Annotated in this window: 47 protein-coding genes and 2 pseudogenes (2 of these 49 running past the window's edge); 14 read left to right on the forward strand and 35 right to left on the reverse strand. The window is 44.1% G+C overall.

All coding sequences use genetic code 11. The annotated features are described in order from the left end of the window. The 6 genes from E5358_RS01550 to E5358_RS01575 form a co-directional block, all read right to left on the reverse strand. Positions 1-684: the 5' portion of a PTS sugar transporter subunit IIC gene (locus E5358_RS01550; protein WP_135938612.1), read on the reverse strand. The gene continues 330 nt to the left of window position 1, outside the view; the window shows 684 of its 1,014 coding nt (coding positions 1-684); it begins with the start codon at positions 682-684; its stop codon lies beyond the left edge, outside the window. Positions 685-798: 114 nt separating this feature from the next. Continuing rightward, positions 799-1,857 (reverse strand): aspartate-semialdehyde dehydrogenase, encoded by a 1,059-nt coding sequence (locus E5358_RS01555; protein WP_135938613.1) that lies wholly within the window; start codon positions 1,855-1,857, stop codon positions 799-801. Positions 1,858-1,889: 32 nt separating this feature from the next. Then, positions 1,890-3,353: a TrkH family potassium uptake protein gene (locus E5358_RS01560; RefSeq protein ID WP_135938614.1), complete on the reverse strand. Its 1,464-nt coding sequence runs from the start codon at positions 3,351-3,353 to the stop codon at positions 1,890-1,892. Between the two features lie 159 nt (positions 3,354-3,512). Beyond that, the gene (gene trkA, locus E5358_RS01565) at positions 3,513-4,856 is read right to left on the reverse strand and encodes a Trk system potassium transporter TrkA (protein WP_135938615.1); all 1,344 of its coding nucleotides are present in this window, start codon (positions 4,854-4,856) and stop codon (positions 3,513-3,515) included. A gap of 16 nt (positions 4,857-4,872) precedes the next feature. Beyond that, positions 4,873-6,816: a 1-deoxy-D-xylulose-5-phosphate synthase gene (gene dxs / locus E5358_RS01570; RefSeq protein WP_135938616.1), complete on the reverse strand. Its 1,944-nt coding sequence runs from the start codon at positions 6,814-6,816 to the stop codon at positions 4,873-4,875. Positions 6,817-6,921: 105 nt separating this feature from the next. After that, entirely contained in the window at positions 6,922-8,328 is a 1,407-nt protein-coding gene (locus tag E5358_RS01575) for a C1 family peptidase (protein ID WP_277821121.1), read from the reverse strand. 969 nt (positions 8,329-9,297) lie between these two features. On the opposite strand from E5358_RS01575, the gene E5358_RS01580 reads away from it, so the two are divergent. Together E5358_RS01580 and E5358_RS01585 are read left to right on the forward strand one after the other, a co-directional pair. Continuing rightward, positions 9,298-9,846 carry a hypothetical protein gene (locus tag E5358_RS01580; RefSeq protein ID WP_135938617.1) on the forward strand — a complete coding sequence of 183 codons (549 nt, stop codon included), beginning with the start codon at positions 9,298-9,300 and terminating at the stop codon, positions 9,844-9,846. A gap of 45 nt (positions 9,847-9,891) precedes the next feature. Then, positions 9,892-11,241 (forward strand): MATE family efflux transporter, encoded by a 1,350-nt coding sequence (locus E5358_RS01585; protein ID WP_135938618.1) that lies wholly within the window; start codon positions 9,892-9,894, stop codon positions 11,239-11,241. An 86-nt stretch (positions 11,242-11,327) separates the two neighbouring features. Here E5358_RS01585 and E5358_RS01590 read toward each other — a convergent pair whose 3' ends face one another. Further along, on the reverse strand, positions 11,328-12,227 hold the full coding sequence (locus tag E5358_RS01590) for a diaminopimelate dehydrogenase (protein WP_135938619.1): 900 nt from the start codon (positions 12,225-12,227) through the stop codon (positions 11,328-11,330). 252 nt (positions 12,228-12,479) lie between these two features. Here E5358_RS01590 and ruvA point away from each other — a divergent pair, with 252 nt between their 5' ends. The 6 genes from ruvA to E5358_RS01620 all read left to right on the forward strand — a co-directional run bounded on the left by ruvA (position 12,480) and on the right by E5358_RS01620 (position 24,037). Further along, positions 12,480-13,118: a Holliday junction branch migration protein RuvA gene (gene ruvA, locus E5358_RS01595; RefSeq protein WP_135938620.1), complete on the forward strand. Its 639-nt coding sequence runs from the start codon at positions 12,480-12,482 to the stop codon at positions 13,116-13,118. Between the two features lie 77 nt (positions 13,119-13,195). Beyond that, positions 13,196-20,764 (forward strand): T9SS outer membrane translocon Sov/SprA, encoded by a 7,569-nt coding sequence (gene sov / locus E5358_RS01600; protein ID WP_479682763.1) that lies wholly within the window; start codon positions 13,196-13,198, stop codon positions 20,762-20,764. 159 nt (positions 20,765-20,923) lie between these two features. Further along, positions 20,924-22,204, forward strand: coding sequence for a D-alanyl-D-alanine carboxypeptidase/D-alanyl-D-alanine endopeptidase (dacB, locus tag E5358_RS01605; RefSeq protein WP_135938621.1), 1,281 nt, complete (start codon positions 20,924-20,926; stop codon positions 22,202-22,204). A 170-nt stretch (positions 22,205-22,374) separates the two neighbouring features. Next, on the forward strand, positions 22,375-22,641 hold the full coding sequence (locus tag E5358_RS01610; protein WP_135938622.1) for a hypothetical protein: 267 nt from the start codon (positions 22,375-22,377) through the stop codon (positions 22,639-22,641). A 10-nt stretch (positions 22,642-22,651) separates the two neighbouring features. Continuing rightward, positions 22,652-22,798 (forward strand): HNH endonuclease, encoded by a 147-nt coding sequence (locus E5358_RS15520; RefSeq protein WP_135938623.1) that lies wholly within the window; start codon positions 22,652-22,654, stop codon positions 22,796-22,798. A gap of 201 nt (positions 22,799-22,999) precedes the next feature. Beyond that, positions 23,000-24,037 (forward strand): HpaII family restriction endonuclease, encoded by a 1,038-nt coding sequence (locus tag E5358_RS01620; protein WP_135938624.1) that lies wholly within the window; start codon positions 23,000-23,002, stop codon positions 24,035-24,037. A 140-nt stretch (positions 24,038-24,177) separates the two neighbouring features. Here the strand turns inward: E5358_RS01620 and E5358_RS01625 are convergent, their stop codons facing one another. From E5358_RS01625 to E5358_RS01705, 19 genes and pseudogenes are all read right to left on the reverse strand, one after another. Beyond that, on the reverse strand, positions 24,178-24,636 hold the full coding sequence (locus tag E5358_RS01625; RefSeq protein ID WP_135938625.1) for a hypothetical protein: 459 nt from the start codon (positions 24,634-24,636) through the stop codon (positions 24,178-24,180). 122 nt (positions 24,637-24,758) lie between these two features. Then, positions 24,759-26,177, reverse strand: a complete 1,419-nt coding sequence (locus E5358_RS01630) for a glycoside hydrolase family 88/105 protein (RefSeq protein ID WP_135938626.1) — start codon at positions 26,175-26,177, stop codon at positions 24,759-24,761. Between the two features lie 29 nt (positions 26,178-26,206). Further along, positions 26,207-29,503, reverse strand: coding sequence for an exo-rhamnogalacturonan lyase family protein (locus E5358_RS01635; RefSeq protein ID WP_277821122.1), 3,297 nt, complete (start codon positions 29,501-29,503; stop codon positions 26,207-26,209). Between the two features lie 16 nt (positions 29,504-29,519). Beyond that, a complete protein-coding gene (locus E5358_RS01640) occupies positions 29,520-30,806 on the reverse strand; it encodes an L-cysteine desulfidase family protein (protein WP_135938627.1) in 1,287 nt (428 codons plus the stop codon). Positions 30,807-30,952: 146 nt separating this feature from the next. Next, positions 30,953-31,780, reverse strand: a complete 828-nt coding sequence (locus tag E5358_RS01645; protein ID WP_135938628.1) for a GIY-YIG nuclease family protein — start codon at positions 31,778-31,780, stop codon at positions 30,953-30,955. Positions 31,781-31,782: 2 nt separating this feature from the next. Next, positions 31,783-33,135: a hypothetical protein gene (locus tag E5358_RS01650; protein ID WP_277821123.1), complete on the reverse strand. Its 1,353-nt coding sequence runs from the start codon at positions 33,133-33,135 to the stop codon at positions 31,783-31,785. 167 nt (positions 33,136-33,302) lie between these two features. Then, entirely contained in the window at positions 33,303-33,593 is a 291-nt protein-coding gene (locus tag E5358_RS15230) for a hypothetical protein (protein ID WP_277821124.1), read from the reverse strand. A gap of 5 nt (positions 33,594-33,598) precedes the next feature. Next, complete coding sequence (locus E5358_RS01655; RefSeq protein ID WP_277821125.1) at positions 33,599-34,297, reverse strand: toll/interleukin-1 receptor domain-containing protein; 699 nt, start codon at positions 34,295-34,297, stop codon at positions 33,599-33,601. Between the two features lie 268 nt (positions 34,298-34,565). Then, positions 34,566-35,828: an MBL fold metallo-hydrolase gene (locus tag E5358_RS01660; RefSeq protein ID WP_135938629.1), complete on the reverse strand. Its 1,263-nt coding sequence runs from the start codon at positions 35,826-35,828 to the stop codon at positions 34,566-34,568. Continuing rightward, positions 35,825-36,697: a hypothetical protein gene (locus tag E5358_RS01665; RefSeq protein WP_135938630.1), complete on the reverse strand. Its 873-nt coding sequence runs from the start codon at positions 36,695-36,697 to the stop codon at positions 35,825-35,827. The genes E5358_RS01660 and E5358_RS01665 overlap by 4 nt, the downstream gene beginning before the upstream one ends. Positions 36,698-36,795: 98 nt before the next feature. After that, positions 36,796-38,100 carry a MobV family relaxase gene (gene mobV / locus E5358_RS01670; protein ID WP_135938631.1) on the reverse strand — a complete coding sequence of 435 codons (1,305 nt, stop codon included), beginning with the start codon at positions 38,098-38,100 and terminating at the stop codon, positions 36,796-36,798. A gap of 340 nt (positions 38,101-38,440) precedes the next feature. After that, positions 38,441-39,058 (reverse strand): annotated as a pseudogene (locus E5358_RS01675) (toprim domain-containing protein); the annotation flags it as partial. 2 nt (positions 39,059-39,060) lie between these two features. Then, positions 39,061-39,384: a virulence RhuM family protein gene (locus E5358_RS01680; RefSeq protein WP_135938632.1), complete on the reverse strand. Its 324-nt coding sequence runs from the start codon at positions 39,382-39,384 to the stop codon at positions 39,061-39,063. A gap of 12 nt (positions 39,385-39,396) precedes the next feature. Continuing rightward, positions 39,397-39,489 (reverse strand): annotated as a pseudogene (locus E5358_RS15235) (tyrosine recombinase); the annotation flags it as partial. Between the two features lie 225 nt (positions 39,490-39,714). Beyond that, a complete protein-coding gene (locus E5358_RS01685; RefSeq protein ID WP_168354561.1) occupies positions 39,715-41,388 on the reverse strand; it encodes a helix-turn-helix domain-containing protein in 1,674 nt (557 codons plus the stop codon). Between the two features lie 191 nt (positions 41,389-41,579). Further along, positions 41,580-42,659, reverse strand: a complete 1,080-nt coding sequence (locus tag E5358_RS01690; protein ID WP_135938634.1) for an NADase-type glycan-binding domain-containing protein — start codon at positions 42,657-42,659, stop codon at positions 41,580-41,582. Between the two features lie 67 nt (positions 42,660-42,726). Continuing rightward, a complete protein-coding gene (locus tag E5358_RS01695) occupies positions 42,727-44,511 on the reverse strand; it encodes a hypothetical protein (protein ID WP_135938635.1) in 1,785 nt (594 codons plus the stop codon). Positions 44,512-44,881: 370 nt separating this feature from the next. Continuing rightward, the gene (locus E5358_RS01700) at positions 44,882-45,469 is read right to left on the reverse strand and encodes a tyrosine-type recombinase/integrase (RefSeq protein ID WP_135938636.1); all 588 of its coding nucleotides are present in this window, start codon (positions 45,467-45,469) and stop codon (positions 44,882-44,884) included. A 126-nt stretch (positions 45,470-45,595) separates the two neighbouring features. Beyond that, positions 45,596-45,925, reverse strand: coding sequence for an SH3 beta-barrel fold-containing protein (locus E5358_RS01705; RefSeq protein ID WP_135938637.1), 330 nt, complete (start codon positions 45,923-45,925; stop codon positions 45,596-45,598). A 165-nt stretch (positions 45,926-46,090) separates the two neighbouring features. Here E5358_RS01705 and E5358_RS01710 point away from each other — a divergent pair, with 165 nt between their 5' ends. From E5358_RS01710 to E5358_RS01720, 3 genes are read left to right on the forward strand one after another with little or no spacing between them, the layout of a single operon-like run. Next, positions 46,091-46,324, forward strand: coding sequence for a hypothetical protein (locus E5358_RS01710; protein WP_135938638.1), 234 nt, complete (start codon positions 46,091-46,093; stop codon positions 46,322-46,324). 47 nt (positions 46,325-46,371) lie between these two features. Further along, entirely contained in the window at positions 46,372-46,563 is a 192-nt protein-coding gene (locus E5358_RS01715) for an HTH domain-containing protein (RefSeq protein ID WP_135938639.1), read from the forward strand. Between the two features lie 23 nt (positions 46,564-46,586). Continuing rightward, a complete protein-coding gene (locus tag E5358_RS01720) occupies positions 46,587-47,225 on the forward strand; it encodes a hypothetical protein (RefSeq protein WP_135938640.1) in 639 nt (212 codons plus the stop codon). A 2-nt stretch (positions 47,226-47,227) separates the two neighbouring features. Here the strand turns inward: E5358_RS01720 and E5358_RS01725 are convergent, their stop codons facing one another. The 7 genes from E5358_RS01725 to E5358_RS01755 all read right to left on the reverse strand — a co-directional run bounded on the left by E5358_RS01725 (position 47,228) and on the right by E5358_RS01755 (position 52,800). Continuing rightward, entirely contained in the window at positions 47,228-48,217 is a 990-nt protein-coding gene (locus tag E5358_RS01725) for a hypothetical protein (protein WP_135938641.1), read from the reverse strand. Between the two features lie 16 nt (positions 48,218-48,233). Beyond that, the gene (locus tag E5358_RS15010; RefSeq protein WP_168354562.1) at positions 48,234-48,407 is read right to left on the reverse strand and encodes a hypothetical protein; all 174 of its coding nucleotides are present in this window, start codon (positions 48,405-48,407) and stop codon (positions 48,234-48,236) included. 285 nt (positions 48,408-48,692) lie between these two features. After that, entirely contained in the window at positions 48,693-50,207 is a 1,515-nt protein-coding gene (locus E5358_RS01730; protein WP_135938642.1) for a recombinase family protein, read from the reverse strand. Positions 50,208-50,262: 55 nt separating this feature from the next. After that, complete coding sequence (locus E5358_RS01735; RefSeq protein WP_135938643.1) at positions 50,263-51,384, reverse strand: site-specific integrase; 1,122 nt, start codon at positions 51,382-51,384, stop codon at positions 50,263-50,265. Between the two features lie 192 nt (positions 51,385-51,576). After that, positions 51,577-51,993: a DUF4134 family protein gene (locus tag E5358_RS01745; protein ID WP_135938644.1), complete on the reverse strand. Its 417-nt coding sequence runs from the start codon at positions 51,991-51,993 to the stop codon at positions 51,577-51,579. Positions 51,994-52,055: 62 nt separating this feature from the next. After that, the gene (locus E5358_RS01750) at positions 52,056-52,382 is read right to left on the reverse strand and encodes a DUF4134 domain-containing protein (RefSeq protein WP_277821131.1); all 327 of its coding nucleotides are present in this window, start codon (positions 52,380-52,382) and stop codon (positions 52,056-52,058) included. Further along, positions 52,378-52,800, reverse strand: a complete 423-nt coding sequence (locus tag E5358_RS01755; RefSeq protein ID WP_123407885.1) for a hypothetical protein — start codon at positions 52,798-52,800, stop codon at positions 52,378-52,380. Before E5358_RS01755 ends, E5358_RS01750 begins: the two co-directional genes overlap by 5 nt. Positions 52,801-53,220: 420 nt before the next feature. On the opposite strand from E5358_RS01755, the gene E5358_RS01760 reads away from it, so the two are divergent. From E5358_RS01760 to E5358_RS01770, 3 genes are all read left to right on the forward strand, one after another. Next, positions 53,221-53,976 carry a type IV toxin-antitoxin system AbiEi family antitoxin gene (locus tag E5358_RS01760; RefSeq protein ID WP_123407887.1) on the forward strand — a complete coding sequence of 252 codons (756 nt, stop codon included), beginning with the start codon at positions 53,221-53,223 and terminating at the stop codon, positions 53,974-53,976. A 14-nt stretch (positions 53,977-53,990) separates the two neighbouring features. Further along, positions 53,991-55,445, forward strand: coding sequence for an ATP-binding protein (locus E5358_RS01765; RefSeq protein ID WP_123407889.1), 1,455 nt, complete (start codon positions 53,991-53,993; stop codon positions 55,443-55,445). A gap of 155 nt (positions 55,446-55,600) precedes the next feature. Further along, positions 55,601-56,620: a bacteriophage abortive infection AbiH family protein gene (locus E5358_RS01770; protein WP_123482802.1), complete on the forward strand. Its 1,020-nt coding sequence runs from the start codon at positions 55,601-55,603 to the stop codon at positions 56,618-56,620. Between the two features lie 73 nt (positions 56,621-56,693). Here E5358_RS01770 and E5358_RS01775 read toward each other — a convergent pair whose 3' ends face one another. Together E5358_RS01775 and E5358_RS01780 are read right to left on the reverse strand one after the other, a co-directional pair. Further along, the gene (locus E5358_RS01775) at positions 56,694-57,581 is read right to left on the reverse strand and encodes a toprim domain-containing protein (protein ID WP_123407893.1); all 888 of its coding nucleotides are present in this window, start codon (positions 57,579-57,581) and stop codon (positions 56,694-56,696) included. Between the two features lie 2 nt (positions 57,582-57,583). Continuing rightward, positions 57,584-57,671 carry the end of an AAA family ATPase gene (locus tag E5358_RS01780; protein ID WP_123407895.1) on the reverse strand. 1,016 nt of this gene lie beyond the right edge of the window, so the window shows 88 of its 1,104 coding nt (coding positions 1,017-1,104); its start codon lies off the right edge, out of view; it ends in the stop codon at positions 57,584-57,586.

Below are 57,671 nucleotides of genomic sequence, written 5' to 3' on the forward strand. Positions count from 1 at the left end.
GCCCATCTGCAGCATACTTGTGCCGATGCCTTGCGACAGCAGACCGCTCCAGCGGTTTTCCTTGAAACTTGCAAAGGCGAAGCCCACCATCTGCGCACAGCATCCTGCCACGGCAGCACCACCGGCAAGTCCTGTCAGACCGAGAGCTGCGCATATCGCTGCTGAAGAAATCGGCAGCGTAAGGCATATTCCCATGACCACACTGACGACAATTCCCATGACAAACGGCTGCTGCTCGGTAGCCCACATGATAAGTTCACCTATGCTGATTGCGGCACTGCCGATTGCCGGAGCAAGCAGTTGGGACAGTCCGACGCCCACACCTATGGTGACAAGCGGGGTGACAATGATGTCAATCTTTGTCTTCCTTGACACAAGTTTGCCGGCTTCCGTGGCGGCGATTGCCATAAAGAACACTGCCAAAGGTCCTCCGGCACCGCCAAGAGCATTGGCTGCCGCTCCGACAACGGTCATTGAGAACAACACCAACGGTGCTGCCTGCAAAGCGTAAGCTATTGCCACAGCCATGGCAGGACCAGCCATTGATTTTGCGAAATCACCGATTTCAATAAGCCATACAATACCTGCCTGTTGTCCTATGGTGGAGATGATTGTGCCTATAAGCAGTGATGCGAAAAGTCCCTGAGCCATTGCGCCCAAGGCGTCTATAAAATATTTCTTCATCGTTCTATGTTATTAATATGTGCACTACCCTGCGACCTTGGAGGGTAAACGTAACGAAAAGGGGAGCTTTGAACGCTCCCCTTTATTGCGCTGCAACATCATGTTGCCTGTGTTCTACTTTACATTACCCACCTTTATGAGGTACTCTGCAATCTGTACGGCATTGAGAGCCGCACCTTTCTTTATCTGGTCACCTGAAAGCCAGAATGTCAGACCATTGTCGCCGGCAAGGTCTTCACGCACACGACCCACGTAGACATCATCCTTTCCTGCTGTGTAGAGAGGCATTGGGTAAGGCAAGCCTTCCATAGTCTCCTTGCTTGCGTCCGGATTAGCCTTTGCACCAACCTTTGCAATGTCGTCTATGAGTGTCACACCCTCAGCATTGCGGAATGCCTCCTTTGCAGCCTCAACAGAGACAGGCTCCTCGGTCTCAATCCAAACTGCCTCGGAATGCGCGCGGAGAGATGATATGCGGACACACATTGCAGAGCAGCGCGCGTCGGTGTGCATGATTTTCTTTGTCTCGTTGAACATCTTCATCTCCTCCTTGGTGTAACCATTATCCTGGAAAACATCAATCTGAGGGATGACATTGTAAGCCAACTGGTAAGCAAACTTCTCAACCTCCGGCTGCTCGTCGTTGGCAAGCTGCTTGTACTGCTGCTGCAGTTCAGCCATTGCCGCAGCACCGGCACCTGACGCTGACTGGTAAGAAGCGACATGGATGCGCTTGATGTGAGAGAGTTTCTCGATAGGCTGCAGGCAGACAACCATCATGATTGTCGTGCAGTTTGGGTTTGCAATGATGCCACGCGGACGCACAAGAGCATCCTCGGCATTGCACTCCGGCACAACGAGAGGCACGTTCTCATCCATACGGAAAGCAGAAGAGTTGTCAATCATCACCGCACCATACTTGGTGATGTCCTCACAGAATTCCTTTGATGTGCCGGCACCTGCAGAAGTGAAAGCTATATCCACATCCTTGAAATCATCGCCATGCTTCAAGAGCTGCACTTCATATTCCTTTCCACGGAATGTGTACTTTGTGCCCGCAGAGCGTGTAGAGCCAAAGAGCACAAGCTCATCAAGAGGGAAATTCCTTTCGTCAAGAACGCGGAGAAACTCCTGTCCGACAGCGCCGGAAGCGCCAACAATTGCTACTTTCATTTTTCTTTTACCTTAAATTTATATATATTACATTAATTGTTTTTCCAGAACTCCGGTGTGAAGAGTATCAGCACCGTGAATATTTCAAGACGTCCGACAAGCATCAGCACAGAGCAGAACCACTTGCAGGTCATTGGCAACTCCCCCCATGACATTGTCGGACCGATCTCTGTGCCAAGTGTCGGACCTACATTCGACAGGCATGAGAGACACAGCGTAATCGAATTGATGACATCAACGCCTATGGCAGTAAAGTATGTCGCCGCCACAAGGAAGAGCACGAAGTACAGCATCATGAACGCCATCAGGCGGTTGCGCGCCGCATGGGAGATTATCGTATCGTTGACCCTCACCGGAAGCACCGCATTAGGATGCAGAATCTGGCGGAACTCATTGAAGATTGTCTTAATCACTATCACGATGCGGAGACATTTGTTTCCTCCCGCCGTAGAGCCTGCACAACCTCCGATGTACATGCAGATGCCCAAAACTATCCACGTCACATGCGGCCAGCGTGCCGCATCGTCACTGAATAGTCCGGTACTCGTAAGGAACGACACAACCTGGAATATGCCATAACGGAAGGCTGTCCACAGGGAATAATTGTTATAGGTCATCAGATAGTACATGACTATCGCCGTTGCGGCACAGATGACGAACAGATAGAAGCGCAATTCCGTATTCTTGAAGAACTCCTTTATCTTCATCTTCGACACAGCAAGATACAGCAATGTGAAGTTTATGCCGGAAAGGAAGCAGAAGAACGCTCCCGAAAGCTCGATGAACGGTGAGTTGAAGAACTCCGTCGATGAGTTATGTGTGGCAAAACCTCCTGTCGCCGTGGTTGTCATGGCATAGTTGACACTGTCGAAAACAGACATTCCTCCTACATAATAGAAACCCATACATGCCACCGTAAGTATGATGTAAACCATCCAAATGGCATGGGATGTGGTGGAGATTCTCGGATGCAGTTTTGTCTTTATCGGTCCTGTAGCCTCCGCCGAGAACACTTTTATGTTGCCACCACCGCCAACCAGCGAAGGCAGCAGTGCTATGGTGAAGAACACAATACCGAGACCGCCAATCCATTGCGTCATCGTTCTCCAAAAGAGTATGCCATGGGGAAGAACCTCCACATCATCGATAATCGTCGCTCCTGTTGTGGTGAATCCCGATATAGTCTCAAAATAAGCATTCGTAAAATCCGGAATATACCCACCGATATAGAAAGGCAGCATCCCGAAGAATGAGAACACAATCCACGTTGCAGAGACAAGGAAATAGGCATCTTTCCTGCTCATGCTGTTACGCGCCTCTCTGCCATAGGCATGGCATCCTATTCCTGCCAGTGTGGTAATCACTATTGTCCACAGGAAAGACACCGTATCATCCTCGTGATAGAAGACAGACAGCAGCATGCACAACAGCAGGAGCGAAGCCTCCAGCCACAGCAGCGAGCCCATAATCTTTGATATTATTCTCCAGTTAAGCACTTTTTTATTTTTTTTCAGATGCGACATGATGCGTCAAATGATGCCACATGATTAACCACGATGCTACATGATGTATCATGAGACAACATGTTGCAACAAATGAGACAACATGAGACATCGTGTGAAACCATGACAACCCTTTCTGCTCACCACGACTTCTCACGTAAACAGTTTTTCTATCTTGCGCAGATTCACATCATGAGAGAACACCATGACAGAGTCACCCGGCTGAATCTGTGTATTTCCCGACACCAACAATCCGTGTCCGTCACGCAGCAACCCACCGATGGTGATGCCTTTCGGCAGCCCGAGGTCCTTCACAGGCTTTCTTGTGACCTTCGAGTTCTCTGCCACAAGAAACTCAGCCACATCGGCATTCGCTGTCATGAAGAACTTTACGTTTGACACATTGTTGGCAAGGAGCATCTGATAGATATGCCCTGCAGCGATAATCTTCTTGTTGATTATCGTTCCTATGTCAAGGCTTTCCGCCATAGAGATGTAGTCCACATTCTCCACCTGTGCCACAGTCTTGCGCACTCCGCGGCGTTTAGCCGCCAGACAGGCAAGGATGTTCGTCTCCGCATTGCCCGTCAATGCCACAAAAGCCTGCGTATTGGCAATGTTCTCGTCACGAAGGAGCGACATGTCACGACCGTCGCCATGGATAATCATGACATTCCTCTTGTTTATCAGCTCATTCAGACGATAGCAACGTGCCTCGTCACGCTCTATAATCTTGAGGTTCATGTACTCAGGAATGGTATGTGCCACGCGTACCGCTGCCTTGTCACCTCCCATAACCATGACATTCCTCACATCATCATAATCCTCCTTGCCAACTATCTGACGGATATAAGGGATGTACTCCTTTGTGGTCATGAAATAGCAGAGGTCACCATCCTCCACAGTGTCCCAGCCACCCGGGATGACAGTCTCGTTGCCACGCTTTATGGCAACGATGTGATACGGGTCATCAGGTCCGCAAAGGTCTTTCAGAGGAGTATCGAGAATCTGCGAGCAGGTGCGCATCTTTATGGCAAGCAGCACCAGTTCGCCGTCAAAGACATCCCACCGCTGACGCACCCACGACATCTTCAGACCGTTGATAATGTCCCTTGCAGCGAACACTTCAGGGTAAATCATGGAGTCCACGCCCATTTTCGGGAACACATCCGGCAACGTCGGGTCGATATATTCAAAATTATCAATGCGCGCAACTGTCTTCCTTGCACCCAAAGCCTTTGCTATTGCGGCACTCGTGATATTGGTTGTCTCGTCAGGAGTGACGGCGATGTACAAGTCCGACTCTGCCGCTCCTGCATCGGAAAGTGCACGGAGACTTGTCGGCGAAGCCACCATCGTCATGACATCGCAGTTAGCTCCGACATCCGCAAGGCGCTCATTGTCGTCATCAATCAGCGTGCAATCGAAATTCTCTCCTGCCAAAAGCTTTGACAAGTGAACACCCATATCTCCGGCACCGGCTATAATAAGTTTCATATTTCGTCCTTGTTTGTCATTTATTTGCACAACTCGCATCGCAGCCTTTCACAGCTGAGCGGATGGATTCCTTGTCAAGTCCGACAATTTCCCTCAATTCATTTACCGTTCCATGCTCCACAAAATAGTCAGGAAGCCCGAGACGCGTGACAGGAATCATCTTGCCATGGTCCTGCAGCCACTCACACACAGCGGAACCAAGACCGCCATTGCGTGTGCCGTCCTCCACGGTCACGATACGCTCATATCGCTCCGAAACCTCATGAAGAATGTCCTCATCAAGAGGTTTGAGGAAGCGCATGTCATAATGTGCTGCATTTTCTTCCCTTGCCACCTCACCGGCATCGACGCCAAGCGGTCCGATTGTGAGTACTGCCGTGCGCTTTCCCTCGCACATGAGCCTGCCCTTTCCCACCGGCAGTTCACGCATCGGGCATTTCCAGTCCGGCTGTGAACCGCATCCGCGAGGATAGCGGATGACCCATGTACCCATGTCCGGCAGCTGTGCAGTATACATCATGTGGCGCAACTCATGCTCATCCATTGGCGAGCAGATAGTCAGATTAGGCACAGGGCGCAACGCTGCCATGTCAAAAGCGCCATGGTGCGTAGGTCCGTCCTCACCGACAAGTCCTGCCCTGTCAAAGCAAAGGACGACAGGAAGGCGCATTGTCGCCACATCATGTATGATGTTGTCATACGCTCTCTGTGCGAAAGCGGAATATATGTTGCAGAAAGGTTGCAGCCCGTCCTTAGCCATTCCTCCCGAGAAAGTCACGGCATGACCTTCGGCGATTCCCACATCAAAGGTGCGTGAAGGCATCTTCTCCATCATGATGTTCATGGAGCAGCCTGTCGGCATGGCAGGGGTGACACCGACAATCTTAGGGTTCTGCCTGGCGAGTTCAAGCAATGTCTCACCGAAAACAGTCTGAAACTTAGGAGGTTTCTGAGACTTTTCATTCTCTCCCTCTTGTCCTTCCACCTCACGCCGCTTGCCTGTCTCCGGGTCAAAGACTCCCGGTGCGTGCCAGATTGTCGGCATTTCCTCGGCAGGCTTGTAGCCATGCCCCTTCACAGTGTGCAGATGCAGGAGCTTAGGGCCTTTCATGTCCTTCAGCAAACGCATGACACGCACTGTCTCGATGACATTGTTGCCGTCCACCGGACCGAAATAGCGGATGTTCATCCCCTCAAAAATGTTCTGCTGCTGTGACAGTGCAGACTTGAAAGCGTTGCTCAAACGTATGATTGTCTTCTTGCGCTTCTCGTCCATCCAGCCGTGTGCTCCCATCCAACCGGCAAACTTCATGCGGAAGGTGTTGTACCTTTGGTTGGTGTTCAGATTCAGAAGATACTGCTTCATGCCACCGACGGAACGGTCGATGGACATGTTGTTGTCATTCAGGATGATAAGCAGGTCGTTGGGTGACGAAGAGACATTGTTCAGTCCTTCAAAAGCCAGACCGCCGGACATTGCTCCGTCGCCTATGACTGCCACGACATGGCGCATCATTCCGTTATCTTTTTTCTTGCCGTCCTTCACCGTTTCGTCCTTTGAGAGACGCGCAGCCACCGCCATACCGAGAGCTGCGGAGATGCTGTTTGAGGCATGTCCGCAGGTGAAGGTGTCGTACTCCGACTCCTCCGGTGACGGGAAAGGCTTCAGTCCGTGGAGCTTTCGGTTTGTCTTGAAGGCTTCACGGCGTCCGGTGAGTATCTTATGCGGATAAGCCTGGTGACCGACATCCCAGACAATCCTGTCCTCCGGAGTGTCGAAGACATAGTGGAGAGCCACCGTAAGTTCCAGAGCTCCAAGGCTTGAGGCGAAATGTCCGGGGTTGACAGCACAGTCGTTGACAACCTCACGGCGCAGCTCATCGCACAGAAGCGGCAGCTCCTCCACCCTGAGACGGCGGAGGTCTTCCGGAGTATTAATCTTATCAAGTAATTGAGACATTTCTCCTTTATTCCTTGCTTTTCTTGTTTTTTCGTGTTATAAGCAACTGTCGGACAGTTATTTTATGCTGAACGGCAGTTGCTTAATATGCTGTTCTTCCCTGACTTATTTGTCAGAGAACAGTGCGTCGTCATACTTCAGCATGACCGGTTTCCGGGCATACTCCTTCATGAGTTCCTTGGAAGCGTACTTCACAGGCACAACAAGGCGGAACATATACTCCTTGAACCAATCGGCAGTCATGACGAGACAGCCTTTCTGTCCATGGTCTGAGCCCCATGAGTTCTCCACTTTCCATGCCGTAGGCTGTCCTTTTGCGTCAAGATTCACGGCAGAGAGGGTCATGGCGTGTGTCGAACCGCTGTCGTGTGTGCTGATGCGCTCCGCCTTGTTCATGCTGAAATCGGTCTGGAAAAGGCTTGCATAGTCGAAGTTTTCAAGCGAAGCGAAACCGCGCTTTGAGTCGAGGAACTTGCCAACGTCGTAGGAAGAGTACATCTTCTGACCGCCCTGAAGAGCCTTTATGGCAAGGGCTTCCACCTCTTCCATAGGCAGATTGAGGTAACGCCAGTTGGTTCCGTCGTAAGTGTGGCGGTCATATTCTATTTCGTAGACCTGATGATAAGGGTGGCGAGGGTCGTTCATGACCATGAGGTAGCCGTCATTCAGTGTCTTCAACGCTCCCACTTCCTCGGCGAAAGACAGCGGAGTGTAGGTCTTCTCCTCGCCCACCGGCTTGCCGTCCTTGTCATGATGACAGTAGGCGAACTCTGTAGGAGGCACGCCATAAGCCATTGTCAGCATACGGTAGACGGTCTTCAGCATCTCCGTCTTCTCCTTTTTCACTGCTGCAGGCTTCTTGCCGTCGGCAACCATCTTGCGCAATTTCAGTCCGTACTCGCGGAGCTTGCTTGCCACAAGGCGGTCGATGCGTGATGTGCTCTCGGCGGAATATGTCTCCGGCATGACCTCCATAGGCACAAGACCGTATTTTTTCACGAGGTCGACGACACCGCAGAATGTTCCGCCGTCGCTTATAGGATGACTGAAAAAGAAGTCCACCTCTTGGTCGGTCATAGGTTTCTTGGCTGTGTCTATCACTCCCTGAAGCATAAGGTTGGCCTTCTCCAACTGGTCATAGACAAAGAGATAACCCTGGGAGAACTCCACCACACGACCCAATGTGTCGGCAACGGCAAAGTCGGAGCGGAGGACATTGAAGCCGGAGAACATCCAGCAACGTCCCGAACTCTTCTGGTTGTGGATGGACTGCTTGGCTGTCTCCACGGAGAAACGTGACGGTACAGCCCTCAGCTGTGCCTCACCTTTCGCCAACTGGTCGATAGGGTTCATGCGGATTGCTGTAGTCAAAGCCTTCTGTGCAGGCGAATCAACACCTGAGCGGGTTGTTATGTCCTTTATCTGGGCAGCGTCAAGGCCGCCGTTTGCTGTCTGTGCAGACGCCATAACTGTAGTGAGTGCCATGGCACACAATATCATTCTTGTTTTCATACGCGCGTGTATCTTTTTTATTATAAATGCAAAATTACTATAAATATTTGACTTAAACACGAAACTTATACAATAATTAACTAAAGTTCTCTCTTGCACCACTATTCAGCAGACAAGACTTCATCTGCCGTACATGTCCGATACGGCTGCGGAAAGAGCTGTTTTCATGCTGCATGGCAGTATGGGAAAGCAAGTGTTTTTTATGCATGAGTTTTCCAATGTTCTATTTATCATAATCGGAAAACCAAAGGTCAAAATGGCATTTCAATAGCATTTTCAATGCTGTTTCTGGCGGTTTCCAGCAAAAAAATCCACCTTTCACGGTGAAAAAGACAACTTTTTGCCTTGCTAAAGGTTACGCTCTGCCCTGCAAATGGCAACCTTTCGCATTTCAAAAGGTAACCGTTTGTCTTGTTTTTGTCATCTTTCTGCACACTAAAACACACAACACCCTGATTGCTAAGCGGTTAACAAACACACAAACTCCATGCGTTTTTCACAGAAATCCGTCATCTTTTTCTTTTTACGCGATTCTCATGAGGCAAAACAGGCATGAGTTTTCTAATTTTCCGGCAAACACAAACAAGCAATCAAAAGTTAGTCCACAAAATTAAACGACATTATTTTCAATCGTGATGTATGAGTTTATCTTTCGCCTTCTCTGCTTGTCCTTTTTGGTGAAAACCATAGGTTTCATCGGTCATGCAGCCCGCTACACTCCCTCTTCAACCTACGATTTTCCCTCAAAAACAACAGCGCAGATAATGCAAATTAATTTTGTGGACTAACTTAACAAAGGACATCGCCAGCAAGCACTATCGCAGAAACAAATCTTCCACGACAATGGATTTTTGTTAATTAATGCCTATTATCCTGAATCTTTCACAAAAGCGCAAACGAGAAACTTTGGTCTTCGCAAAATAAGTCGTACCTTTGTAATAAATTTCAACACCTCTAAAAGAAAATCCTATGACATGCACGATTCTGACAGCTATGCTTCTCGCGTCCACATTGTATGCGGAGGCAAGGCAGGAAATGCAGTGCGACAGCATTCCACAAGAGCAAGGCACTGCAATCAAAGGAGTGATTGCCAATCAGTTGACGCACGTCCCACTGCGTGGAGCATGCATTTCCCTAAGCAACGGCAAGACCATAACCACATCATGGGACGGCAAATACTGCATCACGGACACAGCGTTCGCAACGGCAAGCATAACGAAAAACGGTTTCCTCACACGCCATCTGCGGTGCGATGAGTTCACGGACACTCTGTTCCTCCTGCCCTCCTCCCGCACCATCGCGGAGGTGACAGTATGGGGAAAGCGCGGCAACCATGCCAATCTCTTCACTCCTATGTCAAAAACCGACGCCGAACTGGCAGAGATAGGCGGCAATATGGGAAGCAACATCCTTGGTTTGCTGCTATTTGCAGCCGAGAAACTGAAGATTCTCCCTGACTTCGGGAAGAAGAGAAGGATGTGGGAGGAGAAGCAGCGCATGATAATCGATAACTATTGACGGCAGGCAAAGGCTGCATTAAAAACTAAGAAAACAACAAACAACATGAACAATAACAGAGACTCTTTAGACTTCTCGAAAGAACCGGTGGGGAGACTTTTCCGCAAGATGTTTCTCCCTACTCTTGTCGGAATGATTTCCATGGTGGTGCTGAACATCACTGACGGTGCTTTTGTCGGTCATGGCGTGGGCAGTGATGCATTGGCAGCGGTGAGCATTGTGGCACCGTTGTACCTGATTGTCAGCGGTCTCGGACTGATGTTCGGCATAGGCGGCAGTGTGGTGGCAAGCATTCATCTTGCTAAAGGAAACATAAAGGCTGCCAACATAAACCTCACCCAAAGCGTCCTCGCAAGTGTCATTGTCGGCGTTGTTCTCGGGGCATTTGTCTTCACTTTCCAGAAGGAGACCTGCCTGTTCTTCGGCTGTTCGGAAGCACTGCTGCCACTTGCCTGCTCCTACATCAAGTGGGTGGCACTGCTCACTCCGTTCAACATGTTCGGCATGACAGGCATGTTCATGGTGCGACTTGACGGCAATCCGAAGTTTGCCATGGGCGTGAACTGCTTCATAGCGACACTGAACATCGTGCTGGACTACCTGCTTATCTTCCCATTGCAAATGGGACTTGAAGGTGCGGCGATAGCCACCATGTCGGCATTCGCCACCGGCAGCATACCATTGTTGTGGTTTCTGCTGAAAAAGACAAAGACCGTGCATTTCCGCAGACTGAAAACAAGCCGCACAAGTATGGAACTGACCGCGCGAAACCTCGGCTACCAGATGAAAATAGGTGCCTCGGGACTACTCGGAGAACTGGCTTTGGCATCAACCATAATCGTCGGGAACTATGTCTTTATCCACTATCTCGGCGAAGATGGTGTGGCAGCGTTCTCCGTAGGCTGCTACTGCCTGCCTATAGTCTTCATGGTCGGCAACGCCATTGTGCAGAGTGTGCAGCCGATAATCAGCTTTGCACACGGCATGAACGACAGCGAACGGCTTGCCGGAGCACGGCGCATAGCCTTCGGGACAGCAGTTGCCACCGGCATCGTCGGCATGCTTTTCATGTGGATTGGAGCAAGCCTGATAGCGATGACCTTCATGGAACCCGGATGCCATGCATACGAGCTGTGCCGTGACGGACTGCCCTACTACTCTCCGGCGTTCCTGTTCATTGCCATAAACGTTGTGATGACGGGTTACTTGCAAAGCATCGAGGAGGCACGGAAAGCCATGGTTTTCACCGTATTGCGAGGATTCGTATTTTGCATTCCATGCTTTATCCTCCTCCCGATGGCAGTGGGAAGCAACGGTGCGTGGCTTGCCTTGCCACTCGCAGAGGCAATGACGACGGCGGTGATACTTATGACTGCAAAGAGAAAGGCTGAATAACTACATCAAGCACACATACGATTCAGGGCACGTGACGACATCGGTCACGTGCCCTGAACTGTATGTGTGCCATTGATAAAACTGTCTTATACAAGATGTCCGATAAGGTTCTCGCGGTCGCCCGGCAGATAGTCGATCACCGGAATCTCAATCATTGTGTAGCATCCCGGCTGCTGACGCATGGAGGCACGTGCCGAATTGACAAGCACCTGTGCAGTGAGCGCAGGATTATTGATTTTCATGTTGAACTCAAACAGCTGATTATGAGTCTTTCCTGAGACACCCTTGCGTGTCAGGTTGACACCGTGACCGACATCATTGAGTGCGTCCACACTCTCCACTTGAAAGACATGGGTCTCGTCATTGACGAAGTATGGGTCACTCTTTATGGCTTTCACCACCTCGTCAAATACAGCACCGTCCTCCAGTTCCACATAAACCATACGGCGGTGAATGCCTTCACCGACAGGGATTGTCATGGACAGAGCGTCCTTTACACCTGCCTTTGAACGCACGCAAACGGAGTGTCCCATGGAGCGTCCCGGTCCGAAATTTGTGTAGGAAAGACCTTTCGGCGCGAGAGACTCCATCAATGTGCGCACAACAGAGTCGGAACCCGGATCCCATCCGGCAGCTATGACGCTGACAGTGCCTGTCTCCTTGTTGACCTTGTCAAGCGAACGGCGGTACTCGACGATAGAGCTGTGGATGTCGAAAGAGTCCACAGTGTTGATGCCGAGTGGCAGAATCTGCTTCGCATATTCCTCACAAGAGCGTGTAGGAGTGGCGAGGATTGCCACATCAACGTCACCAAGTTCCTTGATGTCCTTCACGACCTTGTAGTCGGAAATCTCCTTCGGGCAGTTCTCCGCACCACTGCGGCGCACGATACCTGCTATCTCAAAATCCTCTGCCGCCTCAAGAGCCTCAACCGTGAAGCGACCTATGTTGCCGTAACCAACTACGGCTGCTCTGATTTTTCCCATATTATTTTCTTTGTTTTAATAGTTATTCTTGAGTGTTTTTTACCTGAAACATCACTGTTCCGCTTGCTTTATGTAAGGCTTTTAATGTTTTCGGATGCAAAATTAGCAATAATTCTCGTGAATCGTTACTATTTGTCCGTTTTCTTTATTCGGGTAATATTATTTAACACAAATATCAGCCTGCAAGGCAATAAACGCACCTCTCGTGCGTTATTATTTTTGTACACACGTAAATATTTATAAAAACTCACCATGATTGAATACATAAAAGGAGAACTCACCGAACTTACTCCCGCCATGGCTGTGATAGAAGCCGGAGGCGTGGGTTACGGACTGTGCATAACCCTGAACACATACACATCACTGCAAGGGACAAAGAAAAATGACGGCAATGCGACAAAGCTTTATGTTCATGAGCAGCTTGTGACGGGAGGAAGGGATGACTCCTTCACTCTCTATGGCTTCTCGACAAAGCAGGAAAGGGAGCTCTACCGCCTGCTCATCACCGTCAACGGCGTGGGAGGAAACACTGCACGCATGATTCTCTCTGCCACAACACCGGCGGACTTGTGCAACACCATAGCAAGCGGTAACGAGAAAATGCTGAAGACAGTGAAAGGCATCGGACCAAAGGCCGCACAAAGGATAATCCTTGAACTCAGGGACAAGATTGTCTCACTCGGAATAACAGGCGAACTGCATGCCAGCGCCGGTACCGACGGTGCTGCGGAGACTGTCAATTCCGACATCCGTGACGAGGCTGTTGCCGCACTCTCTGCCCTCGGTTTCTCCCCTGCACCGTCGGCAAAGGCTGTCACGGCAATCCTCAAGGAAGCTCCTGACACTCCTGTGCAGGATGTAATCAAAGCAGCACTGAAGATGATAAAGTAAGTGAGCGACATCACTTCCTCATTGACTGCATAAAGAACAACCTTGTAAGCTCACTTACATAAAAAAGCGATTCAGGCTTGAACAAACTGAGAAATATTGCCACATGGATTCTTGTCAGTGCATTTGCTGTGCTGACAGGCTATGCCATGACCATGCCGCAGGCGGTAAGGCAACAGAAAAAAGATAACGCCAACAAAGAGAAAAAGGACTCGCTGACAACAAAACTTGACGAGATTCTCGTAATCGACACCGAGGACATACCGGACTCTTTGCTTAACCCGAGATGGAAAATCCAAAGGACAATTCCCGCAACATTTGAGGACCTTAAACAAGGTTCGGCAGACTTGAAGCGACCGGAGAACCTCGAACAGAAAATCGAGTATAACGATTCCATCGACCGTTACATCATCGGCTACAAAATGGGCGGCACATATCTTGACGCCCCGATTATGCTCACTCTTGATGAATATCTGGACTATATAGGCAAGAAACAGCGTGCACAGTACTATCGGAATAAGAACACTGAGACTTTCGAGAAGAAGGGCAAGGAGAAATTCGACTTCACTGACATGCACTTTGACCTCGGACCGGCGGAGAAAATCTTCGGTCCGGGAGGAGTCCGGGTTACTACAAAGGGAACAGCAGAACTCCGGTTCGGTGCGACAGTAAAGAAGATTGACAACCCTTCACTTCCTATCCGTAACCGCAAAACGACATCCATAGACTTCGACGAGAAGATAAATATCAACGTGACGGGTAAGGTTGGCGACAAGGTGAACATGGGACTCAGCTACAACACTGACGCGACTTTCAACTTCGACCAACAGAACATCAAACTGAAATATGAAGGCAAGGAGGATGAGATAATCAAGCTCGTGGAAGCGGGCAATGTATCCTTCCCGTCCAATTCCTCACTCGTACAGGGCGCATCCTCACTCTTCGGCATACGTACTGACATGCAGTTCGGCAAGCTGAAGCTGCAGACCGTGCTGTCACAGAAGAAGTCAAACTCGTCAAGCGTTAACTCCAAAGGCGGTGTGCAGCTGACTCCGTTTGAGATTGATGTGGCAAATTATGAGGAGAACCGCCACTTCTTCCTTTCCAATTTCTTCCGTGCGCAGTACGACAAAGGCATGGCGTCACTTCCGAACATTACCACCGGAGTGAAGATAAACCGTGTGGAGATTTGGGTGACCAACAAGTCCGGCGCGACATCCAACACCCGTAATGTCGTTGCACTGACAGACCTCGGTGAGGCTCAGAAGATAAGCAACAGCCTCTGGGGTGGCGACAAAGGCAACGATGTGCCTTCAAGCAACTCCGCAAACTCTGAGTATGCCACCATGGTCAGCACTCTGCAGGCGGCACGTGACATAGACCTGACATCATCGACTCTTGACGGCTACAGTCTTGTGGGTGGCGCTGACTATGAGAAAATAGAGCGCGCACGCCAGCTGTCGTCCTCAGAATACACTGTAAACCAATATCTCGGATATGTCTCTCTGAAGACTACCCTGCAGACAGACCAGGTGCTTGCCGTGGCATACGAATACACTTACGGCGGACAGACATACCAAGTGGGCGAGTTTGCGGCAGACCAGCCGGACAATTCCAAGGCTCTTTTCGTCAAGTCCCTTAAGAATACGGCAAACAATCCGCAGCAGGGCAACTGGCCGCTGATGATGAAGAACGTCTATTACCTTGCGTCAAGCGTGGAGAAAACAAAGTTCCGCCTTGATGTGAAGTTCCAGTCTGACTCGGCTGGTGTCTACCTCAACTACATCCCAGAGCAGCAGGTGAAAGGCACGCCATTGGTGAAACTCCTCGGTGCTGACCGCCTTGACAATAACAACAAGGCACACTCCAATGGCTACTTCGACTTTGTTGAAGGCTATACCGTGAGCAACGGCCGTGTGTTCTTCCCTAAAGTAGAGCCTTTCGGAAGCTATCTCCGTGAGACACTCAGGAACGCAGGTGTGCGGAATCCTGAGAGATACGCTTATACAGAGCTTTACGACTCCACGAAAACCATTGCCAAGCAGATTGCCGAGAAGAACAAGTACATTCTTACCGGACAGTTCAAAGGCACTTCATCCAACGTCATCTCACTCGGGGCTTACAATGTTCCGCGTGGCTCTGTCATTGTCACGGCAGGCGGTGTGGTGCTTACCGAAGGCTCGGATTACTCCGTCGACTACGCTGCAGGTGAGGTGACAATCCTCAACCAGAGCATCATCGATGCCGGAACGAACATCAATGTCTCATTGGAAAGTGACACTGACTATGGTCAACAGAGAAAGACAATGGTCGGACTGAACTGGGAATACAATTTCTCCAAGGACTTCCAGATGTCGGGAACGTTCCAGCATCTCTCCGAACAGGCACTGACAACAAAGGTGACCATGGGCTCTGAGCCATTGAAGAACACTATGTGGGGCGTCAATCTGAATTGGAAGAAGGAGTCACAATGGCTGACAAACATCCTTGACAAACTGCCTTTCCTGCATCTCACAGCACCTTCATCCATACAAATCTCGGCAGAATTCGCACAACTCATTGCCGGAACTGCCAGCGGAACGCAGGACAACGCATCATATCTTGACGACTTTGAGAATGCCACCAACAAGATTGATGTGTCCACTCCGACATCATGGACACTGTCAAGTGTGCCGTCAATGTTTGAGGAACAGAAGGACAAGAGCACTCTGCGAAGCGGCTTCAACCGCTCACGCCTTGCATGGTACAACATCGACCCTCTCTTCACACGACAGGGCTCGTCACTCACACCGGGACATATCAAGGGCGACTTGGACCAGCTTTCCAACCATTATGTACGTGAGGTGTATGTCAGCGAGCTATTCCCTAACCGCGACCAAAGCACATACAACGGCGCAACAAGCACCCTTTCAATACTCAACCTAGCATACTATCCTGACGAGCGTGGTCCATATAACTTCACTACAGCCCTCAACGACAAGGGCAGACTGACCATGCCTAAGCGCAGTTGGGGTGGTATGATGAGGAAACTTGACACATCGGACTTTGAGACTGCCAACGTGGAGTATATCGAATTCTGGATGCTTGACCCGTTCATCACCTCTCCAAACGGTTACGCTGACACACAAGGAATGGGAGGAGACATGTATTTCAACCTCGGCGAAGTCAGCGAGGACATTCTCCGTGACGGCAAGAAATTCTATGAGAGCGGTATGCCTACCGACGGTTCACAGGCTTTCACTACCACACAATGGGGTAAGATACCGACACAGGCAGCCGTGACTTACGCCTTCTCCACAGCTCCGGGAACACGCCACCTGCAGGATGTGGGCTATAACGGACTGACGGATGAGGAGGAGCGTTCTTTTGAAGGTTACCGCACATTCCTTGACTTTGTCAATACGACATATAGCGGAAACGACTCTGTCTACAACGCAATCATGAACGACCCTGCTGCCGACAACTATCAGTATTTCCGCAGCACCGAGTTTGACAACAGGCAGACACCTATCCTTGAACGCTACAAACGGATAAACAACCCACAAGGAAACTCTCCTGACTCTGACCAAAGGACAGAGGCTTACGACACATCCTACAAGACAACGCCTGATGTCGAGGACATCAATCAGGACTTCACACTCAACGAATACGAGAAATACTACCAGTACCACATCTCGCTGCGCCCTGAGGATATGCAGGTGGGCAAGAACTACATTGTCGACAAGCGTGTGGCTCAGCCACCACTCAGGAACAACTCGGACAGAGAGCAGGTAACATGGTACCAGTTCCGCATTCCTCTGCGCGAATACGAGAGCAAAGTGGGATCTATCTCGGACTTCACATCCATACGTTTCATGCGCATGTTCCTCACCAATTTCGAGAAACCTGTCATCGTACGCCTCGGCACACTCGACCTTGTCCGTGGCGAATGGCGAATCTATGAGCAGAGCCTTGAGAGTTCAGCATCAACAGGTACACTCTCGGTAAGTGCTGTAAACATCGAGGAAAACAACGACAAGACTCCTGTCAACTATGTCCTGCCACCGGGAATCTCCCGTGTGGTAGACCCTTCACAGCCACAGCTGACAGAGAACAATGAGCAGGCTCTTGCCATGACTCTCACAAATCTGGCTCCGGGAGAGTCAAAATGTGTGTACAAAAACATGTCCCTTGACATGCGCTACTACAAGCATCTGCAGATGTTCAGCCACGCACACGCTTTCGAAGCTGCCCCTACAGCATTGGAAAACAACCAGCTTGCTCTCTTCGTGCGTGTCGGTTCGGACTACAAATCCAACTTCTACGAATACGAGATTCCACTGAAACTCACACCTGAGGGAAAATATTCCTCAGAACAACGCCGTGCCGTATGGCCAGAAGAGAACATGCTCGACATCGACCTCACCGTCTTCACAAGCCTGAAAAAAGAGCGTAACAGAACAGGCAGCGCATACAACAAAGTCTTTACGGCTTACGACCCAAACAACCCGAAGAACAAAGTTTCTATCATGGGCAACCCGACTCTCGGCGAAGTGAAGACCATGATTATCGGTGTGCGCAACCTTTCTTCGACAACCAAGTCGGGAGAAGTGTGGGTGAACGAACTGCGCCTCAAAGATACGGAGAACTCCGGAGGCTGGGCAGCACAGGGAAACATGAACCTGCAGCTGTCGGACCTCGGCACCGTCAATGTCAACGGCAAGCACACATCGGCAGGATTCGGCGGACTGGAGCAGGGCGTCACGCAGCGTTCCACTGACGATTTCACGACTTATTCCGTGACAGCAAACGTGGAGCTCGGCAAGTTCTTCCCTGACAAAGCTAAAGTTTCATTGCCTGTCTACTACAGCATGACAAAGGAAAAGACATCTCCGAAATACAACCCGCTGGACACAGACATGGAACTCAAGGAGGCTCTTGATGCCGAACCTGACAAGCACCGCCGGGACTCTATAGAGAGCATTGCCGTATCGAAAATAACAAACACAAATTTCTCTGTCTCCAACGCTCGCGTAGGCATATCGACCAAAGGACATCCTATGCCCTACGACCCGGCAAACTTCTCATTCTCCTACAGCCACTCGCACACTCACAAGCAGGGCGAGACGACAATCTACGAGAACGAGGACAACTGGCGTGGCTCAATGAACTATTCCTGGAGCCCTGTCTACAAGCCTATTGAGCCGTTCAAGAAGATAAAGTCAAAGTCAAAATACTACGACATCCTGAAGCGTTTCGGTCTGAACTGGCTGCCGCAGTCTGTCGCTTTCAACACGGAAATGACACGTTCCTACTACGAACTGCAGGAGCGTGACATGGAAGCCATGGGCGACTCACAACTGCCTCTGACCTTCAACTCGCAATTCCTGTGGAACCGTGATTTCTCATTGCGTTGGGATTTGACAAAAAACCTGCATTTCAACTTCCAGTCTGCTACACACGCAGAGATTGAAGAGCCGTACACTGCCGTGAACAAAGACCTCTATCCTGAACGCTATCAGGCATGGAAGGACTCCGTATGGACAAGCATCAGGCATTTCGGCACACCATTGGACTACAGCCAGAATGTCAGCGCGTCCTACCGCCTGCCTCTGAACATGATTCCTATCTTTGACTGGCTCACCGCCGACGGCAGCTATTCATCGACCTACAACTGGGTGCGAGGCACTGAACTTGAGGACGGCACATCGCTCGGAAACACCATAGCGATGAACCGCACATACTCCCTTAACGGCACTTTCGCCATGGAAAAACTGTACAACCACATTCCGTTCCTGAAGAAAACAAACGAAAGATTCAAACGTGCCCCTAAACGTGCCGCCACGAAACCTGCCAAAACAAAGATCACAAAGGGAAAGAACAACGGCAAAAACTCAAAGGATGCCAAGAACGACCCTAAGACGCAACTGCCGAAAAACAAGAACTCCGTTGAGAAAGAGCTTACGCTTTATCCCGACAGTCTCATAGAGTTCTCGCACGGAAAGAACTCAAAACGCCTCCTTGTCACCGCAAAGACAAAGGACGGAAAACTCGTGCCTGTCCGCTTCAAGAAGAAGGACAACAACAAGATTGCCGTCTCCCTGAAGGCTGATTCCGCAATGACAGTGAAACTCACGGTGATGAAACTCCCTGACCTTGACTCCGAGAAATGGTACCGCACGGCACAGTCCGTGGCTCGGTTCCTCATGATGGTGCGCAATGTCAGCTTCACTTACCGCAACACTTATTCCCTCTCTCTGCCGGGATTCATGAACTCTGTGGGTGACGCCTTCGGACAAAAGAAATGCGACGGACTGCTGTCACCGGGTCTGGACTTTGCCTTCGGACTTGTCGACGACGGCTACATCAATCATGCAAAGGAGCGCGGATGGCTCATGACAAACGACTCCATAGCCACTCCCGCTGCCACAAACAACACGGAGGACATACAGTTCCGTGCCACTCTCGAACCGTTCCGCGAGTTCAAGATTGACCTTAACGCAAGCCGCACGATGACACGGGCGAAGAGTGTGCAGTATATGTACCGCGGCAACCCTACCACACATTCCGGCACATTCACCATGACAACCATGTCCCTCGGCTCGGCTCTCGAGGGCAGCGGCAGTCAAAGCAACGGTTTCCGCTCAAAGACTTTCGAGAAGTTCTGCAACTCTCTCGAGGGTTTCCGCCAGCGTGTGGAAGCGCAGTACTCGGGCGCAAGGTACCCAGAGGGCACGGCTCTCGCCGGACAGCCTTTCGATGCTGCGAAATACGGTGGTGTCAGCCAATACAGTGCCGACGTGATGGTGCCGGCATTCCTAAACGCTTACACTTCCATGGGTGGCAATGACCTGAGCCCGTTCCCGTCATTGGCGAAACTGCTGCCTAACTGGACACTGCGCTACAGTGGTCTGGGACAACTCACATGGTTCCGCAACAAGTTCAAGAGCGTGAACATCAACCACGGCTACAAGAGCATCTATGCCGTAGGCTCTTACAGCAGTTTCTCCACATTCCAAGAGTTCATGAACGGACTGGGGTTCATCTCCGATGCCGTAACCTCTAATCCTATACCGAATTCGATGTACAACATCTCACAAGTAAGCATCAACGAGGCATTCTCCCCTCTCCTCGGCATTGACGTGACCCTGCACAATGGCATGACATTGAAGGGCGAATACCGAACCACACGTGTCATAAACCTCTCCATGACAAGTGTGCAAATCTCTGAGACAACCTCCAAGGACTGGGTGTTCGGTATGGGTTACAAGATTCAGGATTTCCGTCTGCTCGGCGGAACAAACCACCGCAAGGTCAAAGGCTCCGGAAAGAAGAGCTCCGGCAATGATGATGACAACAACAAGAACAAAAGCAACACAAAGAAGAACACACGACGCAACGGATTCAGCCATGACCTTAACCTGCGCCTTGACCTCAGTTTCAGGAAGCAGGCGGCCATCAACCGCGACATAGCTTCCATGGTCTCCACAGCGACAAGCGGCAACAACGCCTTCAAACTGTCGTTCTCTGCCGACTATGCCATGTCACGACTGATGACCATGAGTTTCTATTTCGACCGCCAAAGCAACACTCCGTTGCTGTCGAACAACTCTTACCCTACGACAACGCAGGACTTCGGTCTGTCACTGAAATTCTCACTGGCAAGATGATGCCTGCCGCATGACTTTCCGAAAGGTAACGCTTGACCAAACAAAAGGTAACACTTTGCATGGTGAAGTGTTACCTTTTACCACGCAAAGTGTTACCTTTCGTTTTAGTAATAATATTGAGCATAAAAACCAACCATAAAGTATCGTAAACAAATACCTATGAGACGATTTTTCATTCTGACACTCCTCCTTTTCAAAACAGCACTCTTCCTGCCCGTAACAGCCCAGGAAGCAACTGACTCCATAGCAGAAGACACCATCTCTCCCGACAGCATTTTGGCGTTCTCTGACAGCATCGCGACAGACACCTTACAGTGTGACTCAATCACACCAAAGACCATACAGCAACGCATCCATGAACTCCTTGACACGGATTTCTTCCGAAAGACCCAGGTCGGCATAATGGTCTACGACCTCACTGCTGACTCCCTCGTCTTCGCACATAACGAACGACAGCTGCTGCGCCCCGCCTCAACAATGAAAATTCTCACAGCCATCACCGCACTGGACTATCTTGAAGGCTCGTACCGTTACGCCACCTCACTGAAATATAACGACGGTGACATAACCGTTGCAGGCGGAATGGATCCGCGCTTCAACACTGACGACATGAACGCCTTCGTGGAAGCAATAGAAAAACTAAAGATTGACACCATCTACGGTGAACTGAAGGAGGACAGGACATTCAAGGATGACAAACTTCTTGGCGAAGGGTGGTGCTGGGATGACAAGAATCCGGTGCTCACACCATTGCCATGGAACCGCAAGGACAACTTCATAGAGGAACTACGGAAGAGACTTGATGACACACACACTATCATATTGCCTAAGGATTCCATACCCTTGGACTCGCTTGGCAACAGAATCGCCGTCGCGTCATCAGACATCAAGCCTGCCACACTTGTCACCCGCCACCACACTCTTGACCAAATCCTTGGCAAAATGATGAAGGATTCTGACAATTTATATGCAGAGACAATGCTCTATCAGATAGCGCACCGCCACGGCGGACGCAAGGCTTCCGCAAAGCATGCCTTCAGCGTGATGAAGCAACTGATAAAGAAAATAGGACTCAACCCGTCTGACTACCGCCTCGCAGACGGCTCCGGGCTCTCTTTATATAACTACCAGACAGCGGAACTCCAGACCCTCCTTCTCCGCTACGCCTACCGCGACTCCAACATCTACAGCCACCTCTACTCCTCCCTCCCTATCGCCGGCGTCGACGGAACACTCAAAGAGCGGATGAAACGTACAAAAGGGCGAAATAACGTCCACGCAAAAACAGGGACGCTCGCCGGCATCTCATCCCTCGCCGGCTATCTTACCACAGACAGCGGCAACACCCTCTGTTTCTCAATAATCAACCAAGGCATACGCCGCTCCGCACCCGCCAAAGCCTTCCAGGACAAGGTCTGCTCCCTACTGTGTGAGTATTGAGCGGCAATAAAATTCATACACTAAAATAAAAGCTGTGAAAAATTAGACTCGTAATGAAACTATAATAGCATTTAACCTCTATTGTAAGATTCCATTTAAGAACTGCAATAAGGCTCATCCCATGAATCAAATATGCCAATCTCCTAAGGCGTTCTCCAAGTGCATTAAACATGAAAATTGGTAATATCGGGCGATTAGACCCAGATTTAAGAACACAAGGAATAAGCGGATTAACCCATGGAGCAAAAATGGAAGAAGAGGTTTGGTCTGAATTTTATGGGAATCCTGAACGGCTTGCCTTTGAAAGTGAACAGCTACTTGCCGAGCTTACACTTCAAAATATGGATGAATATGCAGATATACAAACAGATGACTTGCCACAAGGAAAGGAACGAGAAGTACTTATTAAGCAAAGAGTGAACCAATCTTTTTTTTAGGGCTGCTGTAATGAGTTCATATAATTTTCATTGCTGCATATCAGGAGTAGCAATTCCTGAATTATTAGAGGCTTGTCATATTATAAATTGGTCAGATGACGCAACACAAAGAACGAACCCAAAGAATGGAATTTGTCTGAATTCGTTTTTTTCATAAAGCATACGATAGATACCTATTAGCAATTACACCAGATTTGAAAATAGAAATATCTGAAGAATTATTAGAAAATACGGAGAATAAAGCCTTCTTCACTTATCTTAAAGATTTGGATGGGAAGCAAATTGCAAAGCCTGACAGATTTCTACCACAAAAAGATTTTTTGGAAATACACTACTCTAAATATAAAAACAGATAGATATGATTGAATATGGAATAAACTTGTTAACCGTACTTTGGCAACGTAACAGGATTCAAGATTTGTTCTATCCCATCATAATGATTCTTCGTCAAGAAAAGGAAGGTCGCTTTACCTATGAGCGGCAAGATGCAGATGTTGTGATTCAAACTCCTGGAGGCGACGAATTATTAAGGATTCCGTCATCTGTGTTTCTGGTGGAAGCTGAGAAATTACTGCAAGTTATCAATGAACATAGCGGAGCTTTTGCAATTCCGCAAATTGAAAGTTTCATAAATAGCATCCGCTGTCATTCTTTGAAAGCGAAATCGGCAGACAAAACCGACATTAGAATCATTCTGCATGACCGCAGAACCAAAATGAACTCAGAAATGGGTTTCAGCATAAAGTCCCAATTGGGAGGAGATTCAACTCTGCTGAACGCAAGTAAAGCAACCAACTTTAATTTCAAAATAGAAGGTGGAGTATTTTCCGATGAAGATATTGCCGAAATCAATTCATTGAATCCCAAACGGAATAAAGTTATTGAAAGAGTGAATGCCATCAAACAGAAAGGTGGTAAATTGGTATTTGACAAAGTGGATAATAAGACATTCCGCAACAATCTCATCATGCTTGACGGAGATTTGCCATATTTAATTGCTCACTTACTTTTGGAACAACTCAACAGTGGTGTCTCGATGTTAAATGAATTATCCGAGATACTTACTGAAAATAACCCGTTGGATTATGACATAACACAAGCATCACCATTCTACGCATATAAAATAAAACATCTTTTGACTTCTGCGGCATTAGGCATGATGCCTGCTACCGCATGGAATGGCAAATTTGACGCAAACGGAGGTTATTTGGTTGTAAAGAACGATGGTGAAATTCTTTGCTATCATTTCTACGACCGAAATAGGTTCGAGGATTATCTCTTCTCCAACGCGTATTTAGAGCGTTCAAGCACTTCCCGCCATGAGTATGCGTCAATAGTAAAAGAAGACAATGGAACGTTATCGTTCAAACTTAATTTTCAGGTCAGATTAAAGTAATGCTATGGGATTAAAGATACACAGTCAAGAAATTGCACTTCCATCTTGACTGTATACTAAAAACCGCACATGAACCATACAAACTTTTTTTGTATGGTTCATGCGCGGTTCTGTATCCTCTTCAGATTTTCCCAACAATTCTATTGAGGGCTTAGTTTGCCTAAGTTCTTTGGTATTGAATTGCGTTCAAACGTGCTTTCAATATGTTTTTTAAGTTCTATATCATAATCCAAACGTTTCGGATGTTGAATCGCACCTCCTCCTTTAAATCCAAACCTTTTGAGAATTTCACCATTCAACCGACCATCATTATTATATTCTGCTATAAGTCTTAGTCGGTAGCATCGGTCATTTTTAACATTTTCTTTCTCGGTTTCTTTCCAATAATCAAGATCTTCTCTTTCTGTGTCTTCCGCTTCAACCTCCGCTTTAAACCGAATATATCCCTGTGACATATAGACATAAATTATATCGCCAACATGGAATCTGAAATTCTTTTCCATTTTCCAACTTACCAACCCAAGATGGTTGAAACTTTTGGCATGAGAACATCTTTTTGGTTGTGCACAAATTAACCAAGTTGATACAGTTCCTGTCATTGTTATTCGTTATTTATATATTAATACGTTATAATATTGAATAATTTAGCCCTACAAACCCAAACACTACATTACAATTGATGAGGTTTGTTATTTGCCGGACAGTGATAACAGATTCTTTTTCACTTTGACGCTTCCGGACTGTCAGCATGGAAGATAGGCTGTGTGGTCTTCTGCTCTGTCTGATAGAACTGGACGGCACTGTCGTTCATCTTCGGGTGCTGATGCTTCATCAGGTTAATCATCTCTGCACCTGCCCAAATGACAGGGCCATAGCCATGGGCGGCGTAAACATTCACCGGACGGTAATAATAGAATGCCGGATCAAATGCCATACCAGTACCCACGCAAGTATTCTCTACCTGTCCTTCGGAATTGATTTGTGTCGTGATGGCATTCCATCCGAGTTGCACAACAGGGCCGTAAGCCATGGCATCAATCCAGCCTTTGTTTATGGCATGCGCCATGCAATAAACATAAATGGCAGTGGCAGATGTTTCAAGATAAGAGTCGTTGCGGTCAAGTAACTGATGCCACAGACCTTCACCGCTTTGCAGAGCAGCCAGTCCGCGCACATGAGACTTAAAGAGGCTCATAATCTTGTCGCGCTGCGGATAGTCTTCTGGCAATACGTCAAGTACCTCGCACATTGTCAGCAGTGCCCAGCCATTGGCGCGTCCCCAATGGAAGGCGGGATGCTCTTTCATACCCTCAACCCATCCGTGACGGAAAAGATTCTTCTCAGGCACCCACATGCGCTCGGCAAACTGCAACACTTGGCGGACGGCTTCCGCCTGATATTTCTGTGCATCCTTGCCTGTTATCTTTGAATAGTAAACCACAGGAGGTATTCCCATGAACATATCGTCCAGCCAGAGAGTGTTCCAATGCGGACGGGTGCGGGCAAAAGTGCCGTCGGCAAGGCGATATTCCTTGTTCATGATAAAATCCATATAGTTCTCTATCAGGTCATTCAGTTTGAGGCTTTTGTCCTTTTGCGAAGCCTTAATCATGGCTGCACATACAGCACCGGCATCATCCAAGGCGGCAGGCTTCAGTATCTGGCGCATCTGCGGGTCTACTTTGCCCTCCTTCATAAGTTCCCTGAAATAAGGAGCCACTTCTGAAAGAAACTTGAAGCGGTCGGTGACATAGTTCATATAGGCAGCATCACCGGTGGCATCAACAGCGGCAAGCATGGCTGAGTAGGTCACACCCCATTCGTAGCTTGTCAAGCGGAATGCACCACGTTCAAGTTGAGAGTCCTTGTCTATCAGGCTGTAATCGGTAATTGCCTTGCCGGTTTTCCCGTTGATGACACGAGTCGGCGTGTTGGCTTCCAAGTAGTGCAGCACTCTGTCCATATCTTTTTTGATGCCTTCAATGGTCAGCGCACCGTAAGGCACTTTGTACGCAGGTTGCAGCAAGTGCAGAGGCGTGTTAGAGTCGTTCATTACTTCTTTTTTCTTCTTCTGGGCTTGCATCCCGGTTGAAGCAAGCAGCGCCAATGCGCCAATCAGGATAATTCTTTTCTGTTTCATTATTTTGTTTTTTCTGTTTATCTGGGTTATTAATCATTCATTGGGGCAACCTCCTGCAGATAGATAGCATCAAGACTCCATGTGGCAACTCCGTTGGTGCTGACACCGACAGATTCTTCTGCCGGAGCAGGAACATAAGGAGGCAAGATTGTTTTCACATCAAGAGGCTGAGGTTTGCCGTTCTCCTTGCGTTGCAGCAGAGCTTTCCATGCCTCTTCTGCCAAGGCTTTGTCCATTGTCCGGTAAGCGGCATAACCTGTAAGGCGCGAATTTCTGAACTTTGTCCGCTTGCGATAGTTCAAGGCATAGTCCAGCCAAGCGTCTCTCCATTCCGGCAGGTCAATCATGGCCATCATTTCGTTCATAACCTCAAAGCCTCCCATGATAGTGACAAGATGGTTTGTGTTCAGCAAGGTAGGGTCGCACTCGGTTGTAATGATACCGGTGGCGGGGTCGAATCCCAATGCTGCCGGACCTGTGACAATACGGTTAGGGAGTTTGCAAATACTCTTCATGCCTGCCATAATCTTGTCACGATAGAGATTGTTCTGCGTGCGTTCCCATTCGGTCATCCAGTTGCACGCATAAGAAATCCAATCCGGCCCTATGCGCAAACGTGCCGGAGCCGTGCATGGATAGAGTTCGCGAGGTTGTGCCAAGCGCATAGGGTCTAATGTGTAGAGCTTTTGATCTGCATCTTTTACCGCAGTCATCAAGTCACCACAACGCTCATCAGTGGTCAGGTAGTAGTAATAACGGTTCCAGGCAGCCTGACTGATACGTCCTTCCTTGGCTCCACATCCCCAATGGCTCACATTATGGCGGCTGCCCAATCCTGCATTAGGTCCGATGTGGTAGACATCCACTTCGCAAGTATGGCGTGTGATAGCCTCTGCCATTCGCCAAATGTCAGCCCGCCCGGTACGCAGGAAATTATACCAAATCCACATGTTGGATGCCAATTCGGTGTTATCCCACGCATACCCTCCGATGTCGTAACGCCAGGTGTGGCGCACCGGGTCGTAGTCGTGCATGACATCGCCATAATTCCAGAAGCCATACCATTTGTGTTGCTCTATGGCTTTTTGATAATAGCCGATGTACGCATCCAATCTGTCTTCCACGGCAGCACGGAAAGGTGTCGTGCGGTCGGGCAGACTCCACACTCCAAACGCACGTTGGGCATGGAGATATTCCGAGGTTGCCATAAGCATTCCCGGCTTGCACAACTCTTCCGCTTGGTGGGCGAATGCTTCTTTCCCATGATAGCCATCTTGGGCAATGAGCGTAAATGTAGAGGTACGCGCAATGCCGTAAGGAGTACTCATGCCTTCTTGTACATCCTCATAGCTGGCATTCAGGTCGTGAGCCACATTGTCATAGTGACGCAAATCCATCGGCTCTGCGTCAGGACTCCAAATCCATGCTGTGAGTTCTGCCACGTTGCCTTTTGCTCCATTTATCTCCAACGACGACGGATGAGATTGCCAGAAATCGTGCATCCTAACTCCAAGTCCTCCACTGATGTCGCCAACAAAAGCATAACCGTTGCTTCGTGTGCCTGAGAAAGTCCCAATCCAAGGATTGTTAGCGTTGGCACGCTTGCGTATGGTGAATGCGTCAGCATTTGACTGCGAAAGGCGGTAACCGTCCCATGATGCCCAGTTGTCTATCAGGTTTTGGTTTGTTTTGTCAAATGCCTCATACTCAGGAATGCGCTTTCCCTCCATCTGCTGTTGCTGAAGTAATCCTTGTTTAGCATTTTGCGGTTTCTCATCTGTCTTGCCTAATGTCAGCACACGCCTGCCCACCAATGGCAGCACAGGCTCGCTCCACACACCTCCGCCAGCGCATGAGAAAGCGACATGACGGTTGTAGAGAGCTTCACGCATAGGCACTTCAAAGCGTACGCCCAATGCTTGAATGAAGTCCTTGTTCTGGTCGCCGTCATAAACAAAGCTGTGCACCATTTTTATTTGTTCGCTTCCGGCATAGAAATAGAGACGCACGACAAAAGGAAGCCACTTGCGTCCGTCCTTGCTTTGGTGTACACCTTCAAGTTTGATGGTGGCGCGTACTTTTCCGCTCTGCTCAATGCTTGCCTTCTGAAGATGTCCTGTATAGTCTTGGAATGTCAGTTGCTTAGTACTTTCCGAGAGCGGTTCGCTCTGTGTACGGCACACCAGACGGGCATTGCCACCCACTTTTATTCCTCCTTTCAGAAGACTGTCAATCAGGTTTTCGCCTGACTTTGGGATGTATGCCGTGAGTTTTCCGGTATTGATGACAAAGCGATTGGACTCTTCTCGCACACTCATGCACGAACTGCTTTCCGTTTTTCTCTTTCTGCCGTCAACTTTCTGCAACGTAATGTTTTTTGCTCCGGCAGGAATAACGCTTGCCACCCCACTCCATTTTACAGAGCCATCAGGCCAATAGGCAAGCGGCCAAGTGTCTATGGCAATGGCATCCCCATTGGCATCTTTCAGTACCAAAGGGTCATTGGCACGCAAATAGCCTTTGGAGAAAGGCACACCGAAGCTGACAGGCTTTGCCGATTCCGGAGCATCGCCTATCCATTGCAAGGGAACTTGTGAGGCTTGCAGCGGTTCGCAGTGGTAGCGGAAATTGGTGATGCGTGTACGTGACAAAGTGGTGCGGAAGCCAAACCAACCCTCTGTCAATGGATTCGGGTCACGAAAGTCCACCAAGCGTTTTCCATCAATGTAGTAGCATACACGATTGTTCTCATTGGTAATCTTGATGTGATACCAATGGTTTGGTTTCAGCAGGTTCTCCTTGTCGGTATATTCCGTAAGGATGGCGGGGCGTTTGTCCTTATCGGTCACTCCGGCCTCATCACCGTCATATCGGCGGAAACGTGTCGTGGAGTTATGATTTCCGCCATAGCCAAGATAGTAGAGCTGCAATGTATAGCAATGTAGGAATATACCGCTGCGCCAATTAGCACGTTTCCACAGATTGTCAGGCGATTGCGGGTCGGACGCCATCCAGAAGCAGTTCAAGTCACTCAGGCGGTCGCCTTCCTTTTCCATCACCACACAGGCATCGTACTCAATGGTCACTTTACCACTCATCTTCTCTTTACGCCAGAGTGTCAGACCTTTAGGGGACAAGATTTCTGCTGTATCACCCATGAATGTCAACCGATAGTCGGGTGATTCCGATTCCACTCTCCAATACTTATTGAATTGTTTGGCATTCAACCCCGACACGGGCTGCTTCTGCTGTGCACAAACCTCTTGGCTGCCGCACAATGCGAGAACCAAGAGGCTGATGTAAAATGCAAATGTTTTGTTTTTCATATTTAGACAAGTAATTCTATCCTTTGTGCGTCATGATGTCAAGCACATAGCGGTCGGTGATGTCCATGCCACGGCTGCCGATAGCCGTAAGGTTGCGGATGCTATGGTCGACATCGTCATCAATGATTCCCTCGGCAGAAGTGACATGCTTGTTCTGTATGGCAAGCATAGCACTCATCACCGCAGTGCTCACACCTGTCGTCAGTTTCAGTGCACAACTTGGTTTAGCTCCGTCGCATATCATTCCCGTAAGGTTGGCAATCATGTTCTTCACAGAGAAGGAAATCTGCTCGTATGTTCCGCCCATAAGGTATGTCATACCACAACTGCTGCCGGTGCTTGCAACCACGCATCCACACAGTGCCGACAATGAACCAAGGTGCTGCTTTATGTAAATAGCCGTAAGATTGCTTATGATAAGTGCCCTTATCAGCTCTTCCTCCGTATTATGGTTTTCCTCGGCAAACACCACTACCGGCAAAGTGGTGCAGATGCCCTGATTGCCGCTGCCACTGTTACTCATAACCGGCACCATGGCTCCTGCCATACGCGCATCACAAGCACAGCTGGTGACGGAGAGAATCTTTGAGAAAATACTGTTACCCATGATGCCCTGCCCCAACGGACTGCACATTGTCTTGCCAAGCTGGTGACCATAGTTCTCATGCAGACCGCTTGCAGCAGCTGCCTCATTCAACCGCTTTGCCTCAAGGATAAAACGCAAGTCTTCCACATCGGTCTCCATCGCAAAATCATACACCTTTCTCAATGTGAGGTCAACCTCACAATCTCCGTCGTGATGAACCGCAGCACTGTCCTGCTGCAACAGCACCTCAGAGTCTTTGCGCAGGAAAACAAAGTCAGTGTGATGCGTCTTTATCCTTGCCTCCGCCTCATGACCGTCAGCATGACAAATGACATTGATAAAGAGTTTGTCCCGGTCTTCCTCCTCCAACTTTATCTCTATGCGATTTTCGGCAATATACTGCTTGCCTTCCTCCACCGCCTGCTTGTTGCTGTCGCGCAGCACCTCCAGGCCGAGTTCCGGTTTTCCCACCAGCGCACCAAGCGCAACGGCTATCGGCAGTCCTATCAACCCCGTTCCGGGAATGCCTACACCCATAGCGTTCTTTATCATGTTTGCGCTCAGTCTCAGCGCAATACGTTCCGGCTTTGTGCCAAGAATCTCCGTTGCGCGAGCCACACACAATGCAACAGCCATCGGTTCTGTACACCCTATGGCCGGCACCACCTGCTGCTTAATGAGGCTTATTATCGCTTCCTTTTCGTTTTTAGCAATCATAGTCGTTGGTTTTTAGTTTCCTATATGTCAGCAAAGTTACAAATAAAAAACGAGAAAACCACCCGCTTTTGACGGAATTTATCAAATAGAAGACGAATCTTATGCGAGTTGGATAATAAAGTAAACGAACTCGCGCAATATATTATTTATTCCAATTGTTTTCTATACACAGAATCCAAAGTATTTCCATCCTTGTCTTTCCAAACTAACCAACCGTTATTGCTGCTACCAATACAGAAATCGGCGGCAGTGCTTGGACTTGAAAATGTTTTGTCGGATGTCAGTCTCAATGCATCGTTTTCAAAAATTGTATATTCTTGTAGCATCTTTTCCCGCTTTTCTTTCCAGTTGAAAGACGGAACCATTGTTTTAGCAATTACACTTCCTTTTAGGACAGTAAATCCATCGGAACTGTAAAAGCCTTTTGCGTTACAACCTCTACCTTTGGTATAGAACAAATGTTCAGCCTTTGGCTGTGATATTTCAAAGATATTACAACCAATAAAGGAAGCTAAAAACTTTACATCTTCAAAGAACTCATCCATTGAGTCCTGTTGATGTTCAGGTAAATTCGGAGCTTTAGGGATTTGTTTGTTGTCACTTAGGATAAAAGCATTCGCTTTCTTGGCTTCGGCAATCGCCTTATGCTCTAAATATTGCACATCAACTTTAGTCATATCCGCATCTTTCGATACGAAGATGAGGGCCTTTTGCCAAAACGCCTTCTTGCTGTCGTGGTCTTTCACACGTTCCTTGAAATTCTCCGTCTCACCGATATATGCCTGTGGCTTGGTTGATTCATCTTCGCCCAGTAATATATAAAACGCAGGTTTTTGCAATTTCTCTTGCGTATTCAAATAAGAGAGGTTTGAACGTGGAACTACAAACATCTGGCAAATCTTGTTACTAATGAATGCGTATTGAGTTCCTTTCGGGTCTCCATCAATGAGATATGTTGTTACTGTTTTGCCCATAATTATACACCGTAATGCTTTTCTAATCGTTCTACAAGTCCATCAACTAACTGGGAATAATCCTTAAAACGAAGTTGTGACAAATTCCTTAGATTGAATCCAATAAATTTATCCACATCTTTTCTCTCTTTATTGTGGTCAGTGTCTTCTTTATATAATAATATCATGTTAGGAATCATATTGTGAGATTGTGCCACCCCCATTGCATATCCTATTTCATGATAAACATTAATGTTGGCACTACTTAAATCTGCAATAATTAAACTACATGACTGTATAGCATCCAATATTCTATCTTGAATGGAAAATGTGCTTGATTCAATGGTTCTGTCAATTCTAATAGGTCTTGGATTCAATGTTATATTGCGATGTTTAGCATTAAATGTCTCTACTGCTCGAACAATCTTTTCGTATATCAATTCACTTTGAGAATCCCCAAATTGCATTGATATGAATATTTCATTTCTTTTTGTCTGATGTATTCGCTCAAACATATTTACCAAGTTCTCTGAGCCATCGTCGGACAAATCGTCAGCATCAACAATTTTGTTTATTCCATTTTGCTTCGCCCAATACACAAAGGATTTAAGTCGATTATTATCTAATAATGCATAAAACACCATTGCACATAAGAAAGAAATATTCCCATATTCGTTTCCCTCAAATTGTTCATATTCTCGTCCAACTATATTTAAAGCTTGTTCTATGGCGTTTGCATCTTGCACCTTGTCGAGAAATGATTGATAAGTTTTCAATTGACTCTTTCTGACTTCTAATGAGTATTTTGCTCCATTGTATTGATTTTGCAAATCGCGTACTTGCAAACTATATCCATAAATATCTTTCTCCAGTGTCCTATACTCTGGTGAAGTTACATCATAATTGCTCCTAAATTTGAAATCATCTAATTTCTCTACAAGTTGATTATGCAATGTTTGAAGTTCAGCTAATTGCGAATCCAGTTTTTCATATTTTGCTTGAGTGCTTGGCAACTTTTTTTGCTCTTCTTCGCATGCCTTTTTAATTTCTGGAATAAACTTGTTAATTAATTGTACGATTCTCAAACAAACAGTACGATAATAGTCTTGGTCAATAGAATCATTAACCCTTAGCCAAGGAATCGCATTGTATCGTCCTGACTTTACTTGTTCTATTAGGCGAAGTGCAATTGGGTATTCTTTCCCTAAATTTTCTTTATCGTCAAACACATTCAAATCATGAATAATTTTCAAACTTGCCTCTTGTCTTAATGGTTCTTGCTTGAAATTTATGTTATGGAATATACCAGCTTCAAACTTGTCCGCTTGTTCTTCTGCTGAAAATATCACAGTAAAAGGCACAATAAGTTTTTTCAACTCATTTATATCTGCATTTGTTTCAGTCCAAACGCAATCATTTGGATTGTCAAAAGGTTCCAGTCTATGGTTTCCATCAACCCTAACTAATTCTGTATTTGTCCTTTTTATTAAATAGGCATGTCGTGCTCTGTACCCCTCATAAGGGAGTCTTTCACTTAAAACTTTTAATCCAGGAACAATTGAGCATCATCTCTATCTACCACATTATCAATACCGATATTTCTTGCAAAATTCTCATAGTCATATACTCTACAAGCAAGGGTTATTTCAGGGAAATACTTATATTCTCCATTTGCAAGAAACTCAACGATTTCTTTTTTATGATTGTCCAAAGCATTTCTTTGATATGAATCTGGTTTATGAGATATTGCGGCCAGATCCTTTATGGGTGCGAAACCTCTAAGCACTACATAATGATTAAATGTCTTATATATTATTCCTTCTAACTTTGCCATAATCTCTACTTGATGTTATTTATATATTTTAGAAATGTTTCTCTTTGGCGACTCCAGATCTCCTTATCCGGTAGTCCAAAATATTCTATCATTTCTTTATGTAGCGCATCTAAGGCTATAGATGAATTTATCATTTCCGCCTTTCGAGTGTCGCACAGCCAACCTATTTCATCGAAATCCACATCCGGTAAAAGATATAATCGTACGTTGCTGTCATAAGCCCATACTGCCCCCATTTCATTAATACAGATTTCGCTAGCCTTATATTTTTTAGAAATTATCAAAAACGCATAATCTACATTTTGAATATTCGTTTGTATGTGTTTGCGAATATCTTCACCGTTTCTTACTCCCATTTCTTCAATAGAAGTGCAAAATATGTCTTCTGCTTTTATTCCTATACCGAGTTGTAAGATGTGATCAACAAATTTTTCAATAATATCCTTATCCTTAGACGAATGGCTTATGAAAGTTCGTTTACTGTTTACATTTTTCTTTTCTAAAGAAACGATACAGTCAACAATAGCTTCAATAGCACTTAAATGTATAATTTTGTCATTATCATATTGCTCTATATGTTTCTGTAATAACTGGGATATTGTTGGATATTTGACTTTGGTGTTTTCTACTAAAGACAACAAATTTGTCTCTAATAGTTTTATATCACCATTAATGTCGTAATCAGTGTAAAGAACCCCACACATTTTATAGTTATATCTGGAAGAGTCTTATAACCTCTTTAAGCATAGGAGGTTCGGAAGAATGGCAGAAATTTGGGTAACGAATTGGCAACCGTGCCTATTTCTGCGCTTTGCTTTGAGTTGCTTAACAAGACCTATCGTCTTAGTGCAAAGGTAATATATTTTTCTGAAAGAATGAACTATTGACACCAATATTGTAACATTTCATCAGCAATAGGTAAATGTGTCATCCGTTGATGAAGATTATGAGCATCAGAGATTTGAAGTATTTTTATTGTATTGATATAGATATATTTTCGATAGTGGTATTCCCCTCATGAAATATTTTGTATTTTGAGATATCGGGCAAAGATTCATACTCTGAGTATTTATCCTTGTGAATTGGTATCACACCTATACGGGGATTGACAACATTGCAAACCTCAGCCAAAGTATGCACATCAGCGTGCCCGCTGGTGTGTACTCCGTTTTTAGTTCCATCAAATACGCGTCCTTCGAAAAAGTTTCGGATTGTTATTATGTTTTTGTTGGCATAATCTCTATTATCTTCCGTATATCCTCCCCACATGGAATATATCAACCAAGATTTTTCATCATTATAAATATCCATCATTCTTTCAACTAAAGGTAAACTGCTTGCACGTATAAGCATCAAGAAACCTTCTCGAATTAATTTCTTCTTTACATTTTCCGTTTTGAAGTTGATTAATCTGAAAGGATTAAACCTGTATAAGACAGTGTGTTTCCCTGCATATTTTGAGAATATATCAAGCACTTTATTTTGGTATTCATCAACAACGAATACCCGACCTGTATCTTTACATGATGCATTGAATGAGGCAAGTCTGTCTATATCAGTAGAAGAACACAATGCAAAGACATATTTATGCTCTTTCAATATATCGGTTACATTGCGCTGAAGTTCATTCTCCGACACCACCTGTTCCTGTTTTCTGCCAAGCATTGTCCCCTCTGTAATTAGAATATCAACCGTGCCAACATATTTTTCCAATGTCGGAATCAGACCTTTGCCAAGATAGCCATGCTTACGGAAATCTCCCGTATGAAGAATCGTTTTCCCCTCACACTCTATTGTTAGCATATATGCGTCAAATGCCGAATGACTGACGAAATATGGAGTAACGAATATCTCACCTTTACCACCTACATCAATACGACGGTTAGCATAGTATGGCAACATAGTTTTGGTAGCTTTAATATGCTGGCTATAATCACCATATTCATTCAATGTCTCATATTTACAAAGCATTACCTCTTTTGCCCCAGCTCCTATGTATTGTTTGATTTTGGACGGAATAAGGTGGTGCAAGCCAACGTGGTCTCCATGGTAATGCGTATAGAAAACAGCATCGGCATTTTCTGCTATATCTTTAATTTGCTCTTCTGAAAGTTCTTCTTTTTTGCTCCCAGGCAGGTTACTGCCGAAATCAATCAATATCTTACAGTTTCCTGAAGAAATTGTAGTGATGCAACCTCCTATCTGATTAGCCCCTCTATGAATGGTAATTTTCATTCTAAAGTCATTCGTAAATCAAAGTACTTTACTAATGGTTCGCCCAGACCTATTCTTCTGGCTTCGCATATCGCAATTTCAGCTTGTCGTTCTAATCGGATTTGTTCTTCTTCTCCTCGAAAAGCCAATATAATCATCATTTTAGGCTTCAAGGATAGCTTCAAATCCTTTTTCTCTCCACAGATAAGCCCCAAGTGCGATTTTATATCAATTATATTTTCTACATCGCATTTGAGATCATTGAGAACCTCCGGTTTATCTATTATGTCTTTGGTTTTCCTTATATGGTCTATAATGCCGGACTTACCCTCTGTCGCCTCTGTTCCTACTTTTAATTCTGTTAGATAAATGTCGTTTGTGCCCTCCTCGTTAGACTGTGTGTCAATGACGATAAGGTCTATTCTCGTTTTACTGACCCTATCCTCATTCTTTACTGTTTCCTGAGAAAATTGCCACTCCATATCAACGACAAGAAAACGCTTGTCAAAACTACGATTGCCTAATGCGATATTCTGTTGAACACCAAACTCAAGCCCCATCTTATGTTTGTGTACAAGACTTTTTGCCTGCTTAAAATATTTACGCAATTCATCGGTATGTTTGAGTGTTTCCAATAGAAAATCGGTCTCAAATGACACGGACGGTGATTTGCTGTTTTTATAGTATTGCTCATCCAAGGGCTTTACTGTATAATTATCTTTATCTATATAATTAATGGTAAGTATTTTACCCTTTCTATAATACACCATAACCTCATTCCCCTTTCTGATTTCAAAGGATAATTCAGGGTCTTCTTTAATTACATTGAACAACTTTTTCAGCACTCCTGATTGATATGCTTTGATATGTTCGTCTGTTATTTTCCGCATAATTCTTGATTATTTGATATAGTCCATAGATATGCCATAATGCAAAAGTACAAAAAGTCCGTGATATGTCATTTAACTATCACGGACTTTATTTTGATTTACAGCTTCATACCTCTATTTTGTCTCGGGGGCGGTATTCCGATGGCTTCTCTAAACTCGTTCATCTTCTTTCTGAACCAGCTTACGTGTGATACTCCGTCAATCTTGAAATCAAACTTTCCGTTTTCATCCTCCTTGATGGCGCATACGGAACGTTGTGTCTCAAAACTTCGGCTGAACTCCGAAGAATATAGTTTGCCTTTCATGCTGACCTCCTTGAATGCGCATAGTCTTCTTATGATACCGTCATCGAAACCTAACCGCTCTCGCAGGAAGTTTATCATCGGCATCAGTTTCTCCACATACGGGAAATAGCGTTTGACAAAATCCACGAACTCGGACTGCTTGCGGTGTCGCTGTTCATATGCATTCGTTATCTCCTGTATGTGCCTTACATGTTGCTGTTCCTTCTGCCGGGCTTCTTCTTCAAGTTCAGATACACGCTCATGCAGATTCCTGTTCTCCCTCTCCAATGTCCTGACCTTGTTGCTGCCGAAAAGAGAACCGACACTCTCGGCAATGTTGGCGGCTGCGGTAGTGGCTGCCCCTTTCAGCTTCTCGGTCTGTATCTCCCTTTTCATCTGTCGTAGTTCCTCCTGTGCCGTTTCCCTGCGGTCTTGAAGTTGCCCTATATCCGCCTGTAACTGCTCTGTCTGCTGCACCAAATCACGGTAATACTGTTGTGTGGAGATGTGTTTCGCCTCCGAACCGTCTATGCCACGTTGCAATCCGTATCTTTCCATGGCTTGGGCATAGCTGTCCTGATAGGCTTTGAGCTTCTGACGGGTCATGATGTCATCGGCACAAAGTCTTGCTCCGTCGGTCGGCTTCCTGCGGTAGCGTTTCTTCGCCTGTTCCTCCCGTTTCCTGCGCTTGCGTTCTCCCCTGACAATGGGGACAAGTGTGGCGTGTATATGCGGTGTCTGTTTGTCCATGTGCAGGACTGCCGACACGATATTCTCCTTGCCGAACGTGTCGGCGAGGTATCTCAGATTGTCGCCGCACCATTCATCAAGTCTTCCATCGTTGGTGATACGTTCCATATCCTCGTGGGTTCCCGTAAGCAGGATACGGATCGCCCTCACTTGGTTGCTGCCGATTTTGCGTGCCAGCCCTGCGGTATCCAACCGGTGCTGTATGGCTTGTGTCCTGTTTACAATGCCATCGGGAAAACTTATCAGTTCCCGATTGAGATGCGTCCTGTCGGCATCGGCATTTTTCGGTCGGATGGTGCGCTCTATGTGCGCAGACATGGCGGCATCCGTTCCGCTTGTTTTCTCCATGTGCAATACTGCGTAGCCCATAGTATATCCTTTCTTTTTTAACTTGTGAAACAATGATTGATAATTATTCTTACACGGCTTTTGCCGTTGGTCGGAGAGTCCAGAGAGGTGCAACCACTTTGGCTTATTGGGGAATTTTCAGCGTTGCTTGCAATGCGGCTCGGAAATATCGTGCAAGGTGAGAGCAATCAAACTTGTTTGAATTGCCGAACCGCAGCCGATATTGCGAGAGAAAATTCCCTAATAAGCTACTACGGTATTTTCCATTGGTAAATATCCGTGCGGCTGCAAGCATCCTCCCTCCTTACATCTTCAGCCCCCGTTTCTTCGGTGGCTGCATCATCCGCCTTGCGGATTGGACTTACCGCTCCTGTTTCATCTGCTCTGCCGATTGGAAAAAAGACTTTCCGCACAGGTAATCGTTCAGGTCCTTATACCCGTGATAGTTGTGGGAGAAGTCCCGGATGCGTCCGGAAAACTCAATTTCCAAATCCCGGTACGCTTTTCTTCCTGCCTCGTCATTGTCGAGCAGGCAGTGGATGCGTTCATATTCGTACAGCACGTCAATGGCTTTGGAAACATTGGCTACCGAATTGAGGATGACATAATCCTGCCTGTCAAGGTCAGGCACGGTCGGGCAGTTCCTTATCCTCAACGTGAGGAAGGAGAGATAGTCCGTCATGCCCTCGAATACCAGACATTTTTCCCTTGGTTCTCCCTGCTGCCGGATGTGGCTGATGTCCTTCGGGGCTATGCAGCCCTTGAAAAACTCGTTGCGCACCTCGTAGCCTCCTGCGACATTTGGAAAGCCGATGGCGAAATAGGGTTTGCCGTTGTTTATAAAATGTAATTCCTTGCATTCAGGCTTTGCTAATGCGGTATCTATCCCACGCTCCTGCAAGTAACGGAGCAATGCCGGATGCGCGAGTTCTCGCACCTCTAAATACCGGAAGCATGGTTCGGACGCCTGTTGGCTAAACTTTACTCTTTTCGCAAGCACAGTCTTTTAAGAATGGCATTGCGCACCTGCTCCGCACCGAAAGTATTGATACGGAAAGCAAGGGCGATGACGGCTTTAAGGTTGTAAACCTCCGCGCTGCATTTGTCAGACAGGCGGATGGTGCGCTTTATCTCGTGTTCCCCCACAACTCTGCTTTTGCATAGTGCCCTTATACCTGCACGGAATGTCGGGGCGACAACCCCGAACAGCTCGCAGATTTCCCACTCGGTCATGGCAATGGAGCCTGTATCGGTCGGCAGGGCGATATTGCCCCGTCCGTCCATCGTGATGATATTGCGTTTCATGGCTTTGACTTATTAGGTGGTTACACTTCCGAATGATGCGTTCAACTTGTTCCCGAACATTGTGAGGTCGCTGTCAAGCTTCTGCGTGGTTATCTTCGCGTACACTAACATCTAAAGTTGCACAATTATAGATATACTATCAAAGTTATACAACGTATCATTGATTATCAACGATATATACAATATTTTCAATTACTAGGGCACTTTTTTAAAGGCACAATTATTAAAAATAGTTGAGGTCAACATCCTAAATAATAGGTGAATTTCTTAATTTCAAATGAATTAATTTGAAATTATATCTCAACTAATTTGGTGTAGAGATACGAAATTTTACTGTGTAACTCCATCTAAGTTTATTATATCAAATATTTCATTTGGATGGTCAATGGTGCATACCTCAGAATTTTCTTTTAGCTCATTATTACCCCACAGACAACCCACAAAGTGTACCCCATATTCTTGGCAAGCTGTGTAATCGTCAGCCTCATCACCAATATATAATATGTTTGATTTGGATACGCTGTGAGTTTGTATAATGCAGTCTAATGCAACTTGCATTACCTTTTTCTTTCGTGCTAGATTCTCCATAGGATAACCTTGCCGATACCCATGCACATTTTCCAATGGAATGTTGAGGTTAAAGTACTGGATAACCTTTTTAATGGTAGATCCAACATTACCACTCACTACATATATAATATGGTGTTCCGAAAGTTGCTCAATAACTTCTTTAATTCCCTCAAATATGGAAAATTCAGAGATATGTTTCTGAACCTCTCTATAATTATTTCCGTATTGTTTGGCTAAGGTTGAGTCTACTAGCGTCATATCCCAATCAAATATTATAATCTTTGGTGTTGATAATTCATCTTCAAATCTCATCAATTCACCAAACATATATATGTGTTTAGCCCTCAATAAATCATAGTTAATGCCAAGTTCTTTTTTATAGAGTAAGGCAAGTTGGCAAGATTTTAATATTTTGCCCATACAGTTCACCCCTTGCCAAACTCCTATATGATTGATTTTATTTCGCTCTTTCATTTTTATCTTATCCAGTTCTTTCTGAGATAAGGTAGGGTTTGACATTTCTACCCACTTTTCAATAATAGCCCTTTTTTCTTCCAACTCTACATTGGACATACCCCAAAATAAAGAAGTATCACTATTCCTTTGATGTGTTGAATTTTCAATGATATATGCAGTACGAGGGATAGAACACAGTATTTCAGCAAACTGCTTATTCTTTTTTATCTTCTGCCATACACACCACTTCATCCACTCTACATTAAATGAATTCCAATCCTTGCGTAATAGTTCCTTATGGTGTCTTGTTATTACCGCTCTTATACCTTTTTTGGCATCATAGCCACTTTTTGCATTTAATAATTGTTCTTGTATTGCTATATGTTGAGGTGTGTTGAGGCTGAATAGCCCACAAATATATAAAGCCTCTGAATTTGAAAATAATTTGCCATTACATTCAAAAGGATATGATACGCACATATTCCCTAAATCAATATCAATGCCATCTCTTTCATCCTCTGACTTACGGAAACTCCAACAATCATATTTAGTACAATCAATAGTCTCATGTTTGAATAAATCTATATTGCACAAATCTGAATCAATCATATACTGCTGATTTCTCCGTTCTTCCTTTTGTATGTTTTTTGCCATTTGTGGCAATCCAATAATCAATGGCTCATATTTCTTTAACCAGTTTAGCAAGCTACGATATGATGTAATGTGTGTTATCTCATTCCCAAATTGGAGATAACCATTAACACCATTATTCAGTATTGAAACATTCTCCGAGAGTTCGTCAATAGAAACATTCAAAACATCAGCAATGAGTTTTAGTGTATTCTGCGTAAGTTTTTGTTTCCCCCTAATAATACGATTTATAGTGCCAGCTGCCATGCCACATTTATCGGCTAAATCAGATTGAGACATATTTTGTTCTTTGAGTATAGCCTTTATATTATTTATCGCTGTTTCCATCTTATTGAAGTTAGAGGCTGCAAAGTTAATAATATTATCAATTATTACATTCACTTTTGATGACATTGTCATAAAAATGAAAGTCGCTACAGTCTCATCAGGCTATAGCGACTCTTAGAATGTTATTTATATGCTTATTATCAGCAAGTTATGTTATTTTCTCAATATTCACTTACTTGCAAAGGTGAATATTAGAGGTATCTATCAGATACTTTGCGATAATAATAGCCATTGCCATACTCCAAACGTTGATTGTTTATGTCCATATCTATATAAGTGTCTCCACAATAAATTGTATTTCCACTTATACGATAGGCACCTTTGGCTACGGTTGTTCCACAATCTGTTGCTACTAATTGCTGACTTTCTCTATCAATGCAAACTTTTGCATTGACTCTCACTGCCCCCAAAGCCGTTGAAACAGTTGTGTTAAGTTCCCATATACCATTAATCCATTCAGGCCCCATCCGCTCTTCATCTAAACGCATTTGATTTTCTTCGGCTTCTTCTCGTATCCATTCTTCATTGTTGGCAAGTTGTTCATTCGTTTCTAACTTACCAGTTCCAATACTGTTGCCATAAACCTTAAACTCAGAGATACACAAATCATTCCATTTTCGACCGAAATAATATCCATCGCTATTTTTTGTTGAGAATATTAGACCTATTTTATTTGTTGGCTTGGAATTATCAAAGTTGGGACTTACAACTAAACTTTGAGATTCAACAGTATCTTTTAATTTTCCTCTGTAAATTATATCGCTCTCATTGGGAAATTCCTCTACCATATAATCTACCCTATAAACAGTAATCCATGCAGCACGAGTGTTATTAAAGAAAGAAGCCTCATCCTTTCCATATCCATTAACAATCACCACTTCACTAACTGTATTGCAATTTACAGTAAAAATAGGTCCAAACAAAGCATCACAATCATAGATAGGACTATCAAGGTTTACTGCCCAAGCCGTTTTTATATTGTCATCTATAAGATTATCTGCTGTGTATTTAGCAACTTTACTGGATGGCAAATAATATCCACATTCTGCTTTGGATATACTAATTTCGTGTGCATTAGTTTGAAACTCACTTTTTTCATCTTTTGAATCATTAGACTCCTCTATTTCTATTGGAATAGAGTTGTTCTTTTTTGAAGATAATGTATGGAAATATAAACCAAAGCCGAATGCAATAACGACTATAACCAAAGTAGCAAATATCCAAAACGCACTTATTACATTCTTTTGCGATTGTTGCCTTTGTTGACTCATAATTTATTTTTTTATAAAATGTGTGATATAAAAATTTTATTTGCCAATACCATCTCCATTCACGTTGTTAAAACGATGTTGAACGAAGAAAATATCCAGTCCTTATCATATTAATCACGTCTAAATACAATTCACGAGGATATCGAGAAGTTGCATTTATCCAATCTCCTGTACGATAATCCCTATAACCCGATTTTATAAGTTTTCCATTATTATCAAATGACATAATTATATTTTCTTGACCATCTTCCTCAATAGACCAATTACCTATAGGTTTTCCGTCTGCATTGTATTCACCAGAGCATTTTACTAAAAAATTATCTTTATAGAATATTTTTTTTAATTTTCCATTTTCAAAGGTTCCACAAAAATAACTGCGACGTGGCCTATTTAGATTTCCTATGGATATGTCGAATTTTACAGGTAGGCCATTTTCATTAAAGAATATTTCGCTATGAATACCATCGTCATAAGTGCCAGCAGGAATATCCCAAGTCCATAATCCTACTTGTTTGTTATTTTTAAAATATCCCTTAGCGTTAGCATTTGTGCCATAAGGGCCTTGTGCTTTTCGAGAAAATGAAAATTTCCCTTCAAAAATTCTACTGCCATCAAGTGCTTCTTTGTACTGATAATTTGCAATACCATCTACTGCACTATAATTTTCGCCATAACCAAAACCTTTTAATTTGAAATCTCCATTATATGTTTTTAAGTTATTATCAAAAGTAATAGACTCCAAAAATAAATCTTCTAGCGTACCATATTTCACAAGAACATTGGGGTCATACGCAAAATAAAATGACACAACATTACTGATATGTCTAATTTCGAAATAGGTTTGGTGGCTTTTCTGTCGTTTTATTTCGTTTTTTGCCTCTTGCTCTTGTACTAATTTTGTGTCCAACTCAGTCCAAGACATTGTCGGATGTGTAAAGAAATAATGCTGTGCTGCCTTTCCGAATTTATACTCTTCATCGTCATTACTTCCTGATATCGTTTCTTTATTCCTTTCCATTTGTTTATCATTAAACCCCGACTCTGCAAGTATATATAATGTATCAACGGGAATCTTTAGCTTCTCTGATATTATATTTGCACTTTCGTTTAAATCATTTGACAAATAATACCAGTAGTAATTACCATTTATCTTCACTGTATAAAGTCCAGCTTGTTTGAGTCGTTTTCTTAGAGAATTAATTTGTTCTTGTGTAAAAAAAACTCTTTGGGAAGCTGATGTTAATAGAGATATATCATTACTTAGTACATTTTCTTTATTACTGCTGGGTTCGGAAAGCATATACTCGGCAAACATATATAATGTATCAACTGGAATTTTTAGTTCCTGCGATAAGCTATTTACTCCTTCGTCTGAAATGTTAAACAACTTTTGCCAAAAAGATTTATCATTTGTATTTACTACTATATGAAGACCAGCTAGTTTGAATCGCTTTCTTAGAGAATATATTTGTTCTTGCGTTAAATGCTCTTTTTTAGAAGCATTACGACTATCTTGGGCAAATAATAAAGATGGTGTTAGCAGAAATATCAATATAAAAAATGCACTACAAAGTTCCTTGATTTTATCAATATAAGTATGATGTTTGTCATATTGGGGTTTGCTTCCTTTATAAGTAAATTCCGCTTTAACATCATTACTATCAATCATGATGTTTTTTGTTAAAGTTTCAACTCCACCTTTAGGGAGTGTTGCCGTTCTTTCTTCAAGAATACGACCATCTTTCTTTTGTATTAATTGAAACGTTCCAATAGGTGCATTACAATTAGGACAATTAACTAAATCGTTATCGTCAAAAAAAACACCGCATTCATCACATTCAAATTGTGCCATAGTAAATTTACATTGCATCTATGGCTCTGTAATGCAATTTAATTGTAAATGATTGAAGCCACACAAAGAAAGTGGAGCCATATTTCCACATATCTTATTGGAGTGGCCCTAGGAAAGCCAAGAATACAGATAAGTGAAACGGACTCCACTTTGACTGTATATCAAGGTTGTTGATAATACAAGCCAAAGAGAGCATCATTCACCTTCATTCTGTATTCTATTGGTTGAAATTTCCTAGGTTTCTCCAATACGAATGAAGCGAAAACGCTTTCTATGTATGTCTGCACACCCCTAGTGGGTTTGCAGATGCAAAGTTTGCAATTTTCCGTGAAAGATGCTCTATATATGGCTATTATTTAATAGGTGCTACCTAAAAATCCAGTAAATCGTATGTTTCTAAAAGTTCTTTTTCTCGTAATCCAAGGTAGATTTTTGTAATTGCTACACTGGAATGGTTGAATAATTCTGAAAGTTTCACCAGTGCCATCTGTGCATTTTCGCCACTACTTTCAAAAACTTTCCTACCAAAAGCCTTCCTCAACGAGTGGCAGGAAAAGTTATCTATCTTGATATTATATTGCCTCTTTATCTCTTTCAATCGTACATTGATACGCTGTGTGGACATCACCATATTTTTCCTACTAAGAAAACAAGCCTCATCCATATTTTTTATTTCAAGTGCCTCAAAACACTGTTGGATATGCTTTTGAAAGTCTGAATTGATTTTAATGATTCTACGTTTCCCTGTCTTTTGCTCATTTATAACAAACATATCATTCTGCAATAACATTGCCCATGTGAGCTTTCTAAGGTCTGACACACGAATTCCAAAGAAACAACCACAACCAATAAAAAGACTCATTCTGTAATCGCTATCTCTGTATAACTTACGAATGAGGTTTAACATAACATTCCAATCAAGATAATCTGCTGTTGTATGGCTATTTCTTACGCTCATTTTCGTGGGTTTTAATTGTTAGTGAATGATATTATTATCAATATTGATGTAATTAGTTGATATTTAGATTATATTCAAATTTATGAATTAGTGAATGTTGGGGGAGGCAGCCCTCCCCTTAAATGCTTAGAATACTTGTATCAAGTTTTCCCAACGGAATGAACGCCATTGTCCACATTCTACATCAAAATATGCTGTGGTGGCATACATTTCCCTGCTTACGCCTCTGCCATTTATTTTAGCATTGGCAATGTTGCTTTGGGTTGTTCCCCACGCTTCCCTATAGCTGCCATCTTTCTTCTTGAATATAAAATGTGCTATACCGTTAGCCAGTTTGGTTTTAAGAAGGTCTATCATCATTGCCTTCATCATTCCCATTTCGCTTGATTCTGTACGCGTTGCTATCACTGTTGCTCTGTTTGCTGTTGCGTTGTTTATTACTATTGCGTTTACCATTTCTATGATGTTTTATTTGTTATTATTTTGTTTGACAATGCAAAGATAGGCATTTATTTAGTATATGCCAAATATCTACAGCTAAAGAAAGCTAAAGATGTTCATTTATTTAATTTATGCCTAATTTTTCGTACCTTTGTAGCCGTTATACCTAAATAAATGTGTATGGACAAAATCAAACAAGAAAGAAAAGTAATACATCTTCAACTGGATAATGAACATTTTTATTATGGCAGTATTGCCTCACTGTTTGAAGATTACGATGAGGCTAAATTAGGCTTCAGCTATTATAAGGTGAAAAATTTTTTGGGAAAACTTGGAGTAATGGAAAATGAAAAATGTACTATTAGACAAGGATTGCTAAAGACCAAACAAGGAGAAAGGGGACGAAAGAAATAGATGAGGAAAAGTAAGATTATATAACCCTCTGCTATCAGTCAAGGAAAATGCAGAAAATAATAATGTTTCCTGCCGTTAGATGGTATATCCGTACAAATGGCATAAATAGAAAACGTGATAATGCAATTATTATTCATAGAGCTATAAAAGAGCTTAAAAAGAAACAACCCGACATTTCCATCAAAGAACTTTCAGACAAATTGAAGGTATCTGTAAATACCATTAAAAAAACATCTTAATTCCGTTAGCTCTGTGTCAGAAAATGACAGTTCTAAACTATCAACATTTGACACAAGTTCCAAAAAGTTTTCTGATCTCTACGGTTTCCGATAATCAACATGAAATATTAAATAACATTTTGCGTCTCCACATAAAACGTAAACAGATTGATTGTGATTTGACATATAGTATAGGATGCTTTTATAAACATCTGCCTCAACCAATATATAAATTTGATAAGTATCCACAAACAGAGGATAGCTTGCCATTGGAAACAGCTTTCGATTTAGAGGCTAATACACTACATTCTATTGTGATTGATTTGCCGTTTATTATTAGAAATAATAAAGGAGGTGAATCTATCAACACCTGCAAAATTGCCAATAGATTTAACTCTTTTAGTTCTGCTAAGGAATTATATGATGCTAACGACAGTATATTATCTTTGGCTTACGACAAATTGGAAAAGAAAGGCATATTGATAGTCAAGACAATGGATGTTATTTTTGCAGGTAAGCAGCATTGGGTCGCTAATTATGTTATCAATAAAGCTACTGAATTGGGGTTTGAGATGGTGGATTTGTTTATTCTAATTGCCAATAAAAAAATGCTTCGTTCAGATGGTTGCATTCAACATCATGCGAGAAAATTCCACTCATATTTCTTGGTATTTAAGAAGTAGAACTATGATGCTAGTTTGTTATATACTTTCTCTATAGCCTCTTGTTGATGGTCATAACTGATTATATCATTGTTCCTTTGGTGAGCTATCCACTTTTCTGTATTTTCCGCAATATCATTCCACCTATCACTGCTGATATACAATTCTGCATTAGATAGAAGTCTGTATATAGTACCAAAGAACTCTTTACAATTCTTTGGGGTTTTGACATTATAAACATTGGATTCATTCAGTTGAATATTCCAACCTCGTTGTTCATGGTTAGATGATATTTCTTGAAGCTGAGATTGATATTGTTCTATTTCATCAGTTGAAAGGTGTTCCCCAGCATACTCTATATCATTCTGAATAGAACTATACATATCTAGTGCTAGTATATAATCAGACTCGTTAGCATAGTCAGATAATAACGAATCTAACCTATCTTTGTAAGCATCATGTAAAAGAGATTTGGTTGAAGTTGTGTTATCTATAGTAGTATTGTTATTTATATTTTGAATGTTATCTATAGTTGTGGTACAATCTCGTACTATCAAATCTCTATCTTGTTGGTACAATATTGTACTATCGTTCTCCATCTGCTGATACAATGCTGTACTATCTTCAATACTCTTTTTAGTTGTTCTTTTTGTCGTTTTTAGCATAGGGTTATTGATTAGTTGAGGTATAGGGATATCGTTATACGCCTCAATCTTATTCCAACATATACGATAATAATTTGCTTGCTTTCCACCCTTACTGTATAAAACTTCAATGAATCCTTCAGATTGTAAGGTTTGCAGCATCAACCTAACATCTTGCAAATTTTTCTTTCTAAAAATCTGCGCAAACTCACTCATAGGCTTATAGAAGCTACCATCTGCGTTTAATTTCTTAGCATTATCCCAATAATCCTCCTGCTGTATCAGTATTGATAACATTTTCCACAAATCACTATCCAACACATACATTAACTTTGTTGGATTTCTAGTAAAAGGTACATTCCTATCCATATTAATGCAAGTTGGTTTAGTTATTATTACCGTCTTTAGGCTTATTGGGAACTGTTTTCCAATATTCTCTCATTCCATTTGAAATATTCTCTTTGTGGGTAGTTGCCTTGCTTCTACCCTTTAATGCTTGACTTATTTTCAACTTTGTTGCATCGTCTAGCTCTCTGTACTTTCGTTTATTATCATTCATATTCTCAATTATTTAAATTATTGTTATTTACATATATACCATAAATAGTCCAAAGTACAAAAAGAATAGATGATTTAGTAAGTAAAAAAATAAAATCCTGGATTTTTTTGAGAGACGTATGGCATTCCGAATGTCTCTATTATACCTACTAATAATAAGTATTGAAAGCGAGGATACATGGAAGTTAGTACATTGAAAAAGTGGATGTTAAATGATATAACACCCACTTAAATGATACTGAAAGTAGAATTATCACAATATGGATAGATAATCCACATATATAAGTTACTTATTTGCCATTTCAATGTCTATTCTGTCCCCATTCTTATAATGTATTGTCAGAGTTCCTTTTCTTTTGAACTTTTTTCCCAACCATTCAACTCTTAAAAATGTTTTATTGAAAAATGTAGCTTTTTCATGAATCGTCATTTGCTCGTTAAATTTTACCTCTGAACGCATTTCTCTGATTTTATTTTCAAGTTCTGTGTGAAGATTTCCCAGTCGTCTAATTTCCTTTTCTTTTGCATCCAATGCTTGTTTTAAAGAACTATATTTTTCCTGTAGTATTTCCAAAAGGAACGAATCTGTGATTTTATCTAATTGAATAATCACTTTACGAATATCGTCAGCAATTTCATTGTATTCATTTGTGATTTGCTTGTGTTCGTTTTCTATATTTTTCATTTGACGCTTACAGTCCCTTATTGTTATTTTTGACTTTCCGTAATATTCATCACTTTTCAGTCTTTCAACCGTTGCGTTCCAAACCGTCTCAAGAACTTTATCAACGTATACATAATTGTTATTGCATATTTTATATTTTTTGTTGGGATTCTTTCTGTGATATGAGGCATAAAGACATTTGAAAGTCTGTTTTCCAACATTATTCACAACAATACTCATAGGTAATCCGCAATCTCCACAAAACAACAAGCCTTTAAGGGGGTTGAATCTGCTTTCTTTGGCAATAATACATCTGTTTCGTGAAATACATTCAGATGCCAAATTAAAAACTTCCTCGCTTACAATAGGGATAACTTCATGTGTCACACCTTCAATCGTTCGTATTCCAATATACAATTTATTTCTTAACATTTTTGCAACCTCAGCTGCTTGCCACAGTTTCTCACCTTTGTTATGTCTGTGAATATTACCTGTAGTGTTAAGATAATCTGCTATTTTCTGACAGGATTTGCCATTACAAGCCATATCATAACAGAATCTAATCACTAGTGCTTCCTTCTCATTTATCCTAATCAATGATTTTGGAGTCTGTCCAAGAATGTAATTGGGGTTTGCGTATTTCTCAAAACCAAAAGAAATTTGGGATGATGTCACCATATATGGATTGGCCTTTAATTTTGCCACACGACCGCTTTTCATCCTATCACGGATTTTCATCAGTTCCTCTCTAGCTCCTTGGGCTTTCACACCTAACATGATAAACTGCGTGAAACTTATAGGATTTTCCTTTGAATATACAACATCAGGATTATCAAGAAAAACTATACCTATACCATTATCCCGTAATGTGTCTATTTTAGAGAATACACGTTGAAATTCCTCCTCTCTTGTAATACGTGAAAGTTCTGACACAACAACCAAATCACAATCTTCTTTGGTAAGTGAAAGAAGCTGTTTTATTCCTTTTCGGTTCTGTTTAGTGCCCGATTCCTGTTCCACAATTTTATCAACTAGCTCATACCCTCTAAGAGTACAATAATCTTTTGCTAACGATAATTGCCTTTGCAAGTCTTGTTTGCTGGTAGAGACTCGTGCGTATACTATAACCTTTGTCATTGTTAGTGATTGAATTACAATGCAAAGGTACAAAAAAATATTAAATTGTGCAACTCTAAATATTGGTGTAGATTTGGGTCGTGACAATGTTCGTGTGCCCCAATACACGGCTCACGCTTTCGATGGGCATCCCCTTGGTCAAAGCTAGCGTTCCGAAGGTATGACGTGAACAGTGGAAACTGATGTGCTTCTCTACACCTGCTGCCTCTGCCCATTTGCGAAGGGCTCTGCCTATGACGGTCTGAGTAGTTGGTATATCAAAGAAGGGAGTTGTTATTCCCTTTGGTTTTGGTAACCAACGCTTTGCCTCTTCCGAGAGTGGGATGATGACAGGTTTCTCAGTCTTCTGCATTTCCATGTCAATGTACTCGCCCTTTCCGTCAGGAGTCTTGAAGATGTGAATCGGTGCAAGTTTGTACATGTCACTGAGTCGCAATCCAGTGAAACAAGCAAAGATGAAGGCTTGCTTGACCTCTGGGCGGTAACTGTCGGTTGCCATGAGGGCTTTAAGTTCCTCAATGGTAAGGTATTCCTTCTTGCCATCCTTGGGCTGAATGCGCTCCTTGGCATCCAGTTCCTTCATAGGATTGTTACGGATGATACCTTGACGGACGGCATTGTTGAGAGTAGTCGAGAACATGCCGAGGTAACGGCTTGCCGTGTTCTGACTGATAGGTCTTGGCTCAATGTACTTGCAGTGTGAGTTTGGGAAGGTGCGAAGGAACTTCACATACCCACGGCAGAAATCAGCATTGACCTCTTCAAGGGTGATAAAGGTCTGATTGGACTCTTCAAGATATTTCTCCACGGTGTGAAGCATTTCAACACGACAATGGAGGGTTGACTTCTTGGTGCTAACTCCACCTTCACAATACTTCTTAATCCATCCTGTCAAGAGTTGTGAACCCTGCTTGACGGTTTCCCAGTCTTGCACTCCGTGACCATGGAGAGCCTTGATGCGCTCTGCCTTGATACGTTCTGCGACTGCCATCGTTTCCTTGTTCTGCTCCTTGCAGAGTGGATTGACCTCAGGAATGATATAGAGTTTCAGATACTCATACTTCCTGACTCCCTTCCAGTAGATGTCAAGATAGATACTCTTGTTGCCATCTGCGAGAGGTTTGAGACGAATCTTTATCGGCTCCTTCAGTTTGACTTGTTTCTTTGGTCTTGCCATGCTTGTATATTTTTTATTGGTAATTTACTCCCGAAAGAAGGGAAAATGAATTTGGCAGAGGGTCTGCATCGGTTGGACTTTTCGGATGCTGATATATTGTTTCCGCATCGTGATTATGTCCGAATTAGCATGTGCAAAGATATGAAAATCAAGTCATATATGAGAAACAAATCAGAAACAAAAATCATTTTATTATATCTTTTTAAGAGTCGGTTGAGCAAGAATCGGAAAATTCAAATAATCTCTTATTCGCTTGATACTAAGCACTTTATTTGTCACTTCCTTTCTTATCCTTTCCAACCAATTTTGGAGGACTAAGATATTCTTCACGTCCTGCTCCTCGTTGTTCATGGCGATATAGACGCTGATCGCACCTACGACGGCCACGACGCCGGCGATGGCGTAGCAGAGCTTGACAACGATGGGCACATACTTGGCGATTTCCTCACTGACCGTGGTCAGGGCCGTAGTACCGGCTTCGTAGTTGCCTGCGGTGTTCTGGGCGAGACAGGCAACGGTGCCGACAAGCAACATGACTGCCAGTGAGTTGAATCGAGGTGATGTGACGAATTTCTTGATGGAATTCTTGATTTTCTGTAATTTGTTCATCTGTTTTGTTTCAAAATTGTTTTACGGTTCTCTTATTTCTCATTTGCGCATTTGAGTCTCTATTATACACGGTAGCCGAAGAAGGCGGGGAACACGATGGTCGCTCCGATAATGAACAGGATGGCTCCCACCACCATCATTATCTCTTTCTTCCAGCCCTCTTCTCCGGCATTTATCTTGAAGTAAATCTGCAGACTGGCGATGACGGACACGATTCCGGCCACCGCATAGCAGATATACACCACATACAGCAGCATGGTAATCACGAAGTCATGGGCTTTCGCCAGTCCGTCCGCACCCCAACTGTAATCCACTCCGCCGCATTTGGCGGAAGCGGACAGGCAGCAAACGGACAGGATTGCCGTCAGTACCACTCGTGTAAGGTCAATATGTCTCACGGGTATGAGTGACTGTGGATTTACGGAAAGCAATGTCTGATTTCTTGTCATACAGCATCTGTTCAAGTTCTTCAAACGAGACACCACCCTCGCTCGTCACGTCGGTCTCGTCCATATTGTCTGTAAGGTTGTCAAAACGGCCTGTGCCGCCTGACGGGGTTTCCACTTCCGTGGCGGCAATCCTTGAATGGTCATTGTCTTGGGCTGTCTCTTCTCCGAGAGAGAATCCGTCACCACTTTCCCTGACCGGAGTGGCCACAACTTCATCCTGCATCCCGCTGACATCAAATTCCTCTACCGAGGTTTCTTTCTCGTTTTTCTTGCCGTAAAGGTCCTTGCTGATATGGTAGCCGTAATAGATGATATAGGCTATCGTCAGCACGATGACAAATATTACATACGGTGTCATTGTCGTTTGCGTTTAATTGGGTTTGAGTTTAATTTTTATGCAAAGTAACATTGAAGATTATGTGCAGGAAAATTATATCCAGACAAATCTCATTTTCTTAACCGTAATTAGTATAAGACGCTGATTTCAAACTTACTTTCATACTCTAAACGAAATTCAATCGCAAATAGAGTATGATTGTATCACAGTATGATTATATAGCATTTTAACCACTGAAGCACCAAGAACAACCTCTCATCGTTTTACTTTATTCCGGGCGCATATCGAATGCGCTAAAGTGAAATGAGCGGAAATACGCTACTTGCAAGTCCAATTTTGTCCGATAATCCGAAAAAAATGCGTCCTCAGGTGGAAGTTTCAGAAGAAATCTTTGGCTAAAATTTATTTTAATGTTAATTTTGTAACCGAAATAATTTCCAAATGGGAACTAAAATAAATAAATTGCGTCAGCAAACCCCTCCCAATGGGATATTGCTCACTTCATGGCTGGAAAAATCAGGCTTCAGCAGAAGTGAGATTTCCCAATATATGAAATCGGAGTGGTTACAGCGTATATCCACAGGTGTATATCAATTCACCGGAGATACACCATCGCTTTACGGCATATTGGCTTCATATCAGAAACAGGCCGATTTGAAATATCACATAGGTGCCGCATCTGCGTTGGAGCTGAAAGGCTTTTCTCATTACATTGCGATGGGGAAGCCGACTGCCGTTGTCTTTTCTCCGATACGACCGCCGCTGCCCAAATGGTTAAATGATGCAGAACTTGACATGAACCTTGCAGAAGTGTCATCAAAAGTAATCGGGGACACCGGGATAGAGCAAATGGATTACCTGGGGCAGACATTGACAGTCTCATCGCCGGAAAGAGCGATAATGGAATGTATCCTGCTTTCACCCTCCCGTTATGATTTAACGGATGTGTATTATCTTATGGAAATGCTTACTTCCCTCAGAGCCTCTCTTGTTCAACAGCTACTGGAAGGCAGCTCTTCAGTGAAAGTAAAACGGATGTTCCTGTATATGGCTGAAAAGGCACGTCACCGCTGGTTTGCCAGACTTGACCTATCCCGCATATCCCTCGGCTCCGGCACACGGAGCTTTGCGAAAGGCGGAGTGAAAGTGAACGCATACGATATTGTGATACCCAAAGAACTTGCTGATAAGAAATAATATTACCAATTCATATGAATATTGAAAATCTCGACATAGTAAAAGAGCTGATATCCGAAAAGGAAAATGGGCAGGTGGAGTTCAAAGAGACCACCGGTCAGTTGGAACGCGGAATGGAAACTCTTTGCGCCTTTCTGAACGGGAAAGGCGGAACAGTCATGTTTGGTGTAACGGACAAGGGAAAGATTATCGGTCAGGATGTGAGTGACAAGACGAAACGGGAGATTGCGGAAGCAATCAATCGTCTGGAGCCGATAACGGCTGTGCAGATCTCTTATGTCCCAATACCGGACAGCGAAAAGAAAGTCATTGTATTCCATGTGGATGAATCAAGCCTTGACCGTCCGTTTTGTTATAAAGGACGGGCTTACCAGCGTACCGAGAGCGTGACATCCATAATGCCGCAGGAAGTCTATAATCAGCTTCTGATGCAACGTGGGGGCAATTATGGATGGGAAGCAGTGGTAAATCCGGAACTTCTGATTGAAAATCTCGATGAGAACGCCATCATGGGAGCTGTCCGCGGAGGAATCAGGGGAGGACGTCTGCCTGAGACCACTATATCAGAGGATATTCCCACCATTCTTGAGAAAATGGATCTGTTACACAACGGAAAACTGAACAATGCGGCGGCTGTGTTATTCGGACATAAATGCTACGGCTATCCACAATGTCTGTTACGGATGGCGCGTTTCAAAGGGACAACCAAGGAAGAGTTTTGGGATAACCAACGCATCCAAGGAAATATCTTTAAACTGCTGGATGCAGCGATGGCATTCTTCTTCAAACACCTGTCTCTCTCGGGAAAGATCGAAGGATTGCACCGTGAAGAAGAATTAAGCGTCCCGTATAAAGCATTGAGGGAATGTTGCATCAATGCTTATGCACACCGTTCTTACCACCATCCGGGAAGTTCCGTCAGCATTGCTATATATGATGACCGTATTGAGATTACGAATAGTGGAACATTCCCTCCTGACATGTCAATGGAACGCCTGTTAAGTTTGCATGACTCCCGGCCTCATAATCCCATTATCGCTAATGTTTTGTATAAGAGTACGATTCTGGAAAGCTGGGGACGAGGCATAAAATTGATGATTGACGAATGCAGACGAGTAGGAATTCCCGACCCAGAATTTCATGCCGACAGCGGATTTATATGGGTCATATTCCGTTATACTCGAACAACTGTGGGGCAAGACCCAACAGTTACCCAACAGTTACCCAACAGTTACCCAACAGTTAGCGAACAAGTAGAAAAAATCGTGGGAATAATTGCCGACAGGACACTTTCTACAAAAGAAATCATGGATTTAATCGGCTTAAAAGACAAGGGCAATTTATTGGAGCTTTACCTTTATCCTGCAATCAGGCAAGAATTGGTTGTTCCCCTGTATCCTGATAAACCGAATCATCCACGGCAAAAATACCGTCTTACCGACAAAGGTAAAGGACTGTTGCAACAATAATAGATTGTATTGATGTGATTAGTATTGGCGTGCGATTATTTTGAGTGCGGCTGAGTATGGGGAACTAATGCGGTTCCCCATAGTTCCCCAATCTCGATTGCCCCAAACTTTGCCCCAAATTGCCCTAATTTGCCCCAAACTCAAATCTATAGATAATGACATCAACAACAATATCTACGCATTTCAAGCATTTATACATCATTGGGAATGGTTTTGACATTCACCATAGTATTAACAGCAGCTATTCAAATTATCGTAACTGGCTTGAAGAGAACGAGCCGGACATATATTCACAGTTATGTGACTTATATGGCGTTTCAACAGATGAGGATGAAGCCCACGAATGGTGGAGTGATTTTGAGAACATGCTTTCAGAGATAGACCTCTATGATTATGTTGAAAATGTTGTGGTTGAAAATTATCCAGACTTCTCAAGCGATGATTTTCGAGACAGAGACTACCACGCTGCAGAATTTGCCGCTGAGAATGAACTGGGGGCTTTAATATATCACATAAAACGTACTTTCAATGCCTGGATTGCTTCTCTTGACAAAGCTGACAGCACAAAACGGATCCACCTTGAAAGAGAAAACTCCTTATTCATAACTTTCAATTATACCCGGACATTAGAGGATTTGTATCGGATACCAGATGAGCAGATTGTGCATATACACGGTATGGTTGGAGAGGACGAACTTATTTTAGGACATGGCAAGAATTATGCAGAGTTGAAAGAGGAACTGGAGATAGCACAACCACAACCTCCTGCAGACTTAGATGAATACGAACTGCAAGATTGGTATTCGTCTCATAGCGATTTTATGACACAACAGACACAAGAAGTTGCGATCTCACAAATAGCTTTTTTGCAAAAGGATGTAGAACAGATTATATCGGAAAATCACTCTATTTGGAATAGTCTTGGAGAAGTTGAGACAATCCATGTATTTGGATTTTCATTTTCCGGCATTGATACACCTTACCTGAGTACAATCATCAGACACATAAATACGGATAAGGTCAAATGGGAAATCAGTGCTTTCTCAAATCGAGACAGAGAAAAAGCACAGACATTTATGATTGATGCAGGGATTAAAGAAAATTTGTGGGCACCATTGGTTGCATTATGCGATGTGCAGAAATACAAACAACTATCGTTATTTGATGATTTATAATACAATTCCCTGTCTTATTTTTCTGGTGGAAAAGTAAAACAGGGAATTGTTGTATCTGTATTGAGAATAAAAGTCAGGGACAAAAACGCTTGCCACGAAGAAAGTCGTTCAGGTCTTTGAAACCTTTGTAAACTCCTGATGCGTCATGTATTCCATCACGAGTTTCGTTGAGAGTATCCACAGCCCTGCGCCCGGCATCGTCATTGTCAAGGCAGCAGGTGACTGTCGGATAAGGGGTAAGCCATTTCATCGCCTTGCGGAGATTGGAAACGGAGTTCAACACCACAAAATCCATTGTCTCAGCAAAGGGCGTGAAATCCGAACGGCGGCATAAGGTCATGTAGGACAGAAAGTCCATGAACCCCTCAAATACGGTACACAGTTCATTGCCACTACCCATTTGTATGAGCGACACATCTTTTTGTCCGACCGTCCCCTTGAAGAACGGATTTCTCACTTCATAGCCGCCCAGCACATTTCCGAAACCTATACCATAATAGTGTCTATGGCCAAGCGAGAAATGAATTTCTCTACAAAACTCCACGGCAACAGAGCTGTCTATGCCTCTGGAACCAAGATAGGACAGAAGTTTGTCATTGGTAAGCGGCTTTACCGTCACATCCCGGAATGTGCCAGCTCGTTCATCCTGCAATTCAGACGGAATACGTTCCCTGATGACAAGCTCCGCCGTGGTGTAGTTCTGGATATGCCGGATTACCTCCATGATGTCGTTGGTATTATACATCATCTTGCCAAGGTCTATGATGTCACCGCTCTGCATTGTGGCGAGGTCGTACCAGCGGTTCTTCTTACGGCTGACCTTGAACGACGGATGTCGGTCCTCCCTGTACGGAGCATGGTAAAGCGCGTATGTCTGGTAATTGCGTACAGGGCGTATGCCTATCTTTTCAAGATAACCGATGATGTCGATTCGCTTGATTTCTCCGAAATTCACTGCCATGTTCAATTTCTTAATTCCGTTAGTTTGTTCTGCTCATATCTGTATTCACGGCTATCCTTGACGATGATGCCCTTTGACATAAGATGCTTC

The sequence above is a fragment of the Palleniella muris genome (assembly GCF_004792655.1).
Taxonomy (GTDB): domain Bacteria; phylum Bacteroidota; class Bacteroidia; order Bacteroidales; family Bacteroidaceae; genus Prevotella; species Prevotella muris_A.

Coding starts and splice junctions, on each gene's coding strand:
- E5358_RS01555 (WP_135938613.1), bottom strand. CDS start 1,857: ATGAAAGTAGCAATTGTTGGCGCTTCCGGCGCTGTCGGACAGGAGTTT.
- trkA (WP_135938615.1), bottom strand. CDS start 4,856: ATGAAACTTATTATAGCCGGTGCCGGAGATATGGGTGTTCACTTGTCA.
- dxs (WP_135938616.1), bottom strand. CDS start 6,816: ATGTCTCAATTACTTGATAAGATTAATACTCCGGAAGACCTCCGCCGT.
- E5358_RS01575 (WP_277821121.1), bottom strand. CDS start 8,328: ATGAAAACAAGAATGATATTGTGTGCCATGGCACTCACTACAGTTATG.
- E5358_RS01580 (WP_135938617.1), top strand. CDS start 9,298: ATGACATGCACGATTCTGACAGCTATGCTTCTCGCGTCCACATTGTAT.
- E5358_RS01585 (WP_135938618.1), top strand. CDS start 9,892: ATGAACAATAACAGAGACTCTTTAGACTTCTCGAAAGAACCGGTGGGG.
- E5358_RS01590 (WP_135938619.1), bottom strand. CDS start 12,227: ATGGGAAAAATCAGAGCAGCCGTAGTTGGTTACGGCAACATAGGTCGC.
- ruvA (WP_135938620.1), top strand. CDS start 12,480: ATGATTGAATACATAAAAGGAGAACTCACCGAACTTACTCCCGCCATG.
- dacB (WP_135938621.1), top strand. CDS start 20,924: ATGAGACGATTTTTCATTCTGACACTCCTCCTTTTCAAAACAGCACTC.
- E5358_RS01610 (WP_135938622.1), top strand. CDS start 22,375: ATGAAAATTGGTAATATCGGGCGATTAGACCCAGATTTAAGAACACAA.
- E5358_RS15520 (WP_135938623.1), top strand. CDS start 22,652: ATGAGTTCATATAATTTTCATTGCTGCATATCAGGAGTAGCAATTCCT.
- E5358_RS01620 (WP_135938624.1), top strand. CDS start 23,000: ATGATTGAATATGGAATAAACTTGTTAACCGTACTTTGGCAACGTAAC.
- E5358_RS01625 (WP_135938625.1), bottom strand. CDS start 24,636: ATGACAGGAACTGTATCAACTTGGTTAATTTGTGCACAACCAAAAAGA.
- E5358_RS01630 (WP_135938626.1), bottom strand. CDS start 26,177: ATGAAACAGAAAAGAATTATCCTGATTGGCGCATTGGCGCTGCTTGCT.
- E5358_RS01635 (WP_277821122.1), bottom strand. CDS start 29,503: ATGAAAAACAAAACATTTGCATTTTACATCAGCCTCTTGGTTCTCGCA.
- E5358_RS01640 (WP_135938627.1), bottom strand. CDS start 30,806: ATGATTGCTAAAAACGAAAAGGAAGCGATAATAAGCCTCATTAAGCAG.
- E5358_RS01645 (WP_135938628.1), bottom strand. CDS start 31,780: ATGGGCAAAACAGTAACAACATATCTCATTGATGGAGACCCGAAAGGA.
- E5358_RS15230 (WP_277821124.1), bottom strand. CDS start 33,593: ATGGCAAAGTTAGAAGGAATAATATATAAGACATTTAATCATTATGTA.
- E5358_RS01655 (WP_277821125.1), bottom strand. CDS start 34,297: ATGTGTGGGGTTCTTTACACTGATTACGACATTAATGGTGATATAAAA.
- E5358_RS01660 (WP_135938629.1), bottom strand. CDS start 35,828: ATGAAAATTACCATTCATAGAGGGGCTAATCAGATAGGAGGTTGCATC.
- E5358_RS01665 (WP_135938630.1), bottom strand. CDS start 36,697: ATGCGGAAAATAACAGACGAACATATCAAAGCATATCAATCAGGAGTG.
- mobV (WP_135938631.1), bottom strand. CDS start 38,100: ATGGGCTACGCAGTATTGCACATGGAGAAAACAAGCGGAACGGATGCC.
- E5358_RS01680 (WP_135938632.1), bottom strand. CDS start 39,384: ATGAAACGCAATATCATCACGATGGACGGACGGGGCAATATCGCCCTG.
- E5358_RS01685 (WP_168354561.1), bottom strand. CDS start 41,388: ATGGAAACAGCGATAAATAATATAAAGGCTATACTCAAAGAACAAAAT.
- E5358_RS01690 (WP_135938634.1), bottom strand. CDS start 42,659: ATGAGTCAACAAAGGCAACAATCGCAAAAGAATGTAATAAGTGCGTTT.
- E5358_RS01695 (WP_135938635.1), bottom strand. CDS start 44,511: ATGGCACAATTTGAATGTGATGAATGCGGTGTTTTTTTTGACGATAAC.
- E5358_RS01700 (WP_135938636.1), bottom strand. CDS start 45,469: ATGAGCGTAAGAAATAGCCATACAACAGCAGATTATCTTGATTGGAAT.
- E5358_RS01705 (WP_135938637.1), bottom strand. CDS start 45,925: ATGGTAAACGCAATAGTAATAAACAACGCAACAGCAAACAGAGCAACA.
- E5358_RS01710 (WP_135938638.1), top strand. CDS start 46,091: ATGGACAAAATCAAACAAGAAAGAAAAGTAATACATCTTCAACTGGAT.
- E5358_RS01715 (WP_135938639.1), top strand. CDS start 46,372: ATGCAGAAAATAATAATGTTTCCTGCCGTTAGATGGTATATCCGTACA.
- E5358_RS01720 (WP_135938640.1), top strand. CDS start 46,587: ATGACAGTTCTAAACTATCAACATTTGACACAAGTTCCAAAAAGTTTT.
- E5358_RS01725 (WP_135938641.1), bottom strand. CDS start 48,217: ATGGATAGGAATGTACCTTTTACTAGAAATCCAACAAAGTTAATGTAT.
- E5358_RS15010 (WP_168354562.1), bottom strand. CDS start 48,407: ATGAATGATAATAAACGAAAGTACAGAGAGCTAGACGATGCAACAAAG.
- E5358_RS01730 (WP_135938642.1), bottom strand. CDS start 50,207: ATGACAAAGGTTATAGTATACGCACGAGTCTCTACCAGCAAACAAGAC.
- E5358_RS01735 (WP_135938643.1), bottom strand. CDS start 51,384: ATGGCAAGACCAAAGAAACAAGTCAAACTGAAGGAGCCGATAAAGATT.
- E5358_RS01745 (WP_135938644.1), bottom strand. CDS start 51,993: ATGAACAAATTACAGAAAATCAAGAATTCCATCAAGAAATTCGTCACA.
- E5358_RS01755 (WP_123407885.1), bottom strand. CDS start 52,800: ATGACACCGTATGTAATATTTGTCATCGTGCTGACGATAGCCTATATC.
- E5358_RS01760 (WP_123407887.1), top strand. CDS start 53,221: ATGGGAACTAAAATAAATAAATTGCGTCAGCAAACCCCTCCCAATGGG.
- E5358_RS01765 (WP_123407889.1), top strand. CDS start 53,991: ATGAATATTGAAAATCTCGACATAGTAAAAGAGCTGATATCCGAAAAG.
- E5358_RS01770 (WP_123482802.1), top strand. CDS start 55,601: ATGACATCAACAACAATATCTACGCATTTCAAGCATTTATACATCATT.
- E5358_RS01775 (WP_123407893.1), bottom strand. CDS start 57,581: ATGGCAGTGAATTTCGGAGAAATCAAGCGAATCGACATCATCGGTTAT.